Annotated in this window: 60 protein-coding genes (1 of these 60 cut by a window edge); 35 read left to right on the top strand and 25 right to left on the bottom strand. The window is 68.9% G+C overall.

All coding sequences use genetic code 11. The features are described 5' to 3' along the window. From otsB to AB4Z01_RS15765, 8 genes are all read right to left on the bottom strand, one after another. Window positions 1–707 carry the 5' portion of a trehalose-phosphatase gene (gene otsB, locus AB4Z01_RS15800; RefSeq protein WP_441695164.1) on the bottom strand. The gene continues 52 nt to the left of window position 1, outside the view, so the window shows 707 of its 759 coding nt (coding positions 1–707); the start codon lies at window positions 705–707; its stop codon lies off the left edge, out of view. A gap of 180 nt (window positions 708–887) precedes the next feature. Then, complete coding sequence (locus tag AB4Z01_RS15795; protein WP_441695161.1) at window positions 888–1,892, bottom strand: alpha/beta hydrolase family protein; 1,005 nt, start codon at window positions 1,890–1,892, stop codon at window positions 888–890. 74 nt (window positions 1,893–1,966) lie between these two features. Then, a complete protein-coding gene (locus tag AB4Z01_RS15790) occupies window positions 1,967–2,626 on the bottom strand; it encodes a hypothetical protein (RefSeq protein WP_441695158.1) in 660 nt (219 codons plus the stop codon). 44 nt (window positions 2,627–2,670) lie between these two features. Continuing rightward, the gene (locus tag AB4Z01_RS15785) at window positions 2,671–3,036 is read right to left on the bottom strand and encodes a DUF4870 family protein (RefSeq protein ID WP_441695156.1); all 366 of its coding nucleotides are present in this window, start codon (window positions 3,034–3,036) and stop codon (window positions 2,671–2,673) included. A 35-nt stretch (window positions 3,037–3,071) separates the two neighbouring features. Next, window positions 3,072–3,473, bottom strand: a complete 402-nt coding sequence (gene pspC / locus AB4Z01_RS15780) for an envelope stress response membrane protein PspC (protein ID WP_441695154.1) — start codon at window positions 3,471–3,473, stop codon at window positions 3,072–3,074. Further along, window positions 3,470–3,703 (bottom strand): envelope stress response membrane protein PspB, encoded by a 234-nt coding sequence (gene pspB, locus AB4Z01_RS15775; protein ID WP_441695151.1) that lies wholly within the window; start codon window positions 3,701–3,703, stop codon window positions 3,470–3,472. The genes pspC and pspB overlap by 4 nt, the downstream gene beginning before the upstream one ends. 56 nt (window positions 3,704–3,759) lie before the next feature. Next, complete coding sequence (pspA, locus tag AB4Z01_RS15770) at window positions 3,760–4,428, bottom strand: phage shock protein PspA (RefSeq protein WP_441695148.1); 669 nt, start codon at window positions 4,426–4,428, stop codon at window positions 3,760–3,762. Window positions 4,429–4,448: 20 nt separating this feature from the next. Beyond that, a complete protein-coding gene (locus AB4Z01_RS15765) occupies window positions 4,449–4,613 on the bottom strand; it encodes a hypothetical protein (protein WP_429224675.1) in 165 nt (54 codons plus the stop codon). Between the two features lie 159 nt (window positions 4,614–4,772). Here AB4Z01_RS15765 and pspF point away from each other — a divergent pair, with 159 nt between their 5' ends. The 10 genes from pspF (at window position 4,773) to AB4Z01_RS15715 (ending at window position 14,036) form a co-directional block, all read left to right on the top strand. Then, window positions 4,773–5,795 carry a phage shock protein operon transcriptional activator gene (gene pspF / locus AB4Z01_RS15760; RefSeq protein WP_441695145.1) on the top strand — a complete coding sequence of 341 codons (1,023 nt, stop codon included), beginning with the start codon at window positions 4,773–4,775 and terminating at the stop codon, window positions 5,793–5,795. After that, entirely contained in the window at window positions 5,792–6,622 is an 831-nt protein-coding gene (locus AB4Z01_RS15755; RefSeq protein ID WP_441695141.1) for an SDR family oxidoreductase, read from the top strand. Before pspF ends, AB4Z01_RS15755 begins: the two co-directional genes overlap by 4 nt. 91 nt (window positions 6,623–6,713) lie before the next feature. After that, window positions 6,714–7,361, top strand: a complete 648-nt coding sequence (locus tag AB4Z01_RS15750) for a peptidylprolyl isomerase (RefSeq protein ID WP_441695138.1) — start codon at window positions 6,714–6,716, stop codon at window positions 7,359–7,361. A 301-nt stretch (window positions 7,362–7,662) separates the two neighbouring features. Further along, complete coding sequence (locus tag AB4Z01_RS15745; RefSeq protein ID WP_441695136.1) at window positions 7,663–8,442, top strand: class I SAM-dependent methyltransferase; 780 nt, start codon at window positions 7,663–7,665, stop codon at window positions 8,440–8,442. 214 nt (window positions 8,443–8,656) lie between these two features. Then, window positions 8,657–9,865 carry an ABC transporter substrate-binding protein gene (locus AB4Z01_RS15740; protein ID WP_441695133.1) on the top strand — a complete coding sequence of 403 codons (1,209 nt, stop codon included), beginning with the start codon at window positions 8,657–8,659 and terminating at the stop codon, window positions 9,863–9,865. Between the two features lie 7 nt (window positions 9,866–9,872). Then, window positions 9,873–10,631, top strand: a complete 759-nt coding sequence (locus AB4Z01_RS15735) for an ABC transporter ATP-binding protein (protein WP_441695131.1) — start codon at window positions 9,873–9,875, stop codon at window positions 10,629–10,631. Beyond that, entirely contained in the window at window positions 10,624–11,328 is a 705-nt protein-coding gene (locus AB4Z01_RS15730) for an ABC transporter ATP-binding protein (protein ID WP_441695128.1), read from the top strand. The genes AB4Z01_RS15735 and AB4Z01_RS15730 overlap by 8 nt, the downstream gene beginning before the upstream one ends. A gap of 15 nt (window positions 11,329–11,343) precedes the next feature. After that, complete coding sequence (locus AB4Z01_RS15725; protein ID WP_441695125.1) at window positions 11,344–12,231, top strand: branched-chain amino acid ABC transporter permease; 888 nt, start codon at window positions 11,344–11,346, stop codon at window positions 12,229–12,231. A 1-nt stretch (window position 12,232) separates the two neighbouring features. Beyond that, complete coding sequence (locus tag AB4Z01_RS15720) at window positions 12,233–13,204, top strand: branched-chain amino acid ABC transporter permease (RefSeq protein ID WP_441695122.1); 972 nt, start codon at window positions 12,233–12,235, stop codon at window positions 13,202–13,204. Between the two features lie 70 nt (window positions 13,205–13,274). Then, entirely contained in the window at window positions 13,275–14,036 is a 762-nt protein-coding gene (locus AB4Z01_RS15715) for a sulfite exporter TauE/SafE family protein (RefSeq protein WP_441695120.1), read from the top strand. 18 nt (window positions 14,037–14,054) lie between these two features. Here AB4Z01_RS15715 and AB4Z01_RS15710 read toward each other — a convergent pair whose 3' ends face one another. After that, window positions 14,055–15,071, bottom strand: a complete 1,017-nt coding sequence (locus tag AB4Z01_RS15710) for a homoserine dehydrogenase (protein ID WP_441695118.1) — start codon at window positions 15,069–15,071, stop codon at window positions 14,055–14,057. Window positions 15,072–15,243: 172 nt separating this feature from the next. On the opposite strand from AB4Z01_RS15710, the gene AB4Z01_RS15705 reads away from it, so the two are divergent. Continuing rightward, window positions 15,244–15,948, top strand: a complete 705-nt coding sequence (locus tag AB4Z01_RS15705; RefSeq protein WP_441695116.1) for a hypothetical protein — start codon at window positions 15,244–15,246, stop codon at window positions 15,946–15,948. A gap of 110 nt (window positions 15,949–16,058) precedes the next feature. On the opposite strand, the gene AB4Z01_RS15700 is transcribed toward AB4Z01_RS15705, so the two are convergent. The 6 genes from AB4Z01_RS15700 to AB4Z01_RS15675 form a co-directional block, all read right to left on the bottom strand. Further along, window positions 16,059–17,411, bottom strand: coding sequence for a calcium-binding protein (locus AB4Z01_RS15700; protein WP_441695113.1), 1,353 nt, complete (start codon window positions 17,409–17,411; stop codon window positions 16,059–16,061). A 161-nt stretch (window positions 17,412–17,572) separates the two neighbouring features. Further along, window positions 17,573–18,475, bottom strand: coding sequence for an MBL fold metallo-hydrolase (locus AB4Z01_RS15695; RefSeq protein ID WP_441695110.1), 903 nt, complete (start codon window positions 18,473–18,475; stop codon window positions 17,573–17,575). 127 nt (window positions 18,476–18,602) lie between these two features. Continuing rightward, the gene (locus AB4Z01_RS15690) at window positions 18,603–18,740 is read right to left on the bottom strand and encodes an antitoxin PaaA2 family protein (RefSeq protein WP_441695108.1); all 138 of its coding nucleotides are present in this window, start codon (window positions 18,738–18,740) and stop codon (window positions 18,603–18,605) included. A 168-nt stretch (window positions 18,741–18,908) separates the two neighbouring features. After that, the gene (locus AB4Z01_RS15685) at window positions 18,909–19,409 is read right to left on the bottom strand and encodes a hypothetical protein (protein WP_441695105.1); all 501 of its coding nucleotides are present in this window, start codon (window positions 19,407–19,409) and stop codon (window positions 18,909–18,911) included. Window positions 19,410–19,497: 88 nt separating this feature from the next. Continuing rightward, window positions 19,498–19,857 (bottom strand): type II toxin-antitoxin system RelE/ParE family toxin, encoded by a 360-nt coding sequence (locus AB4Z01_RS15680; RefSeq protein ID WP_441695103.1) that lies wholly within the window; start codon window positions 19,855–19,857, stop codon window positions 19,498–19,500. Next, a complete protein-coding gene (locus tag AB4Z01_RS15675) occupies window positions 19,854–20,162 on the bottom strand; it encodes a type II toxin-antitoxin system RelB/DinJ family antitoxin (protein WP_441695100.1) in 309 nt (102 codons plus the stop codon). The genes AB4Z01_RS15680 and AB4Z01_RS15675 overlap by 4 nt, the downstream gene beginning before the upstream one ends. 259 nt (window positions 20,163–20,421) lie before the next feature. Here AB4Z01_RS15675 and AB4Z01_RS15670 point away from each other — a divergent pair, with 259 nt between their 5' ends. Continuing rightward, window positions 20,422–21,801 carry a hypothetical protein gene (locus tag AB4Z01_RS15670; RefSeq protein ID WP_441695097.1) on the top strand — a complete coding sequence of 460 codons (1,380 nt, stop codon included), beginning with the start codon at window positions 20,422–20,424 and terminating at the stop codon, window positions 21,799–21,801. 166 nt (window positions 21,802–21,967) lie between these two features. Here AB4Z01_RS15670 and mutT read toward each other — a convergent pair whose 3' ends face one another. The 4 genes from mutT to AB4Z01_RS15650 all read right to left on the bottom strand — a co-directional run bounded on the left by mutT (window position 21,968) and on the right by AB4Z01_RS15650 (window position 25,589). Next, on the bottom strand, window positions 21,968–22,390 hold the full coding sequence (gene mutT / locus AB4Z01_RS15665; RefSeq protein ID WP_441695094.1) for an 8-oxo-dGTP diphosphatase MutT: 423 nt from the start codon (window positions 22,388–22,390) through the stop codon (window positions 21,968–21,970). Then, on the bottom strand, window positions 22,380–22,940 hold the full coding sequence (locus AB4Z01_RS15660) for a GNAT family N-acetyltransferase (RefSeq protein ID WP_429224700.1): 561 nt from the start codon (window positions 22,938–22,940) through the stop codon (window positions 22,380–22,382). The genes mutT and AB4Z01_RS15660 overlap by 11 nt, the downstream gene beginning before the upstream one ends. Window positions 22,941–23,322: 382 nt before the next feature. Beyond that, window positions 23,323–24,552 (bottom strand): bifunctional glutamate N-acetyltransferase/amino-acid acetyltransferase ArgJ, encoded by a 1,230-nt coding sequence (argJ, locus tag AB4Z01_RS15655; RefSeq protein WP_441695091.1) that lies wholly within the window; start codon window positions 24,550–24,552, stop codon window positions 23,323–23,325. Between the two features lie 29 nt (window positions 24,553–24,581). Further along, window positions 24,582–25,589: a peptidylprolyl isomerase gene (locus AB4Z01_RS15650; protein ID WP_441695089.1), complete on the bottom strand. Its 1,008-nt coding sequence runs from the start codon at window positions 25,587–25,589 to the stop codon at window positions 24,582–24,584. Between the two features lie 275 nt (window positions 25,590–25,864). Between AB4Z01_RS15650 and AB4Z01_RS15645 the strand changes: the two genes are divergently transcribed. The 3 genes from AB4Z01_RS15645 to AB4Z01_RS15635 all read left to right on the top strand — a co-directional run bounded on the left by AB4Z01_RS15645 (window position 25,865) and on the right by AB4Z01_RS15635 (window position 31,659). Continuing rightward, entirely contained in the window at window positions 25,865–27,175 is a 1,311-nt protein-coding gene (locus AB4Z01_RS15645) for an esterase-like activity of phytase family protein (RefSeq protein WP_441695088.1), read from the top strand. A gap of 184 nt (window positions 27,176–27,359) precedes the next feature. Next, window positions 27,360–30,080, top strand: a complete 2,721-nt coding sequence (gene secA, locus AB4Z01_RS15640; protein WP_441695086.1) for a preprotein translocase subunit SecA — start codon at window positions 27,360–27,362, stop codon at window positions 30,078–30,080. Between the two features lie 106 nt (window positions 30,081–30,186). Beyond that, a complete protein-coding gene (locus AB4Z01_RS15635) occupies window positions 30,187–31,659 on the top strand; it encodes an aromatic amino acid lyase (protein ID WP_441695084.1) in 1,473 nt (490 codons plus the stop codon). Between the two features lie 140 nt (window positions 31,660–31,799). Here the strand turns inward: AB4Z01_RS15635 and AB4Z01_RS15630 are convergent, their stop codons facing one another. Beyond that, a complete protein-coding gene (locus tag AB4Z01_RS15630) occupies window positions 31,800–32,048 on the bottom strand; it encodes a ribbon-helix-helix domain-containing protein (RefSeq protein ID WP_441695082.1) in 249 nt (82 codons plus the stop codon). A gap of 117 nt (window positions 32,049–32,165) precedes the next feature. Between AB4Z01_RS15630 and AB4Z01_RS15625 the strand changes: the two genes are divergently transcribed. Beyond that, on the top strand, window positions 32,166–33,653 hold the full coding sequence (locus AB4Z01_RS15625) for a RimK-like ATPgrasp N-terminal domain-containing protein (protein ID WP_441695081.1): 1,488 nt from the start codon (window positions 32,166–32,168) through the stop codon (window positions 33,651–33,653). A 128-nt stretch (window positions 33,654–33,781) separates the two neighbouring features. Here AB4Z01_RS15625 and AB4Z01_RS15620 read toward each other — a convergent pair whose 3' ends face one another. Both AB4Z01_RS15620 and AB4Z01_RS15615 read right to left on the bottom strand, forming a co-directional pair. Continuing rightward, window positions 33,782–34,735 (bottom strand): acetyl-CoA carboxylase carboxyltransferase subunit alpha, encoded by a 954-nt coding sequence (locus AB4Z01_RS15620; RefSeq protein WP_441695079.1) that lies wholly within the window; start codon window positions 34,733–34,735, stop codon window positions 33,782–33,784. A gap of 37 nt (window positions 34,736–34,772) precedes the next feature. Next, window positions 34,773–35,327, bottom strand: a complete 555-nt coding sequence (locus AB4Z01_RS15615; protein WP_441695078.1) for a GNAT family N-acetyltransferase — start codon at window positions 35,325–35,327, stop codon at window positions 34,773–34,775. A 284-nt stretch (window positions 35,328–35,611) separates the two neighbouring features. Between AB4Z01_RS15615 and AB4Z01_RS15610 the strand changes: the two genes are divergently transcribed. After that, window positions 35,612–36,025, top strand: a complete 414-nt coding sequence (locus tag AB4Z01_RS15610) for a GtrA family protein (RefSeq protein ID WP_441695077.1) — start codon at window positions 35,612–35,614, stop codon at window positions 36,023–36,025. Here the strand turns inward: AB4Z01_RS15610 and AB4Z01_RS15605 are convergent. Beyond that, window positions 36,012–37,016 carry a site-specific tyrosine recombinase XerD gene (locus tag AB4Z01_RS15605; RefSeq protein ID WP_441695075.1) on the bottom strand — a complete coding sequence of 335 codons (1,005 nt, stop codon included), beginning with the start codon at window positions 37,014–37,016 and terminating at the stop codon, window positions 36,012–36,014. The genes AB4Z01_RS15610 and AB4Z01_RS15605 overlap by 14 nt on opposite strands. Window positions 37,017–37,020: 4 nt before the next feature. Beyond that, window positions 37,021–37,215, bottom strand: coding sequence for a hypothetical protein (locus tag AB4Z01_RS15600; protein ID WP_441695073.1), 195 nt, complete (start codon window positions 37,213–37,215; stop codon window positions 37,021–37,023). Between the two features lie 179 nt (window positions 37,216–37,394). Between AB4Z01_RS15600 and AB4Z01_RS15595 the strand changes: the two genes are divergently transcribed. The 7 genes from AB4Z01_RS15595 to fabF all read left to right on the top strand — a co-directional run bounded on the left by AB4Z01_RS15595 (window position 37,395) and on the right by fabF (window position 43,837). After that, window positions 37,395–37,979 carry a shikimate kinase gene (locus tag AB4Z01_RS15595; RefSeq protein WP_441695071.1) on the top strand — a complete coding sequence of 195 codons (585 nt, stop codon included), beginning with the start codon at window positions 37,395–37,397 and terminating at the stop codon, window positions 37,977–37,979. Between the two features lie 9 nt (window positions 37,980–37,988). Continuing rightward, window positions 37,989–39,095, top strand: coding sequence for a 3-dehydroquinate synthase (gene aroB / locus AB4Z01_RS15590; RefSeq protein ID WP_441695069.1), 1,107 nt, complete (start codon window positions 37,989–37,991; stop codon window positions 39,093–39,095). Between the two features lie 5 nt (window positions 39,096–39,100). After that, the gene (locus AB4Z01_RS15585; RefSeq protein ID WP_441695067.1) at window positions 39,101–40,390 is read left to right on the top strand and encodes an HlyC/CorC family transporter; all 1,290 of its coding nucleotides are present in this window, start codon (window positions 39,101–39,103) and stop codon (window positions 40,388–40,390) included. Between the two features lie 4 nt (window positions 40,391–40,394). Further along, complete coding sequence (locus tag AB4Z01_RS15580; protein WP_441695065.1) at window positions 40,395–40,955, top strand: DUF2889 domain-containing protein; 561 nt, start codon at window positions 40,395–40,397, stop codon at window positions 40,953–40,955. A 22-nt stretch (window positions 40,956–40,977) separates the two neighbouring features. Further along, complete coding sequence (locus AB4Z01_RS15575; protein ID WP_441695063.1) at window positions 40,978–41,979, top strand: alpha/beta fold hydrolase; 1,002 nt, start codon at window positions 40,978–40,980, stop codon at window positions 41,977–41,979. A gap of 64 nt (window positions 41,980–42,043) precedes the next feature. Beyond that, the gene (locus AB4Z01_RS15570; RefSeq protein WP_441695061.1) at window positions 42,044–42,556 is read left to right on the top strand and encodes a winged helix-turn-helix transcriptional regulator; all 513 of its coding nucleotides are present in this window, start codon (window positions 42,044–42,046) and stop codon (window positions 42,554–42,556) included. A 12-nt stretch (window positions 42,557–42,568) separates the two neighbouring features. Beyond that, complete coding sequence (gene fabF, locus AB4Z01_RS15565) at window positions 42,569–43,837, top strand: beta-ketoacyl-ACP synthase II (RefSeq protein WP_441695059.1); 1,269 nt, start codon at window positions 42,569–42,571, stop codon at window positions 43,835–43,837. 95 nt (window positions 43,838–43,932) lie between these two features. On the opposite strand, the gene AB4Z01_RS15560 is transcribed toward fabF, so the two are convergent. Then, window positions 43,933–46,476, bottom strand: a complete 2,544-nt coding sequence (locus AB4Z01_RS15560; RefSeq protein WP_441695057.1) for a Tex family protein — start codon at window positions 46,474–46,476, stop codon at window positions 43,933–43,935. Window positions 46,477–46,637: 161 nt separating this feature from the next. Here AB4Z01_RS15560 and AB4Z01_RS15555 point away from each other — a divergent pair, with 161 nt between their 5' ends. From AB4Z01_RS15555 to AB4Z01_RS15505, 11 genes are all read left to right on the top strand, one after another. Next, a complete protein-coding gene (locus AB4Z01_RS15555) occupies window positions 46,638–47,108 on the top strand; it encodes an SRPBCC family protein (RefSeq protein ID WP_441695055.1) in 471 nt (156 codons plus the stop codon). Between the two features lie 31 nt (window positions 47,109–47,139). After that, complete coding sequence (locus tag AB4Z01_RS15550) at window positions 47,140–47,496, top strand: nuclear transport factor 2 family protein (protein WP_441695053.1); 357 nt, start codon at window positions 47,140–47,142, stop codon at window positions 47,494–47,496. Window positions 47,497–47,528: 32 nt separating this feature from the next. Then, on the top strand, window positions 47,529–48,113 hold the full coding sequence (locus tag AB4Z01_RS15545; protein ID WP_441695051.1) for a glutathione S-transferase N-terminal domain-containing protein: 585 nt from the start codon (window positions 47,529–47,531) through the stop codon (window positions 48,111–48,113). Window positions 48,114–48,269: 156 nt separating this feature from the next. Next, window positions 48,270–49,736 (top strand): DHA2 family efflux MFS transporter permease subunit, encoded by a 1,467-nt coding sequence (locus AB4Z01_RS15540; protein ID WP_441695049.1) that lies wholly within the window; start codon window positions 48,270–48,272, stop codon window positions 49,734–49,736. 57 nt (window positions 49,737–49,793) lie between these two features. Further along, entirely contained in the window at window positions 49,794–50,585 is a 792-nt protein-coding gene (locus AB4Z01_RS15535; RefSeq protein ID WP_441695048.1) for a DUF1835 domain-containing protein, read from the top strand. Window positions 50,586–50,600: 15 nt separating this feature from the next. Further along, the gene (locus AB4Z01_RS15530; protein ID WP_441695046.1) at window positions 50,601–51,368 is read left to right on the top strand and encodes an HpcH/HpaI aldolase family protein; all 768 of its coding nucleotides are present in this window, start codon (window positions 50,601–50,603) and stop codon (window positions 51,366–51,368) included. Between the two features lie 105 nt (window positions 51,369–51,473). Continuing rightward, a complete protein-coding gene (locus AB4Z01_RS15525; protein ID WP_441695044.1) occupies window positions 51,474–51,851 on the top strand; it encodes a hypothetical protein in 378 nt (125 codons plus the stop codon). A gap of 94 nt (window positions 51,852–51,945) precedes the next feature. Beyond that, complete coding sequence (locus tag AB4Z01_RS15520) at window positions 51,946–52,425, top strand: copper chaperone PCu(A)C (RefSeq protein ID WP_441695042.1); 480 nt, start codon at window positions 51,946–51,948, stop codon at window positions 52,423–52,425. Window position 52,426: 1 nt separating this feature from the next. Further along, window positions 52,427–53,029 carry an SCO family protein gene (locus AB4Z01_RS15515; RefSeq protein WP_441695040.1) on the top strand — a complete coding sequence of 201 codons (603 nt, stop codon included), beginning with the start codon at window positions 52,427–52,429 and terminating at the stop codon, window positions 53,027–53,029. Window positions 53,030–53,080: 51 nt separating this feature from the next. Continuing rightward, a complete protein-coding gene (locus tag AB4Z01_RS15510; RefSeq protein ID WP_441695038.1) occupies window positions 53,081–53,596 on the top strand; it encodes a YcnI family copper-binding membrane protein in 516 nt (171 codons plus the stop codon). Window positions 53,597–53,790: 194 nt separating this feature from the next. Then, a partial coding sequence (locus tag AB4Z01_RS15505; RefSeq protein ID WP_441695036.1) for a copper resistance CopC family protein occupies window positions 53,791–54,451 on the top strand: 661 nt, incomplete at its 3' end.

Raw genomic sequence — 54,451 nt, 5'->3', positions numbered from 1 at the left:
GGCAAACGCCGGTTCGCCACGGTCGGTTCCCTGTCGCCGACCTGGAGTGCGACACCGTCATGCCGCAGCGCCGCGGCGAAGGCATCCTCGTCGGTGACATCGTCTCCCGCCGCCAGCGGCCGGCGGCCAGCGAAGGGCGGCAGCGCCAGGAAACGCTCCACTGCCGAGCCCTTGTCGACGCCGTCGGGCTTGAACTCGACCACCATCTTGCCGGCCAGCGCGTGCCAGCCCGCGGTCCCGGCCAGGAGCGTCTCGGCAAAGGCGATGACATCGGGGCCGAGGGCGGTCGCCTGGCGGTAATGGATCGCCACCGCGGCGCCCTTAGGCTCGACCCGCAAGCCGGTCTTTCCGGTAGCGAAATCCGCCAGCGCCGCGGCCAACCGGGCGAGCACCGTGCGGTCGACCGGGACGCGCTCGACCGGCCCGGCCGGCGCGGCGCGCCACTCCAGCCCATGCTGGCCGGCGGCGGGCAGGGACAGCGGCGCGAACAGCCGGTCGAGATCCGCGATGGCGCGGCCGGAGACCAGGGCCAGGGCGCCGCCGATGCGGGTAGAAAGCCGTTCGAGATCACCGATCAGGCCGGCCGGCACCACCACGTCCTCGGGCCGCTCTGCCAAGTCGATCAGGCAGCCATCGACATCGAGAAACAGGGCCATGCCGGAAATACTGTCGGCGGAGGCAGTCGAGTCGAGGGGCTGCGGTGGCATGCGCGCCGAAGTCTCCATGTCAATTTTGCGTAAAGATTGCCGATCCGGAACGAAATTGGACACGACAACAGATGCACCAGCCGCCGGACCTGGCCGGCGGAGCGATGCGTCTGTTTTCTGTTTTAGGGATGATGGTTTGCTATTGCAAGGGAACGGGCCGGATTTTTCCCGATTCCGTCCTTAGTCGCCCCCGAGCTGCGCGCGGAAGAAGGCGGTGACATCGCCGTTGAGCCGCCGATGAAAGGCGGCGCGGTCGAAGCCTGGGGCATCGACGCACACCATCGCCCAGGTCTCCGGCTCCAACGTCTTCAACTTCGGTGGGCACGGCTGCAGGAAGGCAAAATGGCCAGCTCCTTCGACCACATGGAAGTCGGGCTGGGTCGGCAGCGCCTGGCGGATCACTGCGGCGTTGGTGGCTACGGGCACCCGTTCATCCTCCGCACCGTTCCAGAGCTGGACCGGCACGGTGACGGAGGCCAGCGCCGCCTTGTCGAAGGCAAAACCCAGGCCCGGCGCCGCGATCACCGCGGCGCGGATGCGCGGGTCGTGGACGAACACCGGCGACGGCAGCTCATCAGTCCGAGGTATCTCGGATACGCCGGGCCCTCCGGTCTTGCAGACCCACTCATCGGGGACCTGCCGGCAATGCTGGATCAGCAACCGCAGGTCGGGCGTACCGCCGATCGCCACCAGAGCGGTGAATCCGCCGTACGAAAAGCCATAGATGCCGATCCGGGCGGGATCGAGACGGTCGCGCCCGGACCAATCCGCCAGCATGTGATCGAGCACGCGGGCGATGTGGCGCGGCCGGTCCACCATCCGACGCGCCGCGGGGTAGCTGTCGTCCTGGTAGTTGTTGCCGGTGTGGGTGACCGCGACGACCACGAATCCGGCCTCGGCCAGCGCCTTGGCCAGGTCGGCATGGCCGCCGAGCCAGCCGCCGCTGCCATGCGAGATGACGATGAGGGGCAAGTGATCGCCCCGGATCGGCCCGTCCACGGCCAGCGCCTGGCGGACCGGGGTGTTCGGCTGGTCCGGCACCGGCGCGTCGCTGGGATACCAGATGCCGATGGCGAGCGGCCGGTCCGACGGGTCCGGCGCCGTCGCGCTCTGGAAACCGACCGCTCCTGCCTGCCCCGCGGCGAGCAGGAGCGCGGCGGACAGCATCGTGGCCAGGATCCTCATGGCTCCCCCTTCGCGCCTGTCGGGCACGGCATTGAAAACGCGGATTTTCGGAAGGTCGGCGACGGGCGCCGAAGTCAGTCGGCGTAGCCGATGCGGGCGCGGACGAACTCGCCCTTGATCGACACCAGCGGCGGGTGGCCGGCGGCGGCGGGGATGGTGCTGTCGACCATGGAGACCCGGGCGTCGACGTCCCAGCTGACCGGGGTGCCGCGGCGGAAGCCGAGGTCGAGGTCGGCGGCTTTGGCCTCGATGCGAATGGCTTGGCCCGGATCGTCGGCGCGCAGGGTCGCCTGCAGCGCCTCGGCCGACAGGTCGAGCGTGCGGGCCTGGCCGGCCAGCGACAGCTCAGCCGCCTGGGCCTCGACCGTGACGGCGCCGAAGCGGCCGTTCAGCGTGGCCGAGACCGCGGCCGGCCGCAGCGCCAGGTTGGCGCCGGGCCGAAGGTTGAGCGACAGTTCCGGCCGGCAGTCGCGCGGCCAGACCGAGGATTGTTCGTGGACATCGACGGTCAGGACCCGGCCCTCGACCCGCAGGGTCGCAGCACAATCCTCGGACTCGTCCAGCGTCGCCAGCAGCGGCCGGCCGGGGTCGGTGGTGGCGGCGACCGACAGGCCGCCGCCGGTCACCACCACCGTGTCGACCCCCGAGAGGTCGACCGGCGCAGCCAACTCCGCCGCGGAGGGATCGGCGGTGCCCAGTCCCGCCAGGAAGGCCAAGGTCTGCAACGAACCCATCACGATCCCTCCTCGATCGGCCAGCCTTCAGGCGCGGCCGGGTTTCAGCGGTACAGCGGCGTGCCGCCGGCGACGGCCATCCAGCCGCGGAAGATGCGGTAGGCGGTCCACAGCCACAGCAGGCCCAGGAGCGGCCAGCCGATCAGCACCCAGGTCAGGGCGCCGAACAGCAGGCCGAGCAGCAGGAACGCCCAGAAGGTGCGGATCGCCCAGGTGAGATGGTCCCAGCCGACCGTGCCGCGGGCCTCGCCGCGCGCCAGATAGGCGATGACCACGCCGATCAGCATCGGCAGGGCGGTGAACAGCGAGACGGCATAGATCGCGTAGACGACATGGCCGACCGTGCCCAGGCTGCCGCGCGCGCTGCGCGGCGAGACGATGTCGTAATCCGGTCGGTAGGAGGCGGCCATTGCTGGCTCCTTTCTTCAGGGTGAGAGACCTGGACTCAGCGGCCTTCGAGGTCGCGGAAGTCCCGGTTCAGCTTGAATTCGCTGGAGGTGACGTAGCGCTCCATCCCGGCCAGGCGCTGCTCCAGCTCGCGGAAATTGTGGCGGATGGCGGAGAAGGTGTCGGCCGGCTGGACCGAGACCGAGCGCCAGAACACCTCCTCGTCCGGGCTGCGGTACAACAGCCGCGGCCGGCGCTTCAGGAACACCGCCGCCGCCAGGTAGGCGATCAGGATGTGCGGGAAGAAGATCAGGCCCAGGACCACGGCGCCGACGCGGACCTTGCCGGGCGAGACGCCGAAATAGGCGGCCAGACCGGCGCAGACGCCGAGGAACAAGCCGTTGTCCGGATCGCGGTAGAGACGATGCGGGTTCGGCGATTCGGTGAAGCGCCCGGTCATGGCGCCGGCCTCCGCCACTGCGGCGCCTCGGCGTCGAGGATCTTCTCGAGCGTCACGATCCTGTGCTCCATGCGCTTGGCGCTTTCCCACAGGTCGACCAGCATGCGCTCATCCTCGCGCGACAGCGTGCGGGACGAGCGCCAGCGGGTGACGTAGTGCAGCACCAGCCAGATCGGCGCCACGATCACCAGGAAGACGATGACCGGGACGAAGAAGAAGGCGTGAAACATGGTCGTCCTTGCGTCTGCGGCCCGGCGTTTCCGCCGGGCCGGTTTGACGAAACCGATCAGCCGCCGGTGCGGCCGAGGCGAGCCTTGATCGCCTGCAGCTCCTTCTCGACGCCGCTCTCGGCCTCGAGATCCGCGAACTCGTCCTGCAGCGTCTTGCGCCGGCCGAGATCGAAGGATTCGACCTGGCCCTCCAGCGTGTCGATCTTGCGTTCGATCTGCTCGTAGCGGGACAGCGCCTCGTCGATCCGCCCGTCATGCAGCTGGGTGCGGATGCGGATCTGGTCGCGCGCCGCGTCGTGCCGGATGGTGAAGGATTTCTGCTTGTTCTTGGCCTCGGTCAGCTTGGCCTCGAGCCGGCCGAGATCCTCGTTGGTCTTGGCCAGGGCGGCCTCGATCATCTCCAGCTCGCGGCGCAGCAGCTCGGCCGCGGTCGCGGCCTGGGCCTTGGCCACCAGCGCGCCCTTGGCCAGGTCCTCGCGGCCCTTCTCGACCGCCAGCTCGGCCTTGCGCTGCCATTCGGCCTGCGCCGCCTCGAGCTGGTTGCCCTTGCGCAGGATGTCCTTCTTCTCGGCGATCGAGCGGGCGGCAGCGGCGCGCACCTCGACCAGCGTGTCCTCCATCTCCTGCACGATCAGCCGGACGATCTTCTCGGGATCCTCGGCGCGGTCGAGCATGGCGTTGAGGTTGGAATTGATGATGTCGCCAAGGCGGGAAAAGATACCCATCACACGGTCCTCTTTCGGTCCTACAGGAACAAGGAAGCGATCAGCACGCCGGCGCCGAAGAACACCCAGTTCTCGGTCGGCCGGCTGGTGATCCAGGCCAGTAGGCGCTCGCCCGTGCGGCGCCAGTCGGCGGTCCCGGCGCTGCGCCGGGTGCGGGTGCCGGTCGGGTCGAAGCCGTAGCTCATTCGGTCCTCCTCAAGCCCCGATGCATTCGGGTCATCCCCTGGGTTGCAAAGCCCGTGCCAGAGTCGGGATTGGCTGATTTCCGCCGCTCCACCCCAATCGCAGCTTGATCATTCGGCGAAAATTTCCAATCCTTTGGGAAATTTCACCGAGCCGGAATCATGGCCGACGGATTGCCGCATCTGCTGGGCGAGGCGCCCGCCTTCGCCGACCTGCTGGACCGAGTGTCGGCCGCGGCGCCGTTGGACCGGCCGGTGCTGGTGATCGGCGAGCGCGGCACGGGCAAGGAGTTGATCGCGGCGCGGCTGCACTTCCTGTCGCCGCGCTGGGACCGGCCCTTCGTCAAGCTGGACTGCGCCGCGCTGTCGCCCGAGTTGCTGGAGAGCGAGCTGTTCGGCCATGAGGCCGGCGCCTTCACCGGCGCGGTCCGGCGCCATGTCGGCCGGTTCGAGCGCGCCGACGGCGGCACCCTCTTCCTGGACGAGCTGGCCAATGCCGGCCTGCGGGTGCAGGAGAAACTGCTGCGGGTGATCGAATACGGCGAGATCGAGCGGGTCGGCGGCACCCAGACCATGACGGTCGACGTCCGCGTCGTCGCCGCCACCAATGTCGACCTGCCGGGCGAGGTCGCGGCCGGGCGGTTCCGCGGCGACCTCTTGGACCGGCTGGCTTTCGACGTGCTGACCGTGCCGCCGCTGCGTGCCCGGCCGGAGGACATCCCGCTGCTGGCCGGCCATTTCGGGCAGGCCATGGCCCATGCGCTGGACCGGTCGGGCTTTCCCGGCTTCGCCCCGGCGGCGATGGCGGCGCTGCACGGCCATCCCTGGCCCGGCAACATCCGCGAGCTGAAGAACGCGGTCGAGCGCGCGGTCTACCGCACCCCGCCGGACGAGCCGGTGGCGGAGATCGTGCTCGACCCCTTCGCCTCGCCCTGGCGGCCGAAAGGGCTGCAGACTGGAACCGGAGCCGAGGCTCTCGGCCCCGCTGCCGCGACACCGGCCATGCCCTATGATTTCCGGAGCGAGATCGCGGCGGTCGAGAAACGCTGGCTGGAGGCGGCGCTGCAGGCCCATGGTGGGCACCAGGGCCGGGCCGCGACGGCGCTCGGCCTCGGCTACGACCAGCTGCGGCACCTGCTCCGCAAGCATGGTATCTCGGCACGATCGGGGGGAGACGATCGATGAAGACCGTGCTGATCACCGGCTGCAGTTCCGGCTTCGGCTTCGCCACGGCAAAGCGCTTCGCCGCCGCCGGCTGGTCGGTGCTGGCGACGCTGCGCGGATCGGCGGACCGGCCGGAGGCCGCGGCTCTGGCCGCCATTCCGGGGGTCACCGTGCTGCCGCTCGACGTCACCGACCCGGCGCAGCGGGCCGCGGTGGCGGCCGCGGTCGCTGGCGGCCTGGACTGCCTGATCAACAATGCCGGCTACGGCCTGTACGGCCCGCTCGAGGCGCTGGACGACGACCAGATCCGGCGCCAGATCGCGACCAATCTCGAGGCCCCGATCCTCTTGACCCGCGACCTGCTGCCGGCGCTGCGACGCAGCCGCGGCCGGGTGATCAACATCTCCTCGGTCCTCGGCTTCATCGGCACGCCGTTCATGGCGATCTACACCGCCAGCAAGCACGGCCTGTCCGGCTTCAGCGAGGCGCTGCGGCTGGAGCTGGCGCCGCATGGCGTGCAGGTCTGCGCGGTCGAGCCCGGGCGCCATGACACCGGCTTCAACGCCCGGCTGGACCATCCGGTACCGGCCGCGGATTCGCCCTATCGCAGCAAATACGACCGGGCCATGCGCCGCCGGGCGGCGCTGGGCGAGGTGCCGCCGGAGCGGGCTGCCGCGATCGGCGGCCGCACGGCGGACCGACTGCTGCGCCTGGCCGAAGCCCGCCGGATGCCGGCCCGGCTGCGCCTGGGCACCGATTCCAAGGCGGTGTTCTGGGTGAAGCGGCTGATTCCGGCCGCCCTGTTCGACCGCCTGATGATCGCCGCCACCAGCCGCGGGTTGAATTGAAGATCTGCGATCAGCAATAACCGGACCTTGACCATTGCATCGATCTTCGACGATCTCATAGCTGGCGATGTCTCAGGGAGGGGAAGGCGACATGGCTGAGGGAAAACGCGATCCGCGTCTCAGGGCCGGACCGGCACGGCGCGCGGTGCTGGCCGGCCTGGCGACGCTTCCCCTGCTGCCGGCATCAGGGCAGGCGCAGGCGGCCGCCGCCCCGCAGGTCACCATCGCCACCGCGCTGGGGGACTTCACGGTCGAGGTCTATCCCGACCGCGCGCCGTTGTCCGCCGCGGATTTCCTAGCCTATGTCGACAAGGGGCTGCTCGACAACCAGTCGGTCTATCGCATCGTGTCGATGGCGAACCAGCCCGACACCGTCCGGGCCAAGATCGAGGTGATCCAGTTCGGCTGGCGGGCGGCCGACGGCAATGACGACGCCCCGCCTCCGTTGCCGCCGGTCGCGCATGAGCCGACCAGCGTCACCGGCCTGAAGCACCAGGACGGAACGCTGTCGATGGCGCGGCTCGCGCCCGGCACGGCCAGCAACGCCTTCTTCATCTGCATCGGCGATCAGCCCGAACTGGATTTCGGCGGGCGCCGCAATCCGGACGGCCAGGGCTTTGCCGCCTTCGGCCGGGTGATCGACGGGATGGACGTGGTGCGGAAGATCTTCGCCGAGGCCGAGGCGGAGGATCGCCTGACGTCGCCGATCCCGATCCTGCAGGCCAAGCGGAAACCATGACCCGCCCAGCTTGGCTGTTCCTGGGCGGCATGCTTCTGGTCGTGGCGTGCTCCGCGCCCTCGTCCAAGCCGTCGCCTCAGGCGGCCCAGACCAGATCTCAGAATCCTTCCGACCTGATGAAGCAGCAGTGTCGCGGCATAATTCACAATTGCGTGTGCAGTGACGATCGCGGGCGAACCGTTCTTGCCGAGGACGGGCAGTTGCGGCCGCCTGTGACCGGTGGGTGGCAGCCGACGATGTGCGGCATACCGGTCTTCTTTCCGGACAAGGACCATCCCCATCCTTAGTAGGTGAGTTTGCGATGGCGTTGAACTGTGCCGATTTCTACGACGCCGAACTCCGTCGGCATAACGAGGCCTTCCGGGCGGCCCTCGAGGTCGGACCGCGCGATCGCGTGCTCGATATCGGATGCGGTGCGGGACAGAGCACGCGCGAGGCGGCCCGCATCGCGGTGCAAGGCAGCGTGCTGGGCGTCGACGTTTCGGCGGAGCTGCTCGAGGTCGCCCGCCGGCGCAGTGCGCAGGAGGGGTTGCCGAACGTCGCCTTCGAACAGGCCGACGCCCAGCTGCGGCCGTTTCCCCCGGCCGGCTTCGACCTGTGCATCAGCCGCTTCGGGACGATGTTCTTCGCCGATCCGGCGGCGGCCTTCGCCAATATCGGCCGGGCGATGCGGCCGGGCGCGCGCCTGGTGTGGATGGTATGGCAGGGCCGGGACCGCAACGAGTGGGCAACCGTCATCCGGCAGGCGCTGGAACCGGGGGTTCTCTTGCCGGCGGATGCCCCCGCGGCATTCTCGCTGGGCGATCCGGCCGTCGCCACGGACCTCTTGCATGCATCCGGCTTCGTCTCGGTCGAGTTTGCCGAGGTCCATGAGCCGGTCTTCTACGGCCCGGACGTCGATGCCGCCTGTGAGGCCGTGACCGGCCTGCAATTCGCCAGGGATCTGCTGGCCCGGACGGATGCGGAAGGCGATGCGGCGCGACGGCGGCTGCGCGACCTGCTCGAAGCGCACCTGACCCCGGACGGCGTCCTGTTCGATTCACGCGCCTGGATCATCACGGCCCGTCAGGCGAAAGACTAGCCTCCCTCTCCTGCGGTCATGTCTGCCCGAGTCCGGCGGCCGCGGCGCTGCCACAGGCGGCGCCTCTCCCTTCGCTGCGGCCGGCACCGATGGAGAAACAGTAACGGATTTCCTCCCGCACTGCGAAAAGGCGATTGCACCGCCGGCCCCGATTCAGGCAGGGTTCCCCGAAATCCTAAAATCGTTGCGAATGCATCGTCCTCGGGGAGGCATCATGAAGCGGAACGCTGTTGCTGTCGGGCTGCTGGTCGCGGGTTTCGCCCTGCCGGCTGCGGCCCAGGTCTCGGGCAACGTGGTCAAGATCGGCGTGCTGAACGACCAGTCCGGCGTCTATGCCGATTACGGCGGCAAATGGTCGGTCGAGGCCGCGAAGATGGCGGTCGAGGATTTCGGCGGCAAGGTGCTGGACGCCCCGATCGAGATCGTCTCCGCCGACCACCAGAACAAGCCCGACATTGGCTCGAACATCGCCCGGCAGTGGTTCGACGTCGACGGTGTCGACATGATCAGCGAGCTCACCACCTCCTCCGTCGCCCTCGCGGTGCAGGCGCTGGCGGCCGAGAAGCACAAGGTCACCATCACCTCCGGCGCCGTGACCGCCGACCTGACCGGCAAGGCCTGCTCGGCCACCGGCTTCCACTGGGCCTTCGACACCCATGCGCTGGCGGTCGGCACCGGCGGCGCCCTGGTCGACCAGGGCGGCGACAGCTGGTTCTTCCTGACCGCCGACTACGCCTTCGGCTATTCGCTGGAGGACCAGACCACGAAGTTCGTCACCTCCAAGGGCGGCAAGGTGCTGGGCAGCGTGCGGCACCCGCTGAACACCACCGACTTCTCCTCCTTCCTGCTGCAGGCCCAGGCGTCGGGCGCCAAGGTGGTCGGCCTGGCCAATGCCGGGCTCGACACCGCCAACGCCATCAAGCAGGCGGCGGAGTTCGGCATCGTCGCCGGCGGCCAGAAGCTGGCCGGCCTGCTGTTCACCCTGTCCGAGGTGCACGGCCTCGGCCTCGAGGCGGCGCAGGGGCTGGTGCTGACCGAAGACTTCTACTGGGACCGCAACGACGAGAGCCGGGCTTTCGCCCAGCGCTTCTTCGAGCGCACCAAGCGCATGCCGAATTCGGTCCAGGCCTCGGAATACTCCTCGGTGCTGCAGTATCTGAAGGCGGTGCAGGCCGCCGGCACCGATGATGGCGAGAAGGTCGCCGCCAAGCTGAAGGAGCTGCCGGTCGACGACGTCTTCGCCAAGAACGGCAAGGTCCAGCCGGACGGCCGCATGGTGCACGACATGTACCTGTTCCAGGTCAAGGCGCCGGCGGACAGCAGCAAGCCCTGGGACTACTACAAGCTGCTGGCCACCATCCCCGGCGACCAGGCCTTCCTGAACCCGCAGGAGAGCGGCTGCCCGCTGACGGCGAAGAAATAGCCGGCTGATGACGGGTTCCCAGCCGATCCTGGTGGCGGAGGGCCTGACCAAGGCCTTCCGCGGTTTCCTCGCCGTCAAGGGCGTGGACCTGAGCGTGCGCGAGGGCACGATCCACGCCCTGATCGGGCCGAACGGCGCCGGCAAGACCACCGTCTTCAACCTGCTGACCAAGTTCCACCAGCCGACCGCCGGCCGCATCGCCTTCCGCGGCCAGGACATCACCCGGCTGCAGCCGGCCGAGGTGGCGCGGCGCGGGCTGGTGCGGTCGTTCCAGATCTCGGCCGTGTTCCCACACCTGACCGTGCTGGAGAATGTCCGGGTGGCGCTGCAGCGGCCGGAGGGGCTGGCGCGGCAGTTCTGGCGCTCGGACCGGGTGCTGCGCCGGCTGGACCAGCGCGCCCTGGACCTGATCGAGGCCGTCAACCTGAGCGAATTCGCCCGCACCGCCGCGGTCGACCTGTCCTATGGCCGCAAGCGGGCGCTGGAGATCGCCACCACCCTGGCGCTCGACCCGCCGATGCTGCTGCTGGACGAGCCGATGGCCGGCATGGGCCATGAGGAGATCGGCCGCATCGCCGACCTGATCCGCAAGGTCGGGGCGGACCGCACCGTACTGATGGTCGAGCACAACCTGTCGGTCGTCGCCGATCTGTGCCACCGGGTCACGGTGCTGCAGCGCGGCGAGATCCTGGCCGAGGGCAGCTACGCCGAGGTCTCGGCCGACCCGCGGGTGCGCGAGGCCTATATGGGGTCCGAGCATGGCTGAGCCGCTGCTCCACGTGCGCGGCCTGCAGGGCTTCTACGGCGAGAGCCATGTGCTGCACGGCGTCGACCTCGACGTGTTCCCGGGCGAGACCGTGACCCTCCTGGGCCGCAACGGCGCCGGCAAGACGTCGACCCTGCGCGCCATCATGGGCATCCTGCGCCGGCGCCAGGGCACCATCCGGATGGGTGCTGTCGACCTGCTGGCGACGCCGCCGCACCGCATCGCCCGCGCCGGCATCGGCTATGTGCCAGAGGAGCGCGGCATCTTCGCCTCCCTCTCGGTGGCCGAGAACCTGACGCTGCCGCCCAAGGTGGCGGAAGGCGGCATGAGCCTGGCCGAGATCCACCGCCTGTTCCCCAACCTGCTGGAGCGGGCGGGCAGCCAGGGCACCAAGCTGTCGGGCGGCGAGCAGCAGATGCTGGCGATCGCCCGGGTGCTGCGGACGGGGGTCAAGCTGCTGCTGCTGGACGAGCCGACCGAGGGGCTGGCGCCGGTGATCGTGCAGCGCATCGGCGAGCTGCTGCGCACCCTGAAGGCGCAGGGCATGACCATCCTCTTGGTCGAGCAGAACTTCCGCTTCGCCAGCACCCTGGCCGACCGGCATTACCTGATGGAGGACGGCCGTGTCGTGGCCGAGATCCGGCGCGAGGAGATGGCCGGCAAGATGGACCTGCTGCATGAAACGCTCGGGGTCTGAGATGGAGCACGCCCCATGATCCCGCTGCTCGGCATCCCGACCCAGGTGCTGTTCGGCCAGCTGCTGCTGGGGCTGATCAACGGGTCGTTCTACGCCCTGCTCAGCCTGGGCCTGGCCGTGATCTTCGGCCTGCTCAACGTCATCAACTTCGCTCATGGCGCGCAGTACATGCTGGGCGCCTTCGCCGCCTGGATGCTGCTGAACTTCCTCGGCATCGGCTACTGGCCGGCCCTGGTGCTGGCCCCGATCGCGGTCGCCATCACCGGCATCATCCTGGAGAAGCTGTTCCTGGCGCGGCTGTACCGGCTCGACCCGCTCTACGGCCTGCTGCTGACCTTCGGCGTCACCCTGATCCTGGAAGGGCTGTTCCGCAGCCTGTACGGCACCTCGGGCCAGCCCTACAGCCCGCCGGCGATGCTGACCGGCGCGGTCAATCTCGGCTTCATGGTGCTGCCGATCTACCGCGGCTGGGTGGTGCTGGCCTCGGTGGTGATCTGCTTCGCCACCTGGTTCGTGATCGAGAAGACCCCGCTCGGCGCCACGCTGCGCGCCGCCACCGAGAACCCAACCCTGGTCCAGGCCTTCGGCATCAACGTGCCGCGGATGATCACCCTGACCTATGCCTTCGGCGTCGGCCTGGCCGGGCTGGCGGGAGTGCTGGCGGCGCCGGTCTACCAGGTCAGCCCGCTGATGGGGTCGAACCTGATCATCGTCGTCTTCGCCGTGGTGGTGATCGGCGGCATGGGCTCGATCCTCGGCGCCATCGTCACCGGCTTCGCGCTCGGCATCTTCGAGGGGCTGACCAAGGTGTTCTACCCGCCCGCCTCGAACATCGTGGTCTTCGTCATCATGGCGCTGGTGCTGCTGGTCCGCCCCGCCGGCCTGTTCGGGCGGGAGCGCTGAGATGGCCCCGACCGAACGCAACGTGATCGATCGGGGCCGGGCGGACGGCATCAGCGGCACGAAGGTCGCCATCGCCCTGGCGGTCGCGGTCCTGGCCCTGGGCGCGCCCTACCTGCTGTACCCCGTCTTCCTGATGAAGCTGCTGTGCTTCGCCCTGTTCGCCTGCGCCTTCAACCTGCTGATCGGCTATGTCGGCCTGCTGTCCTTCKGCCACGCCGCCTTCTTCGGCGGCGCCGCCTATGTCACCGCCCATGCGGCCAAGGTCTGGGGCTGGCCGCCGGAGCTGGCGATCCTGGCCGGCACCGCCGCCGCGGCGGCGCTGGGGCTGGTGATGGGCTTCCTGGCGATCCGCCGCCAGGGCATCTACTTCGCCATGATCACCCTGGCGCTGTCGCAGATGGTGTTCTTCGTCGCCCTGCAGGCCCCCTTCACCGGCGGCGAGGACGGCATCCAGTCGGTGCCGCAGGGCCGCCTGTTCGGCCTGTTCGACCTGTCGGATTCGCTGACCTTCTACTACGTCGTGCTGGCGATCTTCGGCCTCGGCTTCTTCCTCATCTGGCGCATCGTCAACTCGCCCTTCGGCCAGATCCTGAAGGCGATCCGCGAGAACGAGCCGCGGGCGATCTCGCTCGGCTACCGGGTCGACGCCTACAAGCTGACCGCCTTCGTCATGTCGGCGGCGCTGACCGGCCTGGCCGGCGGCACCAAGGCGCTGGTGTTCCAGCTGGCCTCGCTGACCGACATCCAGTGGCAGATGTCGGGCGAGGTCATCCTGATGACGCTGCTCGGCGGCATCGGCACCCTGGTCGGCCCGGTGGTCGGCGCCGGGCTGGTGACGACGCTGGAGAACTACCTGGCCGCATCCGCCCTGCCGGTGACGGTGGTGATCGGAGCGATCTTCGTCGTCGTCGTGCTGCTGTTCCGCCGCGGCATCGTCGGCGAGGTCGCCCACTGGCTGCGGCGGAAGGGATAGAACCCTTTATTGCACTGAGAGCAATGCTCAGATTGCACCGATCATTGCACCGGAGCAATCTGCCCGCACCATGCTGGACCTGACCGTCGCCACGATCCTGGTCGCCTTCGCCGGCGTCTTCCTGATCTGCGTCCTGCGCGGCGCGTTCGGCGGCGGCTTCGCCATCATCGGCATCCCGCTGCTGTCGCTGGTGATGGACCCGGTGACGGCGGGCGGCCTGCTGGCGCCGCTGTTCGTGGCCACCGACCTGTTCGCGCTGCGCTACTGGAAGCCGTCGACCTGGTCGCGGCCGGACCTGCTGCCGCTGCTGCCCGGGCTGCTGGTCGGCATCGGCCTCGGCTATCTGCTGTTCCGGTACCTCGACCACCGCGCCATCGCCATCGTGATGGCGGCCGTCACCCTGCTCTTCGTCGGCCTGTGGTTCGTCAAGGGCGCGACGGTGACGGTCCGGCCGCGCTCGACCCCGAAGGCGATCACCGCGGGCCTGGCCTCGGGCATGACCACCATGGTCGCGCATTCGGGCGGGCCGCCGCTGGCCATGTACCTGCTGCCGCTGGGCCTCAGCAAGGCGGTGTATGCCGGCACCACCAGCCTGTTCTTCACCGTCGGCAACGCCACCAAGGCGGTGCCGTGGCTGCTGCTGGTGCAGCCGACAACCCAGGTCTGGACCCTGATGGCGTTGTGCCTGCCCGCCATCCCCGCCGGCGTCTGGCTGGGCTGGCGGCTGCATGGCAGGCTGGACCAGCGCCAGACCTACCGCGCCTGCTACGGCCTGCTGGTGGTGACGGCGCTGAAGCTGCTGTGGGACGGCGTCTCCGGCTACCTCGCGTGACGGGCGGCCTGCAGGCGCTCAAAGCGTCTCCGGGGCCGCGAAGATATGCACCGCATCGCGCAGCATCGACGCGGCCGTGGGCGTGGGCTCGCGCTCCCACAGCTTGTGAAAGCTGATGCCGTAGATGTCGGTGTGGATCTCGACCGCCATTTCCCAGCCCCGGCACTGGGCCAGGAAGTCGGCGGCGGGCAGGGCGACCGGCGCCACGGCATAGCGCCCGGCCTCGGCGCTCGCGACCAGCCGGATGACCTTCCCCTGCGCCGCCTCGGCCGCGATCCTCTCCGCCGTCACGCCGGCGATGCCGGTGACCGCGATATCGGCGAGCGCGATGTCGGCGCCGAGCAGGCTGTTGGCGATGATCAGCAGCTTGTTGGCCGTGTCCCAGCCGTCGACGTCGAGCGACGGGTCGGCCTCGGCGATGCCGCGGCGCTGGGCCTCCGCCAGCGCATCGCCATAGGCCGCGCCGCCGGCCATCTCGTCCAGGATGAAGTTGGTGGTGGCGTTGAACACGCCGCGCAGCTTCAGGATCTCGCCCGCGATCATGTCGCGCCGCCCGATGTTGAGGACCGGAAGCCCGCCGCAGACCGTGGCGCTGTATTTCAGCCCCGCCCCGGTCCGTGCGGCCGTCTCGTGCAGCTCGCGGAAGGCCAGCACCACCGGGGCCTTGTTCGCCAGCACGACGGAGATGCCCTGCTCCAGCGCCGCCCGCGTCAGCGCCAGCCCCGGCCCCCCGGTGCGCAGGTCGACCGGCGACGCCTCGAACACCAGGTCGATGCCGGCCAGCAGGCTCTCCACCGGAACCGCCCCGCGATAGCCGGGCAGATCCGCGGTCGAGCCCCCGGCCGCCTTGCGGGCGACGATCCCGGCCGGATCGAACCCGGCGGGGTCGACCGCGACGCCGCGGCTGTCGGCGACCAGCACGATGCGGAAGCCGATGCCGTGGTCGCGCTGCAGCACGTCCGCCTTCTTGGCCAGGATCGTGAGCAGGTTCCGGTTGACGCTGCCGAGCCCCATCAGCGCTGCGTTGATCAGCATGTCTTGTCCTCGTTCCGGCGCAGAATCAGGAGCGCAGTTTCCAAATCCCAACCCATCATGGCGAGCCCGAGGGCGTGGCCATCCAGACTGTCACCGCAGTTGCTGATTGTGATATGGATAATTGGATAAGCGTCGACGACCACCACGCGCCTGACAGGCGAAATTATGAGACATGAAAAATGACCCATCGGAGTTCTCCGCGGCTGACCTCGTAAGCCGAATCCAATCCGCCGGCGAAGAGGACGATCGCGACTTCAGATACAGGGCGGGTCGATATCTGATCGGAAGATGGCGGCAGGGAATAGATCTAGATCCGCTCATAAACCTTCTAAATTCCGAAAAATCCCGCGACCGCCTCCTTGGCGCATACTATCTCTGCGAATTGGGCGATCCGGTCGAAGATCTCAAGATTCCCGTGCTCCAGCTTGCAGATGATTCTATTTCTTACTGTCGGCGCGCCTTCGTTGAGTTCATAGGGAGCGCGAGATACTACGATGAGCCTATCGGAATTGCCTTGGCAGAATGTCTTCTGGACCTCGATCTCTATGTGAGAGTTTCAGTCCTGAGGTGGGGAATCGCCGCATCCGCCGAGCAGTTTGAACTCTTTTCCAGAGTGGTCGAGGCTGGAGCCGGCAGACGGGTGCCCAGATTTCCCAATCCCCTCAGCAATGATTATTGGAATGAATCCGAACTGAAGCGCGGGATCCGCGGGCTGAACATCGTCCGCCGTATCCGCGCAGGAGAAGAGGTCTCGCAGATCAGAAGCGAATTTCCCGAGGAAGATAATTTTGTCCTCGATAGCATCAATTTCTTGAGAACGATCCGACAGCGTGAATCCGCGTGGCGAGAGATGAAAAGGCGCCGTGCCGATTCATAGCGGCGTCCGATGTCGGTACGGTCACTGGCCCTCCGGCCCGGGGAGGCGAACCGGCCCGAAGCCGGGCGCGGCCGGCCGCCTGCCCCGCATGGCAAGCGGCCGGACCGGGCCTACAGGACGAAATCCGATGCTTCCAGACTGATGACGCGGGTCAGCACGATCTGGAAATCGGACCCACCGTCGCCATCGGTGTCTGCGGCGATGATCGTCTCGCCGTCGATGACCGCGAAGCGCAGCTCGCTCGCATGGTGGGAATACAGGCCCGCGCCGATGAAGGAGAAGCCCTGGTTGCCGGCCGCGCCGGCATTGGCGTCGATGGCCGACAGGTCGATCCTGTCACCCTGGAAGCGGATGAAGTCGGTGATGCGGTCGGCATTGACGCCGATGCCGCTGTCGTCGATCGCCGTGTACACGAAGCGATCGCCGCCCGGGCCGCCGGCCAGGATATCCCGTCCCGCGCCGCCACGCAGGACATCGCCGCCGTCTCCGCCTTCCAGCATATTGGCGCGGTCATCGCCGACAAGGCTGTCGTCGCCCTGGCTGCCGACGACGTTCTCGATCGAGACCAGGAGGTCGCCCTGGGCCTCGCCGCCGCTGGCCTTGCCGGCCGCCAGATCCGCTTTGACCGGCCCGGTGGCCCCGGCATAGCTGGCGGTGTCGATGCCCGAGCCGCCGTCCAGCCGGTCGGCGCCGGCACCACCGATCAGGGTGTCGTCTCCGGCCCCGCCATGCAGATTGTCGGCGCCGCCGCGGCCGGCGAGGCGGTCGGCCCGGGTGCTGCCGATCAGCGTATCGGCAAAGTCGGATCCCTCGACCGCCTCGATCGACTCCAGGCGGTCCCCGGCGGCGTCGCCAAGGAAGCCCCTGCCGGCGGCGAGATCCACCCTCACCCCGACGCTGCTGCGCCAGTAGCTGGCGGTATCCAGCCCTGCATCCCCAGAGATCCGGTCCTGCCCCTCGCTGCCGTCGATCCAGTCGTTTCCGGCATCCCCGCGCAGCACATCGTCGCCGGTGCCGCCAACCAGCGAATCGCTGCCGGAACCGCCCAGCAGGGTGTCGGCTCCCCAGTCGCCGAACAGCCTGTCGCCGCCGCCATGGCCGTTGAGCACGTCGTCGCCATCGGCGCCGTACAGCGAATTGTCGCCGTCATCGCCGCTCAGCCGGTCGTTGTGGTTCGTGCCCGCCAGATTCTCGATATCGGCGGCGATGACATCGCCCTCGGCGTCGCCATGTGATGCCGATTGGCCCAGGATCACGATCACCCCGGCCTTGCTGCCGACGTAGCTGATGCCGTCGACGCCGGCGCCGCCGGTCAGATGATCCGCCCCGGCCCCGCCGATCAGCCAATCGTCACCGGCGCCGCCGAACAGCAGGTCGTCGCCCTTGTCGCCCCAGATATCGTCGGCCTGGTCCGTTCCGCGAAGGATGTCGTTGCGCTCGGTTCCGTAGATTTCGTTCGGCATTCTCTTCCCCTCCATGTTCCCGAACCTGACGTAGCCCGTCTGATGTGACGATTTCAATCGGAACGAAGCGCAGCGGAGACGGCATTCGAGGCGCATGGGGCCGCTGATCGGCAGGTTCCACGACGGTTCATCGAGAATTCCATCCTGTCAGCGCAATTCCATCACGCTGCCGGCTCATAGCCGTAGGCTTCGCCCGTCCGCACCACGCGGCCGATGCCCGGCCAGCCGAGATGCGCGCCGGCAATCCAAATCCCCGCCTCGGCCGCGTCGTCGAACACCTTCAGGCGAGTTGCGCGTGCGGTCGGCTGATCGTCGTCATAGCCCCAGCTCAACGCGGGAGTGCCGAACTGCAGGGCCGGCACATGAACGACGTCCCCGAAGAACAGGAAACGGTCCTCGTCCGTATCGAAGGCGTAGCCGGTGTGACCGGAAGCATGACCGGGCAGGGCGACCGCCCTCAGCCGCTCGGCCACCAGGTCGCCACTCCGGATCGGCTTCAGCAAGGGCCCGAACTGCGCCAGGCGCGCCTCGGCGAAAAAGCCCTCCACGGCCGCCTCGGGAATGACGATCGCCTTCAGGTTCGGAAACAGCACCCGGCCGTCCGGGGTCAACAGCCCGTGCACGTGATCCTGATGGCCGTGGGTGAGCGCCAGGACCGTGATCGAAGCCGGGTCGATCCCGGCCTCCGCCATGGTCCGCTCGAGCCGGCCCAATGTCGGGGCCCAGCCCCCTCCGCCGCTGTCGATCAGGACGCCGTCGACGCCCGGACCTGCGAGCGCGAAGCAATTGACCGACAGGCGAAGCGGCGCCCCGGCCGGCGCAGCGTGCGGCACCGGCTTGTCCTGCGGGTCGCGCAGAAGCTCCGCCGGCATATCGAGATGGCCGTCCGAGAGCGACCAGACGCGCCACGCTCCGGACGTGCTGGCGAGGACGGTGTTGCTGTGAGATGTCACGATCATGAGGGCCCCCTGTCGCAAAGGCGAATGGTGGATCGGGTCGATTATCGCTGCTGGAACGCCGGTGACCGCGCCCGGATGGGGCTGCACCGCGACTGCATGCGGCAACTGGAGCCGCGTCAGGATGCGGGCCGGGATCCGCCCATCGACGCGTCCGGCCGCCGCGGATTGCCGGCCTCGATGGTATCGTCGATGGCGAGACGATCGGCCTCGGCGGCCGGACGTCAGCGCAGCTTCAGGATTTGCCTATGGCCAGCCTGCGCCGGGTTTCCGCCCGCCGCGCAGCAAATCTGGCTTCGACCTCCTCATTAGGAATGTCCAGCCGCGGATCGTCAAGCGCTTCCCGCACCTTCGCGCGGACCCAAATAGCCAAGCCCCCAACCCGTCATGGCGAGCCCCGCAGGGGCGTGGCCATCCAGCGTCTCCAGCCTTTGATCCGCCGCACCGCTTCCTCTTCGACACGGCTCGGCCGCCATCGCTTGACCCCGATGGGCTGCCCCGGAAGTCCGGCGAGGGAGACGGCCTGAACGGGACGCGGCGCCTAGTCCGGCTCCTGCCCCGACTTGGGCGGAGCGGGATCGGCATCGCTCTCGCCTCGATACATCCGCTTCTGCCACTCCTCCGTGAGTGCGGGGACGTAAGTACCCTCGATGGTCTCGTCCCGATACCATTCCCCTTCCACCGGCATCTTCGGCGTTCGGACCCAGTATTCCAGCACGCGGCGCGGAATGCTGTTCATACTCGGCCCGGGCGAGCAGCAGCCGATGTTCGGGGGATCGCCATAGTCCAGTGTGCCGTCCTGCAGCTCGTCGGCGAGGGACTTCCCCAAGCGCACCGTCTCCTGATTCGTGGCCGCCGTCACGCACACCTTGAACGGATGCCCGCAACTCTGGCAGGTGATCAGCAGCAGGGCGGCCCGCTTCGCATAGATATTGGCCGCCTGGTCCGGATGAAAGTCGCAGTACCGGGGCACCCGCTTCTCATCGAACCACGTCGGGCTTTGCGGGATCAGGGACGTGATGTCGCGATAGTTGCGGTACACCGGTGTCTCCTCTGCTGATTCGGTGCCGTGCGCGAATTGAGGCTTCAGGCGGCGATTGGACTGCACCTCTGAACCGAGACAGTGAAGTTCAGGTGTCAGGGGGGTGTCGAGTCCGATGCAATCGAGGATTCGTAGGGTCGGCGCTCAAAGGCCAATGCTCGTCGATCAGGTCCTCCGACCACTCCCGCGCGCTGTGCAGGATGCGCAGGATCCTCACCGTGTCGTCCTCGATCTGGTAGATCACGAAATAGGACGTGCGCCCGACGGTCAACTCGCGGGTGCCCTCGACCCGCCCCGGCCGCCCGCTATGCGGCAGCTGGAGCAGGGTCAGGATGCGAACGAGAATCCGCTCATCGACGCGCTCGGCTGCTTGCGGATCGTCGGCTTCGATGTGGTCGTAGATGGCGAGACGATCGGCCTCGGCGGCCGGGCGCCAGCACAGTTTCAAGATTTGGCGGCGGCCAGCTTGCGCCGTGTCTGGGCCCGCCGAGCGGCGAACCTGGCTTCGACCTCCTCATGCGAGATGTCCGGCCGCGGATCGTCAAGCGCTTCCCGCACCTTCGCGCGGACCCAGGCGTCATGGGTCTCCGGGTCGACCGCCAGCCCGGCCGGAAGGGCCCCCTCATTCGCGACCCGGGTGAGCAGCATCCGCACCGCATCGGACACGGTCAGCCCCATTTGCGCGAGCACCAGCGACGCCTTATCCCTCAAAGCGGGGTCGATGCGGGTCTGGATCAGTGCGCTCGCCACCATGTCGATCCTCCTGTGCGATCATAGTGTACTTCAATCGCATTACGCGTCAAGCTGGCGGCCGGAGGCTCGCCCGCGGCATCATGAACACCGGTGCGCTTCCAGAACCAGGCGCCCCGTCACCCTAAATCTTCTGTCTCAGCCCAGGGGGCAGACCAATGCTTGCGCGCCATCCAGGACCAGTTACCATCGAATCGGCTTGCTTTCTGCTGCCTCAGCATGAGGGAGAAGGCAATGCATAATCGGCAACTGGTTTCCAAGCATGACGACGAACCGCCGTATTCTTGTTGACAACGCTACTCTAAGCGGTGTCGAACGCTTGATTGGGGAAAGTCAAACTGTCAATCTAAGCAATATCGATAACGATATTCTGTGTTTTGAAAAGCTTATCACCGCGATACTATTTAGCGATGCCATCATTGGCGTTGACGATTATAAAGATAATTTCAGATCGCAGAGGTTGAAAAATTTTGGTTTTGTTGATTTCCTAAATATTGAAACTGAAATATACGATTCACTCGCGCGGAATGCAGCCAATTTCGCGAAAGATATGGTGTTCTCGTTTGATGGCTCAAAGCCAGCGGGGGATGTGGTTAGCTTTTTTGAGTCTCTTCGAATTGATCCACAATTGCGTTGGGACATATTTGTCTCTAGTGAATATTTGACATTGTCATTTTTAGTAAACGACACGCGTAACGCGCACTATGAATCCGCAATCGACAGCATATTTAGAAACGAAAGCACCGATGCTGGCGCCACGTCCGCCGGAGAGGGATTCTTGCCAAACCTATCAATTGAACAACATCCTGAAATAACCGATATAAAGGGGCTTGTTAGAGCTTTCGCTTCAAGCAACGACAGATATAAGGGCGAATCATCTAAAAGCCTGCTGGATAGATTAGTTTTTGGTTACGGATGGACTGCGGAGAGGTCACATTTTTACAACTCCGTTGCGGCCATGAAGGAAGCGGACGCCTTCTTGGCTCCGTTGCGAGATGCATTCTGCGAGAGTTGCTGTAGAATAGAATCCAGATCGCAAGTCAATAACCTGCTACATAGGTTGAAATCCAGGACACAGGAGACGCTTGTAAAAATTGTCGACACCAGCGGAGGAGCTAGATTTGCGATGAAGCTACCATTTTTTACTGCTTATTTTATATCCAAAACTGATAATCCTAAGCAATGCATTGATTTGGCTCTCCAGACGAGGGACATAGGCGTCTTTCGAGAATGCCGGGTCATTCTGCATAATTTAGCCCATCTCTCCAATCAGGATAGATACAGGGAGGTCAATAGCATTCTAGGATTTTTGGAACAGTCGTGCGCTTCGCTCTTAAAGGAATATGCCGTCACTACTGAAGGAGGCCTGCAAACTTCGATCTCCCTGGGTTTGTCAGGACCCAGTATTGGAATAGGAACAAAACTCAACCAAATCTTCAGGGCTTATCGCAATAAGCCATTTGCTCGCGTATTCCGAAATATTGCGCAGGATATGCTTAACGTCGAACGGCTAGGAGGCTTGCACGACAAACTGTGTTCTTCTGTAAGAAAGCGTAAAGACGCAATGCATCCACAAATCCAGGTGACCCCGAAGTTCATGGAAGGCAGGGGAAATGAGAGAGGCCGTCCAGCAAAATTATAGATGAACGTTAAAGGATAAAATCTGACGAGATGCTTTCAGCGCCGACTATAACACCGAAGAAGTAGCCAATCAGGCTGTATTCTTCCATCTCGGTCGCAACACTAGATCGGGCTACGGCCGGCCCGGACTGCTACGCTCCTAGTCCACACACCTCGGTAGCATCCGCTCACACCACATCCCTCAGCATCGCCACCAGCGGCTTGTCCGCCGGCGGCATCGGGTACTCGCGCAGCCTGTTCGGCGCCACCCAGGCCAGCGCCTGGCCCTCCAGCGGCTGCGGCGTGCCCTGCCAGCGGCGGCAGAGATACAGCGGCATCAGCAGGTGGAAGCGCTCGTAGCGGTGGCTGGCGAAGGTGAAGGGGGCCAGGCAGCTCTCCTCCGTGTCGATCGCCAGCTCCTCGCGCAGCTCGCGGATCAGCGCCGCCTCCGGCGTCTCGCCCGGGTCGACCTTGCCGCCCGGGAACTCCCAGAGGCCGGCCATCGACTTGCCCTCGGGCCGCTGCGCGATCAGCACGCGGCCATCGGCATCGACCAGGGCGACGGCGACGACCAGCACCACCGGCAGCGGGGGAAGCGGTTCAGGCGGCATAGATCTTCAGGTAATCCTGGCGGCTGAGGGCGAAGAGCGGGCAGGGCGCCGTCTGCCCCAGCGCCTTGAACTCGATGGTCTTGATGCCGTCGGTCATCAGCCCGGCCTTGACCAGGACATGGCCCGACGGGGCGTTGTCGGGGTGGTAGGCGGCCTGGATCCGCTCCAGCCGCAAATCGAGGAAGCCGAAGGCGATCACCGCCTGCGCCGCCTCGGTGGCATAGCCCTGGCCCCAGTAGCGCCGGCCGAACCAATAGCCGAAGCTGCCGACCCGGCCATTGGTCGCGATCGACAGCCCCATATGGCCGATCACCGCGCCGCTGTCGGGCAGCGTCACCACGAACTGGTAGTCGCGGCCGGCGATCCAGCGCTTCTCCGCGGTCCGGATCCAGTCCTCGGCATCGGCGAAGCTGTAGGGATAGGGCACGTCCGACAGCCAGCGCACCACCTCCCAATCGTCCAGCAGATGGGTGATCTCGCCGGCATCGGAGGGGCGGTGACGCCGCAGCCGCAGCCGCTCGGTCTCCAGATCCTCCGGCAGGTCGGTCACGGGGCCACGGGCCCTTGGCGGGAGGGTGTTGTCTCTCCGGGCACGACTTCGGCCGCACGCCCCCAATGAGTCCCCCCTCCCCTCGCGGGAGGGGAGTAGGGGGAGGGGGTTTTCGCCGTCGAGCGCTGCCAGAATCCTGATGGTCCGGACCAGACGGTCAGGCTGGTCATGTGCGCGTTCGCGCGCGGATGCGCGCAGACGCCTCCCCCTGGCTCCCTCCCGCAAGGGGAGGGGGGACTAGAAGGGAGCGAGCCCTGGCATGTCCGAAAAGGCCTCGCCGTCGGGAGAGGCAACGTGAAGATGCTCGATATCCTGCCCCTGCCCCGATGCACTGGCGTGACCCGACCTCAGTTCGTCCGCGCCAGCTCCGCTTCAGTCCGGGCTAGCTTCTGTAATCCGCATTGATCGAGATATACCCGTGGGTGAGGTCGCAGGTCCAGACCGTGGCGTGGCCGCGGCCGATGCCGATATCGACCTCGATCTCGATCGACCGGGTCTTCATATGCGCCGCCACCGGCGCCTCGTCATAGCCGTCGACCACCATGCCGTCGCGCGCCACCTGGACGCCGCCGATGGCGATGCCGAGCTTGTCGCGGTCCGCCGGCTCGCCCGACTTGCCCACCGCCATGACGATGCGGCCCCAATTCGCGTCCTCGCCCGCCACCGCGGTCTTCACCAGCGGCGAATTGGCGATGGCCAGGCCGATGCGCCGGCCCGAGCGGTCGGAGATCGCGCCCTTGACCGCAWTGGTGATCAGCTTCTGCGCGCCCTCGCCGTCGCACGCCACCTGGCGCGCCAGGTCGGCGGTCAGGTCGTCCAGCGCGCGCTGGAAATCGGCGAGGTCGGCCGCCGCGGCCGGAACGGGGTTGCCGGCCTTGCCGGTGGCGAACAGCATCAGCGTGTCGCTGGTCGAGGTGTCGCCGTCGACCGTGATGGCGTTGAACGACTGGTCCACCGCCGCCGTCAGCGTCTGCTGCAGCAGCGGCGCCGGGATCGCCGCGTCGGTGAACACGAAGGACAGCATCGTCGCCATGTCCGGCGCGATCATGCCCGAGCCCTTGGCGATGCCGGTGAGGGTGACCGTGGTGCCGCCGATCGTGGCGGTGCGGGTCGCGCCCTTGGCGAAGGTGTCGGTGGTGCGGATCGCCTCCGCCGCGGCCGCCCAGTCTTCACCCAGCGCCTGGGCGAGATCCGGCAGGTGGCGGGCGACGCGGTCCTCCGGCAGCGGCTGGCCGATCACGCCGGTGGAGGCGATGAACACCTCCTCCCAGTCGCAGCCGACCTGCTTCGCCGCCGCCACCACCGTGGCCGCCACCGTCTTCACCCCGGCCTGGCCGGTGAAGGCGTTGGCGTTGCCGGCGTTGACCACCACCGCCCGAGCCGAGCCCTTCGGCAAGGCCCGGCGGCACCAATCCACCGGGGCGGAGGGGCAGCGCGAGCGGGTAAAGACGCCCGCCGCGCTGGTGCCGGGGTCGAGGGCGACGAACAGCACGTCCGGCGCCCCCGTCTTCTTCAGCCCGCAGGCGGCGGCGGCCAGCCGCACGCCGGCGATCGGCGCCAGATCCGGCAGCCGCTCGGGCGCGAGCGGCGAACGCGGCAATGCTCCGGCCATGGTCCCCTCCCCCCGTCTCGTGGTGCCGGTTACTTCGCCGGCGCGGGCGGCGCGGCCGGGTCGGTGGCGGCCGGGGCCGCCGGGTCGGCGCCCGGCGCTGCCGGTGCGTCGGTGCTGGGCGGGGGCAGCGGCTTGCCGTCCTGGCCCATGACCACGATCGTGGCGCCCTGCTTCACCTCGGCGATGATCTGCGGCACCAGCTGCTGCGACAGCTGCTCCTCGAGCTGCGGCTTGACCTCGTCCAACGTCGGCTGCGGCAGGGTGCGCTTGTCCTCGAGAAGGATGACGTGCCAGCCGAACTGGCTCTTCACCGGGGTGGTGGTGAACTTGCCCTTCTCCAGCTTGAAGGCGGCGTCGGCGAATTCCGGCACCATCTGCTCCTTGGAGAACCAGCCCAGGTCGCCGCCCGACTCCTTGCCCGACGGGTCGGTGGTGTTGGCGTTGGCCAGCTCCTCGAACTTGGCGCCGCCCTCCAGCTTCTTGATCAGGTCCTTGGCCTTGTCCTCGCTGTCGACGAGGATATGGCGGGCCTTGACCTGGTCCTGCGCCGGGTTGTCGGCCAGGTACTTCTTGTAGGCGTCCTGGATCGCCTGGTCGGTGACCTTGGCCTTGATCTGGCGCTGCAGCCAGACGTCCTGGATGATCCGGCGCTCGGCCGTCTCCAGCCGCGCCTTGACCTCCGGGTCGTTCTGCAGCCCGGCATCGACACCCTTCTGCGCCACCAGGCGGGCGGTCGCCACCTGCTCGGCCATCAGCGGCACCAGCATCTCGACCGGCATCTGGCGGTACTGCTGCGGCAGGCTGTTGATCGCCTCCAGCACCTCGGAGCGCAGGATCGGCTGGCCGTTCACCGTGGCCGCGACCGGATCGTCGGGCTTGCCGGCCTGGTCGCCGGCAGCCGCGGGGGCTGGGGCGGCGGCGGGAGCTGCCGTGGCCGGGGCCTCGGCGGGCTTGGTCGCATCCTGGGCCAGGACCGGACCGGCCAGGAGCGTCAGGGCAGCCGCGCCGGCGAGCAGGCGGAGGGCGAGGGAAGACATCAAACGCGTCCTTTCAGAACGGTGGGACGAGTGGCGCCTCGGCGGAGGAATGCCGGCATCCGGTCATGGGATCGCGGCGGCGCCAGCTGCGCGACGTGGCCGACAGGTAAAGCACAGGCCGAAACCGGGCACAAGCGGACCAAGGACCGCTGTCATCAAAGCTTCACCCAGTCGTCACCGGCGCGACACGCGGCAAATCCTAGAAGACGGGCGGCTTCCCGGCGCCGCTTCCGCGGCCGGCCGGTTCGACGTGACAAAGAATTAAGGAGAGGTTCATGGCGTTCCGTCCCTTCGTCGCGGCGCTCGCGTTGTCGATCACGATCGCGCCGGCCGTTCTGGCGGCCGAGACCATCACCAGCTACACCAGCACCGACCCGAAGCTGGCGCTCGGCAGCATCTCGGTACCCGGCGGCAAGACCCGCGAGCTGAATGTCGGCATCGGCAGCGGCGCCGGCCGCCGCGCCGGCGACCCGCCGATGACCTTCTGGACCATCTCCGACCGCGGCGCCAACTTCACCTGCGGCGATGTGAAAGACGTGTTCGGGGTCGACGGCAAGACCATCTGCGGCGACCTCAAGAACGCCCGCATCTATCCGCAGCCGAATTATTCGCCGACGATCTACCGGATCACGCTGCAGGATGGCGGCACCTACACGGTCGACACCGTGCTGCCGCTGCGCGACGGCGACGGCAAGCCGGTCAACGGCCTGCTGAACCCGCTGACCCACGCCTCGACCGAGCAGCCGATCGATCTTGCGGGCCATAAGCTCGAGCAGAACCCGGACGCGGTCGACGCCGAAGCGGTCGTGCCGATGGCCGATAGCAGCTTCTGGGTGTCGGAGGAGAACGGCCCTTCGCTGCTGCATGTCGCGGCCGACGGCAAGATCCTGCGCCGGGTGGTGCCGCAGGGCACCGAGGACGACTTCAAGGCCGCGCACTACCCGGTCGATGGCGGCCTGCCGGCCGTCCTTGCCAAGCGCTTCCTCAACCGCGGCCTGGAATCGCTGGCGATCACCCCGGACAACAAGCGCCTGGCCACCATCATCCAGAACCCGCTCGCCAACCCGGATGCCGATGCCTACAAGGCCTCGAAGAACGCTCGGCTGTGGACCCTCGACCCGGCGACGCTCGCGGTCATCGGCGAATATGTCTACACGCTCGACGATCCGCAGAGCTTCCGGCTGGACCCGTCGGACAAGCAGAACAGCCCGCGCATCAGCGAGATGATGGGCCTCGGCGCCGACCGCTTCCTGGTGCTGGAGCGGACCGACGGCACCACCAAGCTGTATGAGGTGTCGCTGGCCGGCGCCACCGACGTGCACGGCACCGCCTGGGACGAGCTGGCGACCGCGCCGAGCCTCGAACAGTCGAAAGATCTGACCGCCGCGAAGATCGTGCCGGTGACCAAGATCCTGCGCTTCGACAGCGCCGACCATCCGGAGGTGCCGGTCAAGATCGAGGGGCTGGCGCTGACCGGCGACGGGTCGCTGCTGATGATCAACGACAGCGATTTCGGTATCACCGGCGAGACCACCCGCCCGGTGGTGCTGAAGGGCAGCGCCATCGCCGCCGACCCGGCGAGCTGATCCGGCCAGTCGATCCGATTGGCAGGGCGAAGACCTTCGGCTATGGTGCCGCGCCCGTAGGCCCGGGCGCTTTCGACGGCAGCGCCGGACTCCGGCTGCGGCTGCGCGTTGAAAGCGGCGTGGCGCGGCCCCAAATTCCTGGGGGAGTGCGTCCGCGTGCTCTCCCTGCCAAGTCGAGGTTTCGATGTTCGGTGCGCTCGCCCGAAAGCTGTTCGGTTCGTCCAACGACCGTTTCGTCAAGACGCTGATCACCGGCCCGGTGGTCGAGACCAATGCCCTGGAGCCGCAGTTCCAGGCGCTCAGCGACGACCAGCTGCAAGCCAAGACGCAGGAGTTCCGCGCCCGGCTGGACAAGGGCGAGGCGCTCGACGCGCTGCTGCCGGAGGCCTTCGCCACGGTGCGCGAGGCGGCCAGGCGGGTGCTCGGCCAGCGCCATTACGATGTGCAGCTGGTCGGCGGCCTGGTGCTGCATCAGGGCAAGATCGCCGAGATGAAGACCGGCGAAGGCAAGACCCTGGTCGCCACCCTGGCCGTCTATCTCAACGCGCTGAGCGGCAAGGGCGTCCACGTCGTCACCGTCAACGACTACCTGGCCCAGCGCGACAGCGAGTGGATGGGGCGGATCTACCGCTTCCTCGGCCTCAGCGTCGGCTGCATCGTCCACGGCCTGACCGACGACGAGCGCCGGACGGCCTACGGCTTCGACATCACCTACGGCACCAACAACGAGTTCGGCTTCGACTACCTGCGCGACAACATGAAGTTCCGGCTGGAGGACATGGTCCAGCGGCCGTTCAACTTCGCCATCGTCGACGAGGTCGATTCGATCCTGATCGACGAGGCGCGGACGCCGCTGATCATCTCCGGCCCGGCGCAGGATTCGTCGGAGATGTATATGCGGGTCGACCGGCTGATCCCGAGCCTGGTCGCGGTCGAGGACTACGAGCACGACGAGAAGCAGCGCACCGTCGCCCTGACCGAGGCCGGCCAGGTCAAGATCGAGCAGCTGCTGATCGACGCCGGCCTGCTGCAGGGCGACAACCTCTACGACATTCATAACGTGAACGCCGTCCACCACGTCACTCAGGCCCTGCGCGCCCATGTGATGTTCCAGCTGGACCGGGACTACATCGTCAAGGATGACAAGGTCATCATCATCGACGAATTCACCGGCCGCATGATGGAGGGCCGGCGCTACTCCGAGGGCCTGCACCAGGCGATCGAGGCCAAGGAGCGGGTCGAGATCCAGCGCGAGAACCAGACCCTCGCCTCCATCACCTTCCAGAACTATTTCCGCCTGTATCCGAAGCTGGCCGGCATGACCGGCACGGCGCAGACCGAGGCCGCCGAGTTCGGCGAGATCTACAATCTCGAAGTGGTCGAGATCCCGACCAACGTCCCGGTCACCCGCAAGGACGAGGACGACGAGGTCTACCGCACCGTCCGCGAGAAATACGACGCCATCGTCACCCTGATCCGCGAGTGCAACGCCCGGCAGCAGCCGGTGCTGGTGGGCACCGTGTCGATCGAGAAGTCGGAGACGCTGGCGGCGCTGCTGCAGCGCGAGAAGATCCCGCACAACGTGCTGAACGCCCGCTTCCACGAGCAGGAAGCCTATATCGTCGCCCAGGCCGGCCGGCCCGGCGCGGTGACCATCGCCACCAACATGGCCGGCCGCGGCACCGACATCCAGCTCGGCGGCAATGTCGAGATGCGGGTGGCGCTGGAGCTTGCCGGCATCGACGACCCGGCGGCGCGCGATCAGCGCGAGGCCGAGATCCGGGCCGAGGTGGCGAAGAACAAGGAGATCGTGCTGGCGGCCGGCGGCCTCTACGTCGTCGGCACCGAGCGGCATGAGAGCCGCCGCATCGACAACCAGCTGCGCGGCCGCTCCGGCCGCCAGGGCGACCCCGGCGGGTCGAAGTTCTTCCTGTCGCTGGAAGACGACCTGATGCGGATCTTCGCCTCCGAGCGGCTGGACGGCATCCTGCGCCGCTTCGGCCTGAAGGAGGGCGAGGCGATCATCCACCCCTGGATCAACCGGGCGCTGGAAAAGGCGCAGGAGAAGGTCGAAGCGCGCAACTTCGACATCCGCAAGAACCTGCTGCGCTTCGACAACGTGATGAACGACCAGCGCAAGGTGATCTACGAGCAGCGCCGCGAGATCATGCAGGCCGCCGATGCCAGCGTCATGGTCGCCGACATGCGGCAGGAGGTGGTGGCCGCGATGGTCGCCCGCGCCATCCCCGAGAACAGCTACGCCGAGAAGTGGAACATCGACGGGCTGCACGAGGAGGTGCTGCGTATCTTCGGCCTGGACCTGCCGGTGCGGGAATGGGCCAAGGAAGAGGGCATCGCCGACCGCGAGATTGAGGAGCGGATCCAGCAGGCGGCCGACGCCAAGATGGCCGCCAAAGTCGAGGCCTATGGCGCCGAGATCATGCAGATGGCGGAAAAAAGCCTGCTGCTGCAGATCCTGGACCAGAGCTGGAAGGACCACCTGCTGACGCTGGACCATCTGCGCCAGGGCATCAACCTGCGGGCCTATGCCCAGCGCGACCCGCTGCGCGAATACCAGGCCGAGGCGTTCAATCTGTTCGAGCAGATGCTGGCCGGCCTGCGCGAGAACGTCACCCAGGTGCTGGCCCAGGTCGAGCTGCGCGTCACCCGGCCGGAGGACGTCGAGGCCCAGCAGCGCGCGGCGATGCAGCGCGAGATGCATGAAAGCCGTTTCGATCCGGCGCTGGGTCTGCCGGAGCCGGCGATGGCCACCGCCGACGGCGCGGTGGCGGCGGCGAGTGCGGCCTTCGCCCTCAATCCGGATTGGGCCGACACACCGCGCAACGCCCCCTGCCCCTGCGGCTCGGGCAAGAAGTTCAAGCACTGCCACGGTTCGGTGGCGTAAGCCCCACGGCACGGCAGTTCGGACCGGCAAGGCCGGCGGCGAATCTCCATCGCCGCCGGCCTTTGCTTTTGCCAAGCTGACGCTGCCGAAACGGGAGCGAACGCGAATGACAGTGGCCCTGACCAGGAGAGCCGACATCACCCTGGACGCGGTGCGCCGTGTCGCCTGGCAGGGCGAGGGCGTCCGCATCACCGAGGCAGCGCTGGCCCGGATCGCCGAATGCCGCGCCGCCTTCCTGCGGCTGATCGACACCGATCCGGACCTGGTGATCTACGGCGTGACCACGGCGATGGGCGAGCTGGCCGACCGGCGGCTGCGGCCGGAAGAGCGCGATCGCCACGCCCGGATCAAGGCCTTCGCCGCCGCCACCGCCTTCGGCGACAAGCTGCCGGAGCGGGTGGTGCGCGGCATCGTCGTGGCCCGGCTGGCGAATTTCCTGGAAGGCCATGCCGCCACCACGCCGCGGATCGCGCTGGCCGTCGCCGCCATGCTGGACGGCGGACCGCTGCCTTCGGTGCCTGCCAGCGGCCAAGGCGGGGCCGGCGAGATCCTGGCGCTCTACCCGCTGTTCGCCGCGCTCAGCGCCGGCTTCGACCTCGAGGTCAAGGAGCGCGGGTCGCTGATCAACGGCTCGCCCTGCGCCGCGGCGCTGCTGGCCGATTCGGCCCTGGCGGCGCGCAACCGAATCCGGCTGGCGGAGAGCGTCTTCGCCCTGTCGATCGAGGCCTTTCGGGCGCCGCTGGAGCACTACGACGCGGCGTTGGACACGCTGTGGGGCGACGCGCACGACGCCGCGGCGCTGCGCAACCTGCGCGCGCTGCTGGACGGCGCCGGCGACGGGCGGCGCGCCTACCAAGCCCCGGTTAGCTACCGCATCGTCCCGCGGCTGCTGGGCCAGGCACACCGGGCGCTGGCGGCGGCTGAGCGGGCGGCTGCGGTGTCGCTGGCTGCGGCTTCCGACAACCCGGTCTACATCCCGCCCGACGAGGCGGGACCGGGCTATCCGGATGGCCGCTGCCTCAGCACCGGTGGCTATCACAACGCCATGGCGGCCCCGGCGCTGGACGACCTCGCTGCGATCTGGGCCGATCTCTGCCTTCTGTGCGACCGCCACAGCTCGAAGCTCTTGGCCGGCCGGGTGTCGCACCTGCCCGACCTGCTGATGGTCGGCCGCGACCCGAGCGACAGCGACGGCCATGGTAGCCTGGGTTATGTGCCGATGGCGGTGACCGGATATCTCGAGCAGGCCAAGGCGGCGGCGCAGCGCACCTTCCTGCCCGGCACCGAGGCGGCGGGCGCCGGCCAGGACGACGTTGCTGCCCCGGCCTTCCTGGCCTGGGCCAAGGACGAGCGCGCCGGCCGCTGCCTGGACGCCGCGCTGGCGATGCTTTCGGTGATCGCGTCCCAGGCGCTGCACGTCACCGGCCGCGCGGCCACGCCGGCGCTGCGGGACTTGGTCGATGAGGTCCGCAGCCTGGTGCCACCGGTGGCGGAGGACCGCGTCCTCGGCCCCGAGCTCGGCCGCCTCGCCGAGAAGTTCACCGAACGAGCGTTTTCTGTAGAAGATCTCCGAGAATAAGTGAGCCGATTGATGATCGGACTCACCCAACAGTCATGCCCGGGCTTGACCCGGGCATCCAGAGATTGTCGACAGCTTCTGGATTGCCGACTCAAGCCCGGCAATGACAATAAAAAAATAACATCCTCTTCTTTGAATCATTAATTCTCGGGAGAATCCTTGGTCGACGCCAGAGCCTCATCGATCGCTGCATTAAGGACGTGCGGCTCGACATCCGCATTGGCCGCCTTGGCCTGCGCCGCCGTCAGCTCCAGGATACGGATCCGCACCGCCTCCTCGACAAAGTGAGAAACGTCGCCCCTACGGCCGCCGCCCTGGTTGGCCAGGAACCGGCGCACGGCAATCTTGGTCGATTGCGAGACGACGAGATTCCAGCGGGTGGCAGACATCGTGCCCTCCTGAGTTGGACATCTTCGACCCGAGGGGCACCGATCTGCAAATCCGAATGGCGAATTTATCCGGATCGGGCAGACGCTGACGGCCATTGCCACATCACGCATGGACCCATGGCCATCACTCTGATCGTCGCCGACGAGCCCTATGGGCTGGCAGACGACCTGCCTCCCCAATGCCACGTCGTCGCCCCCGATGACCTGCTGGACGGGCGCCATCTGCCGCAACCCGGCATTACCGTGATCAATCTGTGCCGCGACCAGCGCCCCCTCTCCTTCGGCTATTATGTCTCGCTGATCGCCGAAGCTCGCGGCTATGCCGCGATCCCGACCGCGGCGGATCTCGCCGATCAGGCCGACGACCGGCTGGTCCGCAGCCGGCACGCGCCGGTCGACCGCGCCCTGGCCGCACTGCGCCGCCACAGCGGGCGCCTGGTCCTGCCGCGGCGCCTGTTCGTGGCGTTGGGCCGCTGCAACAAGCCGCATCTGCAGGAGGTCGCCGAGGCGGCCTATGAGGCGTTCGGCCTGCCGCTGATGACCCTGCAGATCGACACGGTCCGAGTGCAACTGCTGCAGGCGGTGGCGGAGCCGCTGGCCGGGCTGGATCCGCGCCAGCAGCGCCTGCTGCGCGCCGCGCTGGAGCGGCTGGCCGGCCCCCCGCCAGCCCCGCGCCCGTTTCGCCGCGCCCCTAGGCTGGCGGTGCTGGTGAACCCGGACGACCCGCTGCCGCCGTCCAAGCCCGGCACCATCGTCCGGCTGCGCGACGTGGCGTCGTCGATGGGCATCGACACGGAATGCCTCGGCCATCGCGACCTGCCGCGCCTGGGCGGCTTCGATGCGCTGCTGATCCGTGAGACCACGGCGCTGCAGTCGCCCAGCTACATCTTCGCCGAAACCGCGGCCCGGCTGGGCCTGCCGGTGATCGACGACCCGGTGTCGATCCTGCGCTGCTGCAACAAGGTGTTCCTGCATGAGCGGCTGAAGGCCGAGGGCGTGGCACAGCCGCGCACGCTGGCGGTCCGGGCCGACACGCTGGCCGCCGCCGGCGAGGCGCTGGGCTTTCCGCTGGTGCTGAAGGTGCCGGACGGCGCCTGCTCGCGCGGCGTCGTCCGGGTCGACACCCCGGCCGAGCTGCCGGTGGCGGGTCGTCGGCTGCTGCGCCGGTCGCGCCTGATCCTGGCGCAGGAATACCTCTACACCGATTTCGACTGGCGCATCGGCGTCCTGGCCGGCCGGCCGCTCTTCGCCTGCCGCTACCGCATGGTGCGCGGCCACTGGCAGATCTTCCGCCACGGTGAAAACGGACCCAGCGAGGAGGGCGCGACCGAGCCGGTGCCGCTCGACGCCGTGCCGCCCGCGGTGCTTTCGGCCGCGCTGGCCGCCGCCGCCCTGATCGGCACCGGCCTGTACGGCGTCGACCTGAAGGAGACGGCGCAGGGCCCGGTGGTGATCGAGGTCAACGACAACCCTAACATCGATGTCGGGCTGGAGGATGCCTGCCTGGGCGACGCGCTCTATGAGCGCCTGCTCGGGCACTTCCTGGAGCGGATCGAGGCCGGCGAGGAGCGGGCGCCGGCCCGGGCCGCGGGGTCGATCTGGTAGCTGGTCTCTCGCTTACCCGAAACCGTCATCGCGAGCCCCGCAGGGGCGTGGCGATCCAGGGGCCGGTGCCGCTGGATCGCCACGGCGCTATGCGCCTCGCGATGACGGATTCGTATTCGGTTGGGCGCTCAGCCCAGGTTCTGGCCGATCGCCAGGAACTTCTCGCGCCGCTTGCCGCGCAGGGTCTTGCCGTCGAGGTCGACCAGCCCGGCCAGCGCCGATCCGATCGCGTCGCCGACGGCTCGGAACGCCTCGTCCGGGAAGCGGTGGGCGCCGCCGACCGGCTCCTCGATCACGCCATCGATGACGCCGAGCTGCTTCAGGTCCTGTGCCGTCAGCTTCAGCGCCGCCGCGGCCTCCTGGCTCTGCGCGCTGCTGCGCCACAGGATCGAGGCGCAGCCTTCCGGCGAGATGACCGAATAGATCGAGTGCTCCAGCATCAGCACCCGGTCGGCCACGGCGATGCCGATGGCGCCGCCGGAGCCGCCCTCGCCGATCACCACCGAGACCAGCGGCACCTGCACCTTGAGGCAGGATTCGATCGACTTGGCGATAGCCTCGGCCACGCCGCGCTCCTCCGACGCAACGCCGGGATAAGCGCCGGCGGTGTCGACGAAGGTGATCACCGGCAAATGGAAGCGGTCGGCCAGGTCGAGCAGGCGCTGCGCCTTGCGGTAGCCCTCGGGCTTGGCCATGCCGAAATTGTGCCGGATTCGGCTTTCGGTGTCGTTGCCCTTCTCCTGCCCGATCACCACGACCGAACGGCCCTCGAACTGGCCGAGGCCGCCGATGATGGCGCGGTCCTCGGCGAAGGCGCGATCGCCCGCCAGCGGCTGGAACTCGGTGATCAGACCCTGGATATAGTCGAGCGCATGCGGCCGATTCGGATGCCGCGCGACCTGCACCTTCTGCGCCGGCGTCAGCCCGCGATAGGTGTCGCGAAGCAGCTTGTCGACCTTGGTCTGAAGCCGGGAGACCTCGTCGGCGATGTTGAGTTCGCCGGCGTCGGTGATGTGCCGAAGCTCCTCGATCTTGCCTTCGATCTCGGCGATCGGCTTTTCGAATTCGAGAAAGGTCTTCATACCGCGTTGAGACTGGCCCTCGGGATCGGGGGGCTGTCTAACACAGGGCAGCGCGCATTGAGACCGAAATCTGTGCAGGGCTGACCGCAGCGTCCGCCCGTAGCAGGGTGCCGCCCGGAACATCCTCCAGCGCGCCGAGCCGAAGCTCCGCCACCAGCAGCCGGTGCGGCTGCTCGTCCGGCATGACGAAGCCCAGCGGGGCTGCCGGCTGGAAGCCGAAGCGAGCGTAGTAGGCGAGGTCGCCGACCAGCAGCACCATGCGGTGGCCCATATCGGCGGCCCGCTTCATGCTGCCGCGCATCAGCGTGGCGCCGACGCCGGCGCCGCGCAGCTCGGGCCGCACCGCGAGCGGCCCCAGCAGCAGCGTCGGCAGGCCCGGGTCGACCAGCATCGGCCAGTACCGGATCGAGCCGAGGATCCGGCCGCTGGGCCGGCCGTCCTCGCGCACCACGAAGCACAGGCCGTGCACCGGCGCGATGCCGTCACGGTAGCGATAGGAGACCTTGGTCTGCCGGTTCGGGCCGAAGGCGAGGTCGAGCAGGGCGTCGACTTCGGCCGCATCCCGCGGCCGTTCGGTCTTCAGGAGATACACTGGAGAAGGATCCTTGGAACGGAGAGCGTCGGTTCGCGCGCCAACCGGCTTCCGTCCTGCCCGCATCATGGTGTCGCAGGCACCCCGGAACGCCTCAGGCCGCCGCGCCGCGAAGGGCGGGCAGTCGGCGTCGTCGTCGCGGCGTCGGGGGCAGGAAGGTCACGTCGTCCGTTCCAAGAGGATTCAGCGGCAACAGCGAAACCGCAACCGGGCCTTGCTGTCAACGCAAATGCTTACGGCGATGACATATGACCCCGGGCAGCGGCTGTGCCAGGACAGGCCGCATGCAGGCCCTGCCGTTTCCCGCGATCCACCGCCAGTTCATCCGCTATGCGGCGGCCGGGCTGGTCGCGACCACCATGCACTATGCCGTGGCGGCCGGGCTGGTCGAATCGGGCGCGGCGGCGCCGCTGCCGGCGACGCTGGCCGGCTATGTCGCCGGCGGCCTGGTCTCCTATGTGCTCAACCGGCGGCTGACCTTTGCCGGCGGCCGGCCACACCGCGAGGCGGGCTGGCGATTCGCCCTGGTCGCCGCCGGCGGCTTCGCCTGGACCGGCCTGCTGATGGCACTGCTGGTCGGCCGAATCGGCGTGCCCTTTCTGCCGGCCCAGGCCGTGACCACGCTGATCGTCCTGTTCTGGGGCTTCCTGGCGAATCGGCTGTGGAGCTTCGCCGGATCTCCGGCTAAGGCCGCTTGAGCTTGGCCAGCGGATGGGCCGATGCCACCAGGCTCTGCAGCCGGTCACCGAGAACATGGGTGTAGATCTGCGTCGTGGCGATGTCGGCGTGGCCGAGCATGGTCTGGACCGAGCGGAGATCGGCACCGTGCGACAGCAGATGGGTGGCGAAGGCGTGGCGCAGCACGTGGGGGCTGACCCGGCTGGGCTCGATCCCGGCCTCGACCGCCAGGTCCTTCAGCAGCTGGCCGAATCGTTGCCGGGTCAGGCAGCCGCCACGGGCGGTGCGCGACGGGAACAGGAAGCCGCGGTCGCGGCCCTTGACGAAGAACACGCCGCGATGCGGCAGATACGCGACGATGGCGTCGCGCGCGGGCTCCGACAACGGCACCAGTCGCTCCTTGTCGCCCTTGCCGCGGACGATCAGCGCCCGCCCGTCCCGCAACAAGGCCGAGAGCGGCAGCCCGACCAGTTCGGACACCCGCAACCCGCCGCCATAGAGGATCTCGAGCAGGGCCAGCAGGCGCAGCCCCTCGGCCAGCCGCTCCGGATCGGCAAACAGGCCCGAGATGGCGCCGATCAGGCCCTCGACCTCGGCCTCCGACAGCAGCTTCGGCAGCGGCCGGCCGAGCGCCGGGGAATCGAGCGCGGCGGAGGGATCGTCCTGGCGCCGGCCTTCCGACACCAGGAAGCGGTAGAACTGCCGCATCGCCGACAGGCGGCGGGCGGCGGTGCGCGCTGCGGTGCGGCCGCCCTTCGCACCCTCCCGCCGTGCCAGGTCGCCGAGATAGGCTCGCAGATCCTCGGTCACGGCTTGGTCGACGGCGCCGCCGCGGCCCTCGAGAAAGCGGTTCAGGTCGAGCAGGTCGCGGCCATAGGCCTCGCGAGTATTGGCGGCGGCGCCCCGTTCCGCCACCAGCATGTCGAGGAAGGCCTCGACCGCGGGCGGGGGCAGCAGCCGCGCGGCGGGTGGACGGCCGCGCCGGCGCTTCGGGGCTGCGGCCTCGGGCACCGCGCTATTTGAACTTGTCGTTCGGGATGACCTTCTCGACCGTCTGGGTCGGCGGCCGGAAATCGATCACCGCAAGCGCGACCCCGCCGCCGAGGATGACCAGCAGCACGGCGATCGCCAGCACCCGGCCGAGGCCACCGCCCCCGCCGCCACCACCGGAACCTTGCGAAAAGCGCGACTTCGAACGACGACGGGACAAGACGGACCCCTGACAGGTGTGAATTCAGGCCGATGCGCGGGCCAGGGCTGGAGAAAGCAGATGCGGCGGGCCCGGCGCAACCCTATCTTAGGCGGTCGGCGGGGCGGCGGCAAATCGCCTCGCCCCGCCAGCTATGCCCGCCCGAGGCTAGGATCGGGCCGGGCCCCGGAAGAGGATCGATGATCACCACGCTGCACCATCCCTTGCCCCGTACCCTCGTTCTGGTCGGCCTGATGGGCGCCGGCAAGACCGCGGTGGGCAAGCGCGTGGCCGCGCGGCTGGGCTTAAGCTTCATCGATGCCGACCACGAGATCGAGGCAGCGGCCGGCTGCACCATCCCGGACATCTTCGAGCGCTATGGCGAGCCCGCCTTCCGCGACCTGGAGCGGCGGGTGATCGCCCGGCTGATGCACGACCCGGTGCAGGTGCTGTCGACCGGCGGCGGCGCCTTCATGGACCCGCAGACCCGGGCGGTGATCGCCGAGCACGGCCTGTCGGTGTGGCTGAAGGCGGAGCTGGCGGTGCTGGCGGCGCGCACCGCCAAGCGCGGCAACCGGCCGCTGCTGCGCCAGGGCGACCCGAAAGCGGTGCTGGAGGGGCTGATGGAACGCCGCCATCCCATCTACGCGCTGGCCGACATGACGGTGGAGAGCCGCGACGGCCCGGTCGAGGAGACCGTCGACCGGGTGCTGGCCACGATCGATGCCCATCTGGCGGCCGAGGCGGCCGCGACCGAAACAGCCCATGCGGGGCAGGCAGATTGAATCCCTGAGATGACACGAGAGACCATCCGCGTCGGGCTGGGCCCACGCAGCTACGACATCGTCATCGGTCCCGGCGCCCTGGCCGAGGCCGGGCAGCGCATCGCCGCGCTGGGCCGCGGCAAGCGGGTGATCGTGATCGCCGATGCCCGCGTGGCCGGGCTGCACGGCGCCGCGCTGGAGGTATCGCTGGCCGCCGCCGGGATCACGGCCGAGACCCTGACCGTGCCGCCGGGCGAGGCGACCAAGTCGATGACGGTCCTGGCCGAGCTGCTGGACCGGATCCTGGCGCTGGGGATCGAGCGCGGCACGCTGCTGGTCGCCCTCGGCGGCGGCGTGGTCGGCGACCTGGCCGGCTTTGCCGCGGCGACGGCGCTGCGCGGCCTGGACTTCGTGCAGATCCCGACCACGCTGCTGGCCCAGGTCGACAGCTCGGTCGGCGGCAAGACCGGGGTCAACAGCAAGCACGGCAAGAACCTGATCGGCGCCTTCCACCAGCCGCTGCTGGTGCTGGCTGACACTGCCCTTCTCGCCACCCTGCCGGCGCGGGAGCTGCGCGCCGGCTACGCCGAGGTGGCGAAATACGGTGCGCTGGGCGATGCCGCCTTCTTCGCCTGGCTGGAAGAGAACGGCCCGAAGCTGCTGGCCGGCGACGGCGACGCCATGATCAAGGCCGTGAAGCGCAGCTGCGAGATGAAGGCCGAGATCGTCGGCGAGGACGAGCGCGAGGCGGCGCGGCGCGCCCTGCTCAATCTCGGCCACACCTTCGGTCATGCGCTGGAGGCCGAGACCGGCTATGGCGATGCGCTGCTGCATGGCGAGGCGGTGGCGATCGGCATGGTCATGGCCTTCGACCTGTCGGTCCGGCTCGGCCTGTGCCCGGCCGCAGACCGCGACCGGCTGGCCCGGCACCTGCAGGCGGTCGGCCTGCCGACCCGCCCGGCCCGCGACCGCGCCTGGTCGGTCGGCGCCCTGCTGCACCACATGACCCGCGACAAGAAGGTGCGGGACGGCCGCATGACCTTCATCCTGGTGCGCGGCATCGGCCAGGCCTTCGTCACCAGCGAGGTGCCGGCCGACCCGGTCGCCGCGGTGCTGGCCGACGCCATCGCCGCCTGATCCCCATGTCCGACGATCTCGTCCTCCTGCTTCACCTCGCCGGGATCGTCGTCCTGCTCGCGGCCTCGGCCTTCTTTTCCGGGTCGGAGACGGCGTTGACCGCGGCCAGCCGGGCGCGGATGCACCAGCTGGAGACGCATGGGCTGCAGCGGGCGGGCATCGTCAACCGGCTGCGCGAGCAGAAGGAGCGGCTGATCGGTGCCCTGCTGCTGGGCAACACGCTGGTCAACATCCTGGCCTCCTCGCTGGCGACCAGCCTGCTGGTCTCGGTGCTCGGCGCGCCGGCAGTGCCCGTCGCCACCGTGGTGATGACGGCGCTGATCCTGATCTTCAGCGAGGTGCTGCCGAAGACCTACGCCATCAATCATGCCGACCGCGCGGCGCTGGGCATCGCACCCGCGGTCAAGAATGTCGTCTGGCTGCTGGGCCCGGTGGTGCGGCTGGTGAACTGGCTCGTGCGCGGCGTGCTGCGGCTGTTCGGCGCCGATCCGCACCGGGTCGGGCTGGCCGATTATGTCGACGAGCTGCGCGGCGCCATCGAGCTGCATCGCGGCAGCGAGGCCGAGGTGGCGCAGGAGCGGCAGATGCTGCGCTCGATCCTCGACCTCGGCGACGTCTCGGTGGCGGAGATCATGACCCATCGCCGCAGCGTCCAGGCGATCGACGCCGAGCTGACGCCGCCCGAGGTGGTGACGGCGATGCTGAACAGCCCGCACACCCGCATGCCGCTATGCCAGGGCGGCCTGGAGAACATCGTCGGCGTGCTGCACGCCAAGGACGTGCTGCGGGCGCTGCAGGCGGCCGGCGGCGACCCGGACCGGGTGGAGATCCGCCGCATCGCGACCAAGCCCTGGTTCATCCCGGATTCGACCAGCCTGCTGGACCAGCTGCACGCCTTCCGCACCCGGCGTGAGCATTTCGCCGTCGTGGTCGACGAATACGGCGGCCTTCAGGGCGTAGTGACGCTGGAGGATATCCTGGAGGAGATCGTCGGCGACATCGTCGACGAACACGACCTGCCAGTGGCCGGCGTCCGCCCGCAGGCCAATGGCAGCTTCCTGATCGACGGCACGGTCACCATCCGCGACCTGAACCGCCGCTTCGAATGGCGGCTGCCGGACGACGAGGCCTCGACCATCGCCGGGCTGGTGCTGCACGAGGCGCGGCACCTGCCGGATGTCGGCCAGGCCTTCACCTTCCACGGCTTCCGCTTCGAGATCCTGCGGCGCCAGCGCAACCAGATCACCGCGGTGCGCGTCACCCCGCCGGCCGAGGTCGAGCCCGAGGAGAGCTGAGCCGATGCCCCTTTCCGCCTCGGCGCCACGCGAGCCGATCCACACCCGCCGCGTCACCTGCGACGGCTTCCGTCGCACCGACGGACTGTGGGACATCGAGGGCCATCTGGTCGACACCAAGCACTACGAGTTCCGCAACGAATTCCGCGGCACCATCACGCCGGGCGGGCCGCTGCACCAGATGCGGCTTCGGCTGACCGTGGACGACGGCCTGACCATCGTCGCGGTCGAGGCGGCGACCGAGCACGGCCCTTACGCCCTGTGCCCGGAGATCACCCCGAGCTTCCAGGCGCTGGTGGGCTTGAGCATCCGCCCCGGCTTCACCCTGGCGGTGAAGGAGCGGCTGGGCGGCGCCAAGGGCTGCACCCATCTGGTCGAGCTGCTGGGGCCGATGGCGACGACGGCGTTCCAGACCGTGTTCCCGATCCTGTCGCGCGAGCGCGCGGCCGAAGCCGACCCGAAGCAGCGGCCGGTGCTGTTGGACAGCTGCCACGTTTTCGCCGCCGATGGCGATCATGCTCGCCGCCACTGGCCGGACTTCTACAGCGGGCCCCGGCAAGGCTGATCCGGCCGCATCGAGGAGAGATATGATCCGACGCCTGACCCTGACCGCCGCCCTGCTCGCCGCCCTCGCCGCCGCCCCTGCCGCCCTGGCCGACCCGATGCTGGCGGATTTCGACTATCCCTTCCCGGTCCAGCGCTTCGACTTCAGCTCCCAGGGCCAGGATCTGTCGATGGCCTATATGGAAGTGCAGCCGGACAAGCCGAACGGCCGCACCATCGTGCTGCTGCACGGCAAGAACTTCTGCGGCGCCACCTGGGAAGGGGTGATGCGGCCGCTGCTGCAGGCCGGCTACCGCGTCGTCGCGCCGGACCAGGTCGGCTTCTGCAAGTCCACCAAGCCGCAGGCCTACCAGTTCGGGCTGCACCAGTTGGCCGCCAACACCAAGGCGCTGCTGGACAGCCTGGGCATTCAGCGCCCGGTGATAATGGGCCATTCCATGGGCGGCATGCTGGCGATTCGCTATGCCCTGGCCTTCCCCGACGCCCTGTCCGGCCTGGTGCTGGTGAACCCGATCGGGCTGGAGGACTGGAAGGCCGTCGGCGTGCCGCAGCAGACCGTCGACCAGTGGTTCGACGGCGAGATGAAGACCAATGCAGACGGCATCAAGGCCTATCAGCAGGCCACCTACTACGCTGGCGAATGGCGCCCGGACTATGACCGCTGGGTGCAGATGCTGGCCGGCATGTACCAGGGCGAGGGCGGCCGGCAGGTGGCCTGGGACCAGGCACTGACCTCGGACATGGTGTTCAACCAGCCGGTGATCTACGAGCTGGAGCGCATCCGCGCCCCGACCGTGCTGATGATCGGCGAACGCGACACCACCGCGATCGGCAAGGCGCTGGCCCCGCCCGAGGTGGCGCAGCGCCTGGGCAATTATGCCGAGCTGAGCCGCAGCGCCGCCCAGCGCATCCCCGGCGCCAATCTGATCCGCTTCCCCGGCGAAGGCCACGCGCCGCAGATCCAGTCGCCCGACGCCTTCAACAAGGCGCTGCTGGGCGCGCTGGAGCGGTTCCCCCCGCCCTGAGGGGACATCGGGCTTCGCCTCGTATCGCTTGCATCATGCAAGCGACTGCGCTACCCCTGGCGCCATGCAGCGCACCAGCTTTGCCGGCATGGATTGCCCGATCGCCCGCTCCCTCGACGCGCTGGGGGAGTGGTGGAGCCTGCTGATCCTGCGCGACGCCTTCCTGGGCCTGACCCGCTTCGACGACTTCCAGCAGAGCCTGGGCATCGCCCCGAACATGCTGGCGCGGCGGCTGAAGCGGCTGACCGAGGCGGGCCTGCTGGAGCGCCACGCCTATTCGCAGCGACCGCTGCGCCATGAATACCGGCTGACCGCCGCCGGCCGGGATGTGTTCCCGGTGCTGGCGGCGCTGGGCGCCTGGGGCGGCCGGCACGCCACCGACGGCAAGGTGCTGGTGCAGGTGGCCGGCCGCGCCGACGGCCAGCCGATGGAGCCGGTGCTGATCGACCGGCGCAGCGGCACGCCGATCACACCGGACACGGCGGAGTTCCGCCTGGGGCCGGATGCCCGGCCCGCCTATCGGGACAAGCTCGCCCGGATCCTGGACCGCCGAGCCGGCACGTCCGTCCCGGCCTGAGGAGAGACTGAGATGCGCCGCATAGTCGTCACCGGAATGGGCGCGGTGTCGCCCTTGGCCAATGGCGTCGAGGCGAGCTGGCGCCGGTTGCTGGCCGGCCGATCCGGCCTGCGCCGCCTGCCCGAGGAGGTGGTGCCGGACCTCGCCGCCAAGGTCGCCGGCGTGGTGCCGTCGATCGCCGAGGACCCCGAGGCCGGCTTCGACCCGGACGCGGCGGTGCCGCCGAAGGACCAGAAGAAGATGGACCGCTTCATCCAGTTCGCCATGGCGGCGGCGGAGGAGGCCGTGGCCCAGTCCGGCTGGCGGCCGGCGGATGACCGGGCGCGGCAGCGCACCGCCACCGTGATCGCCTCGGGCGTCGGCGGCTTTCCCTATATCGTCGAGACGGTGCGGACGGTCGACCAGAAGGGAGCGCGTCGGCTGTCGCCCTTCACCGTGCCGGCCTTCCTGGTCAACCTGGCAGCCGGCCAGGTCTCGATCCGCCATGGCTTCAAAGGACCGCTGGGCGCTCCGGTCACGGCCTGCGCCGCCGGGGTGCAGGGCATCGGCGACGCCGCCCGGCTGATCCGCGCCGGCGAGGCCGACGTGGCGCTGTGCGGCGGCACCGAGGCCTGCATCGACCGGGTCAGCCTGGGCGGCTTCGCGGCCGCCCGGGCCCTGTCGACCGGCTTCGCCGAGACGCCGGAGCGTGCCTCCCGCCCGTTCGACCAGGCCCGCGACGGCTTCGTCATGGGCGAGGGCGCCGGGCTGATGGTGATCGAGGCGCTGGACCACGCGCTGGCCCGCGGCGCCACGCCGATCGCCGAGCTGATCGGCTATGGCACCACCGCCGACGCCTATCATATGACCGCGGGCCCCGAGGATGGCGACGGTGCCCGCCGGGCGATGGAGATTGCGCTCGCCCAGGGCGGGATCGAGCCCGGCGACGTGCAGCATCTGAACGCACACGCCACCTCCACCCCGGTCGGCGACAAGGGCGAGATGGCGGCGATCAAGGCGCTGTTCGGCACCAATGGAACGGTGGCGGTGAGCGCCACCAAATCCGCCACCGGCCACCTGCTGGGCGCGGCGGGCGGGCTGGAGGCGGTGTTCACCGTGCTGGCACTGCGCGACCAGATCATGCCGCCGACGCTGAACCTGGAGAACCCCGACCCGGACGCCGCCGGCATCGACCTGGTGGCGCTGGAGGCCCGGCGCGGCCAGATCGAGCACGCGCTGTCGAACGGCTTCGGCTTCGGCGGCGTCAACGCCAGCGTGCTGTTCCGGCGGTGGCAAGGGTGACGCCAGCGAAGATTCCAGCCTGACGCGTTGCCTCTCCCGCCTGGCGGGAGAGGCAATGCGAGATGGCCGGTGAGGTCGGCGACGCCCCGCTAGCTCTACTTGCTCTTCACCAGCCCGGCGCGGCGCAGGGCTTCGGCCATGGCGCCGTCGGGTTCCGGCGCCGGGGTACGCGGCTTCTGTTGGGTCTGGTGCTGCGGCTTCGCCTGAGGCGGACGCTGCGATCCCGAGTCCTGGCTTGGTCGGCCGTGCCGTTGCTGACCCTGACTGCCGCGGCCCTGGCCATCGCGGCCCTGCCCCCCCTGATTTTGCGCGCCCTGACTCTGGTCCGCGCGACCCTGGCCGCCCTGGCCCGGCTGTCCGGACCGAGCCTGTTGCTGGTGCCGCGGACGCTCGTCCCGGCGGCCCTCGGCGCGGCCCTCCTGCCGCCCACCCGGAGCGGCGTTCTCGCGCCGCGGCGGCCGCGCCTGGCCGTCATCGTCGAGCCGCATGGTCAGGCCGATGCGCTTCCGCTGCGGGTCGACCTCCAGCACCTTGACCTTCACCACGTCACCCGGCTTGGCCACGGTGCGCGGGTCCTTCACGAAGGTCTTCGACATCGCCGAGATATGCACCAGCCCGTCCTGGTGCACGCCGATATCGACGAAGGCGCCGAACGCCGCGACGTTGGTGACCACGCCTTCCAGCACCATGCCGGGCTGCAGGTCGCTCAGCTTCTCGACGCCCTCCTTGAAGGTCGCGGTCTTGAAGGCCGGGCGCGGGTCGCGGCCCGGCTTCTCCAGCTCGCGCAGGATGTCGGTCACCGTCGGCACGCCGAAGCTGTCGTCGATGAAGCGCTCCGGCTCCAGCCCGCGCAGGGTGGCGCTGTTGCCGATCAGCGCCTTGATCTCGCCGCCCGTCGCCTCGATGATCCGGCGCACCACCGGATAGGCTTCGGGGTGCACGCCCGAGGCGTCGAGCGGGTCGTCGCCGTTCGGGATGCGCAGGAAGCCGGCGCATTGCTCGAACGCCTTGGGCCCGAGCCGCGGCACGTCCTTCAAGGCCGCGCGGATCCGGAACGGGCCGTTGGCGTCGCGGTGCTGCACGATGTTCTGGGCCAACCCCTCGCCGACGCCGGAGACCCGGGCCAGCAGCGGCGCCGACGCGGTGTTGAGGTCGACGCCGACCGCGTTCACGCAATCCTCGACCACGGCGTCGAGCGAGCGCGACAGCTTGGTCTCGCTGAGGTCGTGCTGGTACTGGCCGACGCCGATCGACTTCGGGTCGATCTTCACCAGCTCGGCCAGCGGGTCCTGCAGCCGCCGGGCGATCGACACCGCGCCGCGCAGCGACACGTCGAGTTCCGGCAGCTCCTGCGAGGCGAAGGCCGAGGCGGAGTAGACCGAAGCCCCGGCCTCCGACACCACCGCCTTGGTCAGCGTCAGCTCCGGGTGCCGCTTCATCAGCTCGGCGGCCAGCTTGTCGGTCTCGCGCGACGCCGTGCCGTTGCCGATGGCGACCAGGTCGACCGCGTGGGCCTCGGCGAGTTCGGCCAGGGTGGCGATCGAGTCGTCCCAGCGCTTCTGCGGCTCATGCGGGAAGATCGCGGTGGTGGCGAGGACCTTGCCGGTGGCATCGACCACCGCGACCTTCACCCCGGTGCGGAAGCCGGGGTCGAGGCCCATGGTGGCGCGGGTGCCGGCCGGCGCGGCCAGCAGCAGGTCGCGCAGATTGCCGGCGAAGACCTTCACCGACTCCTCCTCCGCCGCCTGCCACAGGCGCAGCCGCAGGTCGATGTCGAGATGGACCAGGATCTTGGTGCGCCAGGCCCAGCGCACCGTCTCGACCAGCCAGGCATCGCCCGGCCGGCCCTGAGCAATGATGCCGAAGCGGTTGGCGATGCGCTGCTCGTACAGGCCGGGGGCCTTGTCCGCAGGCGCTTCCTCCGGCTCGAGGGTCAGCGACAGCACCTCCTCCTTCTCGCCCCGGAACAGGGCCAGGATGCGGTGCGAGGGCAGCTTGGTCAGCTTCTCGGCATAGTCGAAATAGTCGGAGAACTTGGCCCCCGCCTGCTGCTTGCCGTCGCGCACCTTGGACAGCAGCCGGCCGCGGGTCCACGCCTCCTCGCGCAGGGTGCCAATCAGGTCGGCATCCTCGCCGAAGCGCTCGACCAGGATCGAGCGGGCACCGTCCAGCGCGGCGGCGACATCGGCCACGCCCTTCTCGGCATCGATGAAGGCGGCCGCGGCCTCCTGCGGGTCACGGCTGGGGTCGCCCAGCAGCGAATCGGCCAGCGGCTCCAGCCCGGCCTCGCGGGCGATCATCGCCTTGGTCCGGCGCTTCGGCTTGTAGGGCAGGTAGATGTCCTCGAGCCGGGCCTTGGTTTCGGCCGCCTCGATCTGGGCGCGCAGCACGTCGTCCAGCTTGCCCTGCTCGGCGATGCTGTCGAGGATCGTCTTCCGGCGCTCCTCCAGCTCACGCAGATAGCGCAGCCGCTCGTCCAGCGTGCGCAGCTGGGTGTCGTCCAGCCCGCCCGTCGCCTCCTTGCGGTAACGGGCGACGAAGGGAACGGTCGCGCCGCCGTCGAGCAGCTCGATCGTGGCGGCGACCTGGGCCTCGCGCACGGAGAGCTCGTCGGCGATGCGCTGGCTGATGGAGATCATCGAACGACCGGACATGTTGTGATGAGGAACCGGAAGGGGCTGCTTCTACCGCGTCGTTGCCGTCCAGGTCAAAACCGCCGGCACGCCGCCTTGCCTCCGCCCGACCACCATGATACTGAAGCTGCCACTTAAGCAACAAGAGCGCGCCGGGAGGAAACGCCATGAGCGAGCGATCCGTGCAGCACGGCGGCTTCACCATCGAGCGGCGCTACGACGCGACGCCGGCCCGGGTGTTCGCGGCCTGGGCCGACCCCGCCGCGCGGCTGGTCTGGGGCGCGCCCGGCGAGGACTGGGCGCTGGTGGAGCCGCGATTCGACTTCCGCATCGGCGGCCTTGAGACCAGCCGCTTCGGCCCGGCCGGCGACCCGGTCTACCGCAACGAGACCCGCTACGCCGACATCGTGCCGGACCGGCGCATCGTGTTCAGCTACACCATCGACCGCGGCGACACCCGGATCTCGGCCTCGCTGAGCACGGTCGAGCTGCTGCCGGACGGGGCAGGCACCAGGCTGATCTTCACCGAGCAGGCGGCTTTCCTGGATGGCGGCGACCAGCCGGAGATCCGGGAGGGCGGCTGGCGCTCGCTGCTGGTCAAGCTCGATGCCCTGCTGCGGCGGCGGGCGGCGCACTGATCCCGCCTTTCCCACACTGGAGGAGCGAGCGATGGACACGGGTAAGACCGACGTCCCGGCGTTGATCCGGGCCTATTACGGCGCCTATGAGACTAAGGATCGGGCGACCCTCGAAAGCCTGGTGGGCGAGGGCTTTACCTTCACCAGCCCGTATGACGACCACGTCGACCGGGCGGCCTATTTCGAGCGCTGCTGGCCGAACAGCAAGGCGATGCGCCGCTTCACCATCGAGCGGCTGTTCGACCGCGGTGACGAGGCCTTGGTGCAGTACGAGCTGGAGCTGACCTCCGGCATCCGCTTTCGCAACGTCGAGCACTTCCGCTTCGAGGCCGGCCGGGTTCGGGAGGTCGTGGTCTATTTCGGGTCGCTGCCGAAGAGCGAGTCGTGATCGCGTCATCCAGACACGGAGGAGGCCCTGCCATGAAACTGTACCTCGCCCCCGGCGCCTGCAGCCTGGCCGATCACATCGCCCTGCACGAGGCCGGGCTGGAATTCGACCGGATCAAGGTCGACATCCCGACCCGGCGGACCGAAGCGGGTGACGATTTCACCGCGATCAATCCAAAGGGCTACGTCCCGGCGCTGGTGCTGGATGACGGCACGGTGCTGACCGAGAACGCCGCGATCCTAACCTGGGTGGCGGAGCGCGCGCCGCAGCTGGCGCCCGGCGGAGAGCTGGGGCGGGTCCGGCTGGCCGAGATGCTGAGCTTCATCGCCGCCGAACTGCACAAGCTGCTGATCCGGTCGATCTTCCCGACCGGCGACCAGGAGAAGGAGGTCGTCGACGGGGTGGCGGCGCAGCGCTTCGCCTATCTCGCCGGGCGGCTGGATGGCGACTATCTGTTCGGCCGGGAGATGAGCGTGGCCGACGCCTATCTCTACGTCATGTTGCGCTGGGCCAAGGCGCTGAACCTGCCGTTGCCCGACCCGCTGCCGGCCTATTCCGACCGGGTGGAGGCGAGGCCGGCGGTGCAGCAGGCGCTGCGCCACGAGGGCCTGATCTGACGCTGGTGGCTAGGATCGGGGTCTTGCCCCGGCCGGCCGAAGCGTGATACTCAACCCCAAAGTTAAGAAACGAGGCCGCCGATCCGGGGCCCTGCCATGGCGGCTGCGCCCATCGAGGCCGGCCGACCGCACGGCACAGCATCAGGGGAGAACGCCATGACCGACCGCCATGCCGATTCCAGCGCGGCGGCGCCCCAGAATGGACGCTGGCTGGCGCTGGGCGTGCTGTGCCTCGGCGTGCTGATGATCGTGCTGGATTCGACCGTCGTGAACGTGGCGCTGCCCTCGATCAAGGCGGATCTCGGCTTCAACGATTCGACCCTCGCCTGGGTGGTGAACGGCTACATGCTGACCTTCGGCGGCTTCCTGCTGCTGGGCGGTCGGCTGGGCGACCTGTTCGGCCACCGCCGGCTGTTCCTGATCGGCCTGGCCGTGTTCACCGTGGCATCGTTGGTCTGCGGCCTCGCGACGAGCCAAACCTTCCTGGTCGCCGCCCGGGCGGTGCAGGGGCTGGGCGGCGCCGTGGTCTCCGCCGTCGCCCTGTCGCTGATCATGGACCTGTTCACCGAGCCGGCCGACCGGGCCAAGGCCATGGGCGTCTACGGCTTCGTCTGCGCCGGCGGCGGCAGCATCGGCGTGCTGCTGGGCGGCCTGTTGACCGGGGCGTTGAGCTGGCACTGGATCTTCCTGATCAACCTGCCGATCGGTATCGCCGTCTTTGCCCTGTCGCTGGCGCTGCTCTCGGCGACTCGCAACGAGGCGGCGGACGGGCGGCTCGACATCGCCGGCGCGATCGCGGTGACCGCGGCGCTGATGCTGGCGGTCTATGCCATCGTCAACGGCAACGAGGCCGGCTGGACCTCGGCCCACACGCTCGGCCTGCTCGGCGGCGCCGTGGTGCTGCTGGTGGCCTTCGTGGTGATCGAGAGCCGGGTGGCGGCGCCCTTGATGCCGCTCGGCCTGTTCCGGCTGCGCAGCCTGGCTGTGGCCAATGTCGTCGGCGTGCTGTGGGCGGCCGCGATGTTCGCCTGGTTCTTCCTGTCCGCCCTCTACATGCAGCAGGTGCTGGGCTATGGCCCGATGGAGGTCGGCCTGGCCTTTCTGCCGGCCAACCTGATCATGGCGGCCTTCTCACTCGGCCTGTCGGCGAAGCTGGTGATGCGCTTCGGCATCCGTCTGCCGATCGTGGTCGGGCTGCTGCTGGCGGCGGCCGGGCTCGCGCTGTTCGCCTGGGCACCGGTGGAGGGTCGCTTCGCCCTGCATGTGCTGCCCGGCATGCTGCTGCTCGGCCTCGGCTGCGGCATGGCGCTGAACCCGGTGCTGCTGGCGGCGATGAGCGAGGTCACACCGACCGAGTCCGGCCTCGCCTCCGGCATGGTCAACACCGCTTTCATGATGGGCGGGGCGCTCGGCCTCGCGATCCTGGCCAGCCTAGCGGCGTCGCGCACCGGCGGTCTGCTGGCCGCGGGCGCTGCCCAGCCGGTGGCGCTGGTCGGCGGCTATCAGGCCGCCTTCCTGGCCGGGGCCGGCTTCGCCGCGCTGGCGGCGCTGCTGGGCGCGGCGCTGCTGCCCCGGCCTCCGGCGGCCCAGCCTTCGGGCGAGGCCGAATCGGCGACGTCGTAGCGCCGCGCTGTGCCGCCGCGATCGGGTTGCTATAGTCGCGGTCCGGAAGGAGTCGCGATGACTGGTCCCGTGCTGCATCTGTGCTGCGGCGACAGCGCCGCCGGGGTGATCCGCGCAGGGCTGCCCGGGTCGGCGGTGCTGGTCCTGCGTGACGACCTGGCGGTCGGCCCGCTGGACGATGTCGACAGCGACCGGCCCGACGCCCGCGCCGCCTTCTGGCACGCGGTGTTCCCGGACGAGGACCGCGCGGCGATCGAGACCGGCGGGACCTTCGTCGAGCAACTGGCTGCCGAGTCGGCTGCGTTGCGCGATCTGCCGGATGCGGCGGCGAAAATCGTCATCTGGCACGGCACCGGCGCCGCCGAGCAGCTGATGCTGCGCCGGGCGCTGTGGGCGCTGCGCGACGCGGCCACGCCGGTCGAGGAGGTGGCGGTCGGCCCGGAGCTGCTGCCCCAAGCCGGGCGGCGCGACATGGCGGCGGTGGCGATGCTGCCGCCGGAGGACATCGCCACGGCCGCGGCCCGGCCGGTCGCGCCTGAGCGACGGGCCCGGCTGGCCGCGGAGTGGGCGCGTCTGCGCGCCGAAAGCGGGGGTCTGCGCCACCACCGCGCCGGCACCATCACCACCCACCCGATCGAAGCCCATGACGGCGAGATCCTGGCGGCGCTCGGCCCCGACTGGGAGCCGGCCGCCCGCGTGATCGGCCGGCCGATGGGCACCATCACCGGCTTCTTCGCCACCGACGCCTTTTGCTTTTGGCGGCTGCGCCAGCTGGCGGCGCAGGGCCGGGCCGAGTTCCGGGGCGACATCACGGCGATGCGCCGCTGCGAGACGCGGCGGGCGGTCTGAGCGAAAGGACGATGGATGGAACTCGACCGCAACCGGTTCAAGGCGGCGCTGGCCGCGGGACAGACCCAGATCGGGCTGTGGAGCAGCCTGTGCAGCAACATCGTCGCCGAGATCATCGGCGACAGCGGCTTCGACTGGATCCTGTTCGATACAGAGCACTCGCCGAACGAGCTGCCGGACCTGCTGGCGCAGTTACAGGCCGCTTCGCGCGGCACGGCCACGGGCATCGTGCGGCCGGCCTGGAACGACCCGGTGCTGATCAAGCGCATCCTGGACATCGGCGCCCAGGCGCTGCTGATCCCCTTCGTCCAGAACGCCGATGAGGCGCGCCGCGCCGTGGCCGCCTGCCGCTATCCGCCGGCCGGCATCCGCGGCATCACCACCAGCGGCCGCGGCAGCCATTACGGCCGGGTGACCGACTACCTGAAGAAGGCCGATGCCGAGATCTGCGTGCTGCTGCAGGTCGAGACCGGCGAGGCGTTGGCGCGGATCGAGGAGATCGCCTCGGTCGACGGCGTCGACGGCGTGTTCATCGGCCCGTCCGACCTGTCGGCGTCGCTGGGCCATATCGGCAACTCCCAGCATCCGGAGGTGCAGGCCGCGATCCAGGACGCGGTGCGGCGCCTGACCGCGATCGGCAAGCCGGCCGGCATCCTGACCTCGGTCGAGGCCGAGGCCCGGCGCTACATCGACTGGGGCTACCGCTTCGTCGCGGTCGGCACCGATCTCGGCCTGCTGGCGCGCAACGCCGATGCGCTGGCCCGTGGCTTCAAAATCTCGTGAGTCGGGGGCTGATCGCGGGCACCATGTCGCAGACCGGCCGGGTTTGCGCCCGGCCACGGCCGTGATATCCCGGCCGGGACGAAGGGGGAGCACGGACACGTGCGCATGAGGTCGGCACGGAGACGGACATCATGGGTCGCGCTCGGCGCGGCCTATCTGCTGTTCATCCAAGCCATCCTCGGCGGTCTCGCCATCGGCGCCAGCGCGGCGCCCGCCTTCGACCCGCTCTCCGCCCTCTGCCAGACCGATGACGGGTCTGCGCCTGTCCGTCCCGACCAGCCGGCCGGCCATCCGCATCTGCCCGATTGCTGCACCACCGGTTGCAGCATGTTCAGCGGCGCCCCGGTGCCGGCCTTCGTCGCCGTGCTGCTGGTGCCGCATCTGGCCGGCCGGACCGAGCCCGCGCCCTTGCCATTGGCGCCGGTCGCGACCGCGCCACAGCGTTCTCCGGCCAATCCACGAGCCCCTCCCGCCCAGGCCTGACCCAGCCGTGTCCGCCGCCGGCGGGCCCAATCGGTTCACGGCCGGAGCCTGGCGCCACAGACGCGCCGCCCGGCCAAAGCCTGGAGCACATCCCATGTCCCTGATGGCACGACTGCGTTCTGCCGTCCTCGCCGCCGCCCTGGCCCTGCTGGCCATCGGCCCGGCCGCCGCGCACGAATTCAAATCCGGCTCGATCGAGGTGGTCCACCCCTGGGCCCGGGCGACGCCGCCGGCGGCGAAGGTCGGCGGCGGCTATGCCGAGATCCGCAACCACGGGTCCGAGCCGGACCGGCTGGTCTCGGTCACAGCCGAGGTGGCCGGCCGGGTCGAGATCCACGAGATGGGCGTCAAGGACGGCATCATGACCATGCGGCCGGTCGAGGGCGGCGTGCCCGTCCCGGCCAACAGCACCGCCGCGCTGGCGCCCGGCGGCTACCACCTGATGCTGCTGGAGCTGAAGCGGCCGCTGAAGGCGGGCGAGAGCTTCGCCGGCACCATGACCCTCGAGAAGGCCGGCACCATCCCGGTCACCTTCGATGTCCAATCCATCGGCTCGACCGGGGCAGGGCATTGAGATGCGCGCCCGCATCCTGGTGCCGGTGCTGCTGGCCATCACCGCCATCCTGGTGGGAGGCGCCGGCTTCCTGCTGGTCTATTCCAAGGACCCGTCGACCCGCCCGGTGGTGTCCGGCGCGCTGCCGGGCGGCCCGTTCCGGCTGACCGACCAGGCCGGGACGACGCTGAGCGACGCCGAGCTGAAGGGCCGGCCCTTCGCCGTGTTCTTCGGCTTCACCCATTGCCCGGAGGTCTGTCCGACCACGCTGTGGGAGATGTCGCAGGCGCTGGAGGCGCTGGGCCCCGACGCCGACCGGCTGCGCGTGCTGTTCGTCACCGTCGATCCGGAGCGCGACCGGCCGGAGATGTTGCGGGAATACCTGCAGTCCTTCGACCGCCGCATCACCGGGCTGACCGGCAGCCCGGACGAGATCGCCGCCGTGGCGAAATCCTACCGGGTGTACTGGCGCAAGGTGCCGACCAGCGACGGCGACTACACCATGGACCATTCGGCCATGGTGTATCTGATGGATGCCGAGGGGCGGTTCACCGACACCATCGCCTATGGCACGCCCGAGCCGGAGCGGCTGGCCGCATTACGCCGCCTGATCAGCGGCACCTAGTCCTTTTCCCGTTCAATCATTGCCGGCCGAGCCGGCAGCCTGGAGATAGTCATGCTGAAATCATTCCTGCCTGCGGTGGCCCTGTTGGCCGCGTCCGCCCCGGCCTTCGCCCATGTCACGCTGGAGACGCAGGAGGCGCCGGTCGGCGGCACCTACAAGGCGGTGTTGCGCGTGCCGCATGGCTGCGAAGGCTCGCCCACCGTGAAGATCCGCGTCCAGATTCCCGAGGGGATGATCGCGGTCAAGCCGATGCCGAAGCCCGGCTGGACGCTGGAGACGGTGAAGGGCAAATACGCCGCGTCCTACGACTATTACGGCACGCCCACCAGCGAAGGCGTGACCGAGGTGGTGTGGAGCGGCGGCAGGCTGCCGGACGAGTTCTATGACGAATTCGTCTTCCGCGGCTACCTGACCGCCGGGCTGAAGCCCGGGGCGCATCTGTACTTCCCGGTGGTCCAGGACTGCGAGGCCGGCACCGACCGCTGGATCGAGATCCCGGCCGAGGGCAAGGATGCCGACGACTACGAGACCCCCGCGCCGGGCATCAAGCTGTTGCCGAAGAAGTGACGGCGCATCGTAGGTTGGGTTCGCATTCGCGAACCCAACATCGGGCCGCAGCGACGGCTGACAGGCATGTTGGGTTCGCTCATCGCGAACCCAACCTACGAACCGTCCTTCTCGTTCTCCTCCTCACCCTCCTCGCCCCGCAGGCGGCGTGGGCGCATGCCTCGCTGATCCAGGCGGAGCCGGCGGAGAATGCGGTGCTGGGAACGGCACCCGGCAGCTTCCGCCTGGGCTTCAACGAGCCGGTGTCGCCCCTGGTGCTGCGGCTGATCCGGCCCGACGGCAGCGCCGTGGCGCTGGGCGACGCCCGGCTGGAGGACGCGACCCTGGTGATCGCGGCGCCGCCCGGCCTCGGCCCCGGCACCCATGTGCTGAGCTGGCGCGTGGTGTCGGAGGACGGGCACCCGGTCGGTGGGTCGGTGGTGTTCTCGATCGGCGCGCCCGGCGCCGCGCCGCCCCAGGCGGCGGACACGGCGGACCGGCCGGTGCAGGCGGCAATCTGGCTGGTCCGGATTGTCCTCTACGCCGCGCTGTTCCTCGGCGTCGGCGCCGTCGCCTTCCGCGCCTGGATCGCGGCCCTGCCGCGCGGCGCTGCCCGAATGGCGGCCGTGCTGATGCTGCTGGGCCTCGCGGCGGCGCCGATCTCGGTCGGGCTGCAGGGGCTGGATGCGCTGGACCTGCCGCTGGCGGGGCTCGGCCAGCCCATCGCCTGGGCCACCGGCTGCGGCACCAGCTATGGCGCCACCGCCGCCCTGGCGGCACTGGCCCTGGCGCTCGGTCTCGCAGCGCTGGCGCTGCGGCGCGGCGCGGCCTCGGCGGCGATCGCCCTGCTGGCCCTGGTCGCGACCGGGGCGGCGC

Origin of the sequence: Inquilinus sp. YAF38 (genome assembly GCF_052113205.1) — a bacterium.
GTDB lineage: Bacteria > Pseudomonadota > Alphaproteobacteria > DSM-16000 > Inquilinaceae > Inquilinus.
The sequence above is the reverse complement of the archived record's forward strand: the minus strand, read 5'-3'. Positions and strand labels throughout refer to the sequence as shown.

Coding starts and splice junctions, on each gene's coding strand:
- AB4Z01_RS15580 (WP_441695065.1), top strand. CDS start 40,395: ATGCCCCTTTCCGCCTCGGCGCCACGCGAGCCGATCCACACCCGCCGC.
- AB4Z01_RS15570 (WP_441695061.1), top strand. CDS start 42,044: ATGCAGCGCACCAGCTTTGCCGGCATGGATTGCCCGATCGCCCGCTCC.
- AB4Z01_RS15785 (WP_441695156.1), bottom strand. CDS start 3,036: ATGGCCGCCTCCTACCGACCGGATTACGACATCGTCTCGCCGCGCAGC.
- aroB (WP_441695069.1), top strand. CDS start 37,989: ATGACACGAGAGACCATCCGCGTCGGGCTGGGCCCACGCAGCTACGAC.
- AB4Z01_RS15735 (WP_441695131.1), top strand. CDS start 9,873: ATGACGGGTTCCCAGCCGATCCTGGTGGCGGAGGGCCTGACCAAGGCC.
- AB4Z01_RS15630 (WP_441695082.1), bottom strand. CDS start 32,048: ATGTCTGCCACCCGCTGGAATCTCGTCGTCTCGCAATCGACCAAGATT.
- AB4Z01_RS15745 (WP_441695136.1), top strand. CDS start 7,663: ATGGCGTTGAACTGTGCCGATTTCTACGACGCCGAACTCCGTCGGCAT.
- AB4Z01_RS15510 (WP_441695038.1), top strand. CDS start 53,081: ATGCTGAAATCATTCCTGCCTGCGGTGGCCCTGTTGGCCGCGTCCGCC.
- AB4Z01_RS15530 (WP_441695046.1), top strand. CDS start 50,601: ATGGAACTCGACCGCAACCGGTTCAAGGCGGCGCTGGCCGCGGGACAG.
- mutT (WP_441695094.1), bottom strand. CDS start 22,390: ATGCCGCCTGAACCGCTTCCCCCGCTGCCGGTGGTGCTGGTCGTCGCC.
- AB4Z01_RS15765 (WP_429224675.1), bottom strand. CDS start 4,613: ATGAGCTACGGCTTCGACCCGACCGGCACCCGCACCCGGCGCAGCGCC.
- pspB (WP_441695151.1), bottom strand. CDS start 3,703: ATGTTTCACGCCTTCTTCTTCGTCCCGGTCATCGTCTTCCTGGTGATC.
- AB4Z01_RS15700 (WP_441695113.1), bottom strand. CDS start 17,411: ATGCCGAACGAAATCTACGGAACCGAGCGCAACGACATCCTTCGCGGA.
- AB4Z01_RS15625 (WP_441695081.1), top strand. CDS start 32,166: ATGGCCATCACTCTGATCGTCGCCGACGAGCCCTATGGGCTGGCAGAC.
- AB4Z01_RS15525 (WP_441695044.1), top strand. CDS start 51,474: ATGAGGTCGGCACGGAGACGGACATCATGGGTCGCGCTCGGCGCGGCC.
- AB4Z01_RS15675 (WP_441695100.1), bottom strand. CDS start 20,162: ATGGTGGCGAGCGCACTGATCCAGACCCGCATCGACCCCGCTTTGAGG.
- AB4Z01_RS15575 (WP_441695063.1), top strand. CDS start 40,978: ATGATCCGACGCCTGACCCTGACCGCCGCCCTGCTCGCCGCCCTCGCC.
- pspC (WP_441695154.1), bottom strand. CDS start 3,473: ATGACCGGGCGCTTCACCGAATCGCCGAACCCGCATCGTCTCTACCGC.
- AB4Z01_RS15645 (WP_441695088.1), top strand. CDS start 25,865: ATGGCGTTCCGTCCCTTCGTCGCGGCGCTCGCGTTGTCGATCACGATC.
- AB4Z01_RS15520 (WP_441695042.1), top strand. CDS start 51,946: ATGTCCCTGATGGCACGACTGCGTTCTGCCGTCCTCGCCGCCGCCCTG.
- pspA (WP_441695148.1), bottom strand. CDS start 4,428: ATGGGTATCTTTTCCCGCCTTGGCGACATCATCAATTCCAACCTCAAC.
- AB4Z01_RS15555 (WP_441695055.1), top strand. CDS start 46,638: ATGAGCGAGCGATCCGTGCAGCACGGCGGCTTCACCATCGAGCGGCGC.
- fabF (WP_441695059.1), top strand. CDS start 42,569: ATGCGCCGCATAGTCGTCACCGGAATGGGCGCGGTGTCGCCCTTGGCC.
- AB4Z01_RS15515 (WP_441695040.1), top strand. CDS start 52,427: ATGCGCGCCCGCATCCTGGTGCCGGTGCTGCTGGCCATCACCGCCATC.
- AB4Z01_RS15795 (WP_441695161.1), bottom strand. CDS start 1,892: ATGAGGATCCTGGCCACGATGCTGTCCGCCGCGCTCCTGCTCGCCGCG.
- AB4Z01_RS15730 (WP_441695128.1), top strand. CDS start 10,624: ATGGCTGAGCCGCTGCTCCACGTGCGCGGCCTGCAGGGCTTCTACGGC.
- AB4Z01_RS15715 (WP_441695120.1), top strand. CDS start 13,275: ATGCTGGACCTGACCGTCGCCACGATCCTGGTCGCCTTCGCCGGCGTC.
- AB4Z01_RS15535 (WP_441695048.1), top strand. CDS start 49,794: ATGACTGGTCCCGTGCTGCATCTGTGCTGCGGCGACAGCGCCGCCGGG.
- AB4Z01_RS15670 (WP_441695097.1), top strand. CDS start 20,422: ATGACGACGAACCGCCGTATTCTTGTTGACAACGCTACTCTAAGCGGT.
- AB4Z01_RS15545 (WP_441695051.1), top strand. CDS start 47,529: ATGAAACTGTACCTCGCCCCCGGCGCCTGCAGCCTGGCCGATCACATC.
- AB4Z01_RS15725 (WP_441695125.1), top strand. CDS start 11,344: ATGATCCCGCTGCTCGGCATCCCGACCCAGGTGCTGTTCGGCCAGCTG.
- AB4Z01_RS15710 (WP_441695118.1), bottom strand. CDS start 15,071: ATGCTGATCAACGCAGCGCTGATGGGGCTCGGCAGCGTCAACCGGAAC.
- AB4Z01_RS15620 (WP_441695079.1), bottom strand. CDS start 34,735: ATGAAGACCTTTCTCGAATTCGAAAAGCCGATCGCCGAGATCGAAGGC.
- AB4Z01_RS15650 (WP_441695089.1), bottom strand. CDS start 25,589: ATGTCTTCCCTCGCCCTCCGCCTGCTCGCCGGCGCGGCTGCCCTGACG.
- AB4Z01_RS15560 (WP_441695057.1), bottom strand. CDS start 46,476: ATGATCTCCATCAGCCAGCGCATCGCCGACGAGCTCTCCGTGCGCGAG.
- pspF (WP_441695145.1), top strand. CDS start 4,773: ATGGCCGACGGATTGCCGCATCTGCTGGGCGAGGCGCCCGCCTTCGCC.
- AB4Z01_RS15595 (WP_441695071.1), top strand. CDS start 37,395: ATGATCACCACGCTGCACCATCCCTTGCCCCGTACCCTCGTTCTGGTC.
- AB4Z01_RS15540 (WP_441695049.1), top strand. CDS start 48,270: ATGACCGACCGCCATGCCGATTCCAGCGCGGCGGCGCCCCAGAATGGA.
- AB4Z01_RS15790 (WP_441695158.1), bottom strand. CDS start 2,626: ATGGGTTCGTTGCAGACCTTGGCCTTCCTGGCGGGACTGGGCACCGCC.
- secA (WP_441695086.1), top strand. CDS start 27,360: ATGTTCGGTGCGCTCGCCCGAAAGCTGTTCGGTTCGTCCAACGACCGT.
- AB4Z01_RS15585 (WP_441695067.1), top strand. CDS start 39,101: ATGTCCGACGATCTCGTCCTCCTGCTTCACCTCGCCGGGATCGTCGTC.
- AB4Z01_RS15755 (WP_441695141.1), top strand. CDS start 5,792: ATGAAGACCGTGCTGATCACCGGCTGCAGTTCCGGCTTCGGCTTCGCC.
- AB4Z01_RS15635 (WP_441695084.1), top strand. CDS start 30,187: ATGACAGTGGCCCTGACCAGGAGAGCCGACATCACCCTGGACGCGGTG.
- AB4Z01_RS15740 (WP_441695133.1), top strand. CDS start 8,657: ATGAAGCGGAACGCTGTTGCTGTCGGGCTGCTGGTCGCGGGTTTCGCC.
- AB4Z01_RS15550 (WP_441695053.1), top strand. CDS start 47,140: ATGGACACGGGTAAGACCGACGTCCCGGCGTTGATCCGGGCCTATTAC.
- AB4Z01_RS15705 (WP_441695116.1), top strand. CDS start 15,244: ATGAAAAATGACCCATCGGAGTTCTCCGCGGCTGACCTCGTAAGCCGA.
- AB4Z01_RS15610 (WP_441695077.1), top strand. CDS start 35,612: ATGCAGGCCCTGCCGTTTCCCGCGATCCACCGCCAGTTCATCCGCTAT.
- AB4Z01_RS15750 (WP_441695138.1), top strand. CDS start 6,714: ATGGCTGAGGGAAAACGCGATCCGCGTCTCAGGGCCGGACCGGCACGG.